The sequence below is a fragment of the Amycolatopsis stemonae genome, assembly GCF_054781455.1.
The window spans coordinates 111,810-166,431 of the sequence record NZ_BAAGUJ010000009.1; the positions used below are offsets into that span (position 1 = coordinate 111,810).

Annotated in this window: 55 protein-coding genes (2 of these 55 only partly in view); 24 read left to right on the forward strand and 31 right to left on the reverse strand. The window is 72.5% G+C overall.

Features of this window, described 5'->3' with window-relative positions; all coding sequences use genetic code 11:
- The 3 genes in view from ACYVLJ_RS30190 to ACYVLJ_RS30200 are tightly spaced (at most 4 nt apart) and all read right to left on the reverse strand, a layout consistent with a single transcriptional unit that may run on beyond the window.
- Window positions 1-1,740, reverse strand: partial view of a bifunctional YncE family protein/alkaline phosphatase family protein gene (locus ACYVLJ_RS30190; RefSeq protein ID WP_460441217.1) — the 5' portion only. 1,002 nt of this gene lie to the left of the window's left edge; the window shows 1,740 of its 2,742 coding nt (coding positions 1-1,740); its start codon is at window positions 1,738-1,740; its stop codon lies beyond the left edge, outside the window.
- Between the two features lie 4 nt (window positions 1,741-1,744).
- The gene (locus ACYVLJ_RS30195) at window positions 1,745-3,088 is read right to left on the reverse strand and encodes an ABC transporter permease (RefSeq protein ID WP_460441218.1); all 1,344 of its coding nucleotides are present in this window, start codon (window positions 3,086-3,088) and stop codon (window positions 1,745-1,747) included.
- Window positions 3,085-4,002, reverse strand: a complete 918-nt coding sequence (locus ACYVLJ_RS30200) for an ABC transporter ATP-binding protein (RefSeq protein ID WP_460441219.1) — start codon at window positions 4,000-4,002, stop codon at window positions 3,085-3,087. The genes ACYVLJ_RS30195 and ACYVLJ_RS30200 overlap by 4 nt, the downstream gene beginning before the upstream one ends.
- A gap of 294 nt (window positions 4,003-4,296) precedes the next feature.
- On the opposite strand from ACYVLJ_RS30200, the gene ACYVLJ_RS30205 reads away from it, so the two are divergent.
- Window positions 4,297-4,482 carry a hypothetical protein gene (locus tag ACYVLJ_RS30205; RefSeq protein WP_460441220.1) on the forward strand — a complete coding sequence of 62 codons (186 nt, stop codon included), beginning with the start codon at window positions 4,297-4,299 and terminating at the stop codon, window positions 4,480-4,482.
- 303 nt (window positions 4,483-4,785) lie between these two features.
- Here ACYVLJ_RS30205 and ACYVLJ_RS30210 read toward each other — a convergent pair whose 3' ends face one another.
- From ACYVLJ_RS30210 to ACYVLJ_RS30225, 4 genes are all read right to left on the reverse strand, one after another.
- The gene (locus ACYVLJ_RS30210; protein WP_460441221.1) at window positions 4,786-5,436 is read right to left on the reverse strand and encodes a response regulator; all 651 of its coding nucleotides are present in this window, start codon (window positions 5,434-5,436) and stop codon (window positions 4,786-4,788) included.
- A 102-nt stretch (window positions 5,437-5,538) separates the two neighbouring features.
- On the reverse strand, window positions 5,539-6,192 hold the full coding sequence (locus tag ACYVLJ_RS30215) for a polysaccharide deacetylase family protein (RefSeq protein WP_460441222.1): 654 nt from the start codon (window positions 6,190-6,192) through the stop codon (window positions 5,539-5,541).
- Window positions 6,193-6,194: 2 nt separating this feature from the next.
- A complete protein-coding gene (locus tag ACYVLJ_RS30220) occupies window positions 6,195-6,851 on the reverse strand; it encodes a glycoside hydrolase family 11 protein (RefSeq protein ID WP_460441223.1) in 657 nt (218 codons plus the stop codon).
- Window positions 6,852-6,955: 104 nt separating this feature from the next.
- Window positions 6,956-7,522 (reverse strand): hypothetical protein, encoded by a 567-nt coding sequence (locus ACYVLJ_RS30225; RefSeq protein ID WP_460441224.1) that lies wholly within the window; start codon window positions 7,520-7,522, stop codon window positions 6,956-6,958.
- 341 nt (window positions 7,523-7,863) lie between these two features.
- Between ACYVLJ_RS30225 and ACYVLJ_RS30230 the strand changes: the two genes are divergently transcribed.
- Genes ACYVLJ_RS30230 through ACYVLJ_RS30240 form a run of 3 tightly spaced genes read left to right on the forward strand, consistent with a single transcriptional unit; the run spans window position 7,864 to window position 9,173 of the window.
- Window positions 7,864-8,730, forward strand: coding sequence for a Scr1 family TA system antitoxin-like transcriptional regulator (locus ACYVLJ_RS30230; protein WP_460441225.1), 867 nt, complete (start codon window positions 7,864-7,866; stop codon window positions 8,728-8,730).
- A gap of 9 nt (window positions 8,731-8,739) precedes the next feature.
- Window positions 8,740-8,961: a DUF397 domain-containing protein gene (locus ACYVLJ_RS30235; RefSeq protein ID WP_460441226.1), complete on the forward strand. Its 222-nt coding sequence runs from the start codon at window positions 8,740-8,742 to the stop codon at window positions 8,959-8,961.
- Window positions 8,958-9,173 (forward strand): DUF397 domain-containing protein, encoded by a 216-nt coding sequence (locus tag ACYVLJ_RS30240; protein WP_460441227.1) that lies wholly within the window; start codon window positions 8,958-8,960, stop codon window positions 9,171-9,173. The genes ACYVLJ_RS30235 and ACYVLJ_RS30240 overlap by 4 nt, the downstream gene beginning before the upstream one ends.
- Window positions 9,174-9,215: 42 nt before the next feature.
- Here ACYVLJ_RS30240 and ACYVLJ_RS30245 read toward each other — a convergent pair whose 3' ends face one another.
- Window positions 9,216-9,893 (reverse strand): hypothetical protein, encoded by a 678-nt coding sequence (locus ACYVLJ_RS30245; RefSeq protein ID WP_460441228.1) that lies wholly within the window; start codon window positions 9,891-9,893, stop codon window positions 9,216-9,218.
- A gap of 145 nt (window positions 9,894-10,038) precedes the next feature.
- On the opposite strand from ACYVLJ_RS30245, the gene ACYVLJ_RS30250 reads away from it, so the two are divergent.
- The gene (locus ACYVLJ_RS30250; RefSeq protein WP_460441229.1) at window positions 10,039-13,059 is read left to right on the forward strand and encodes an AfsR/SARP family transcriptional regulator; all 3,021 of its coding nucleotides are present in this window, start codon (window positions 10,039-10,041) and stop codon (window positions 13,057-13,059) included.
- Window positions 13,060-13,107: 48 nt separating this feature from the next.
- Window positions 13,108-13,635 carry a hypothetical protein gene (locus tag ACYVLJ_RS30255; RefSeq protein WP_460441230.1) on the forward strand — a complete coding sequence of 176 codons (528 nt, stop codon included), beginning with the start codon at window positions 13,108-13,110 and terminating at the stop codon, window positions 13,633-13,635.
- Window positions 13,636-13,677: 42 nt separating this feature from the next.
- Here ACYVLJ_RS30255 and ACYVLJ_RS30260 read toward each other — a convergent pair whose 3' ends face one another.
- Together ACYVLJ_RS30260 and ACYVLJ_RS30265 are read right to left on the reverse strand one after the other, a co-directional pair.
- The gene (locus ACYVLJ_RS30260) at window positions 13,678-16,203 is read right to left on the reverse strand and encodes an ABC transporter permease (protein ID WP_460441231.1); all 2,526 of its coding nucleotides are present in this window, start codon (window positions 16,201-16,203) and stop codon (window positions 13,678-13,680) included.
- Window positions 16,197-16,931: an ABC transporter ATP-binding protein gene (locus tag ACYVLJ_RS30265; protein ID WP_451981757.1), complete on the reverse strand. Its 735-nt coding sequence runs from the start codon at window positions 16,929-16,931 to the stop codon at window positions 16,197-16,199. The genes ACYVLJ_RS30260 and ACYVLJ_RS30265 overlap by 7 nt, the downstream gene beginning before the upstream one ends.
- Window positions 16,932-17,056: 125 nt before the next feature.
- Here ACYVLJ_RS30265 and ACYVLJ_RS30270 point away from each other — a divergent pair, with 125 nt between their 5' ends.
- The 3 genes from ACYVLJ_RS30270 to ACYVLJ_RS30280 all read left to right on the forward strand — a co-directional run bounded on the left by ACYVLJ_RS30270 (window position 17,057) and on the right by ACYVLJ_RS30280 (window position 19,163).
- A complete protein-coding gene (locus tag ACYVLJ_RS30270) occupies window positions 17,057-18,256 on the forward strand; it encodes a sensor histidine kinase (RefSeq protein ID WP_460441232.1) in 1,200 nt (399 codons plus the stop codon).
- The gene (locus ACYVLJ_RS30275; protein WP_451981763.1) at window positions 18,244-18,900 is read left to right on the forward strand and encodes a response regulator; all 657 of its coding nucleotides are present in this window, start codon (window positions 18,244-18,246) and stop codon (window positions 18,898-18,900) included. Before ACYVLJ_RS30270 ends, ACYVLJ_RS30275 begins: the two co-directional genes overlap by 13 nt.
- Before the next feature lie 71 nt (window positions 18,901-18,971).
- A complete protein-coding gene (locus ACYVLJ_RS30280) occupies window positions 18,972-19,163 on the forward strand; it encodes a hypothetical protein (protein ID WP_460441233.1) in 192 nt (63 codons plus the stop codon).
- A gap of 34 nt (window positions 19,164-19,197) precedes the next feature.
- On the opposite strand, the gene ACYVLJ_RS30285 is transcribed toward ACYVLJ_RS30280, so the two are convergent.
- The 7 genes from ACYVLJ_RS30285 to ACYVLJ_RS30315 all read right to left on the reverse strand — a co-directional run bounded on the left by ACYVLJ_RS30285 (window position 19,198) and on the right by ACYVLJ_RS30315 (window position 25,749).
- On the reverse strand, window positions 19,198-19,764 hold the full coding sequence (locus tag ACYVLJ_RS30285; RefSeq protein WP_460441234.1) for a TetR/AcrR family transcriptional regulator: 567 nt from the start codon (window positions 19,762-19,764) through the stop codon (window positions 19,198-19,200).
- A gap of 49 nt (window positions 19,765-19,813) precedes the next feature.
- The gene (locus ACYVLJ_RS30290) at window positions 19,814-21,127 is read right to left on the reverse strand and encodes an ABC transporter substrate-binding protein (RefSeq protein WP_460441235.1); all 1,314 of its coding nucleotides are present in this window, start codon (window positions 21,125-21,127) and stop codon (window positions 19,814-19,816) included.
- Window positions 21,114-22,184, reverse strand: a complete 1,071-nt coding sequence (locus ACYVLJ_RS30295; protein WP_460441236.1) for a branched-chain amino acid ABC transporter permease — start codon at window positions 22,182-22,184, stop codon at window positions 21,114-21,116. The genes ACYVLJ_RS30290 and ACYVLJ_RS30295 overlap by 14 nt, the downstream gene beginning before the upstream one ends.
- The gene (locus ACYVLJ_RS30300; protein WP_451981778.1) at window positions 22,181-23,032 is read right to left on the reverse strand and encodes a branched-chain amino acid ABC transporter permease; all 852 of its coding nucleotides are present in this window, start codon (window positions 23,030-23,032) and stop codon (window positions 22,181-22,183) included. Before ACYVLJ_RS30300 ends, ACYVLJ_RS30295 begins: the two co-directional genes overlap by 4 nt.
- Before the next feature lie 29 nt (window positions 23,033-23,061).
- On the reverse strand, window positions 23,062-23,769 hold the full coding sequence (locus ACYVLJ_RS30305; RefSeq protein WP_451981782.1) for an ABC transporter ATP-binding protein: 708 nt from the start codon (window positions 23,767-23,769) through the stop codon (window positions 23,062-23,064).
- Window positions 23,762-24,553 carry an ABC transporter ATP-binding protein gene (locus ACYVLJ_RS30310; RefSeq protein WP_460441237.1) on the reverse strand — a complete coding sequence of 264 codons (792 nt, stop codon included), beginning with the start codon at window positions 24,551-24,553 and terminating at the stop codon, window positions 23,762-23,764. Before ACYVLJ_RS30310 ends, ACYVLJ_RS30305 begins: the two co-directional genes overlap by 8 nt.
- A gap of 221 nt (window positions 24,554-24,774) precedes the next feature.
- Window positions 24,775-25,749 (reverse strand): ABC transporter substrate-binding protein, encoded by a 975-nt coding sequence (locus tag ACYVLJ_RS30315; protein ID WP_460441238.1) that lies wholly within the window; start codon window positions 25,747-25,749, stop codon window positions 24,775-24,777.
- A 346-nt stretch (window positions 25,750-26,095) separates the two neighbouring features.
- Between ACYVLJ_RS30315 and ACYVLJ_RS30320 the strand changes: the two genes are divergently transcribed.
- On the forward strand, window positions 26,096-27,013 hold the full coding sequence (locus ACYVLJ_RS30320) for a Kelch repeat-containing protein (RefSeq protein WP_460441239.1): 918 nt from the start codon (window positions 26,096-26,098) through the stop codon (window positions 27,011-27,013).
- A 34-nt stretch (window positions 27,014-27,047) separates the two neighbouring features.
- Here ACYVLJ_RS30320 and ACYVLJ_RS30325 read toward each other — a convergent pair whose 3' ends face one another.
- Window positions 27,048-28,307 (reverse strand): MFS transporter, encoded by a 1,260-nt coding sequence (locus tag ACYVLJ_RS30325; RefSeq protein WP_460441240.1) that lies wholly within the window; start codon window positions 28,305-28,307, stop codon window positions 27,048-27,050.
- A gap of 20 nt (window positions 28,308-28,327) precedes the next feature.
- Window positions 28,328-29,314 carry a class I SAM-dependent methyltransferase gene (locus ACYVLJ_RS30330; protein WP_460441241.1) on the reverse strand — a complete coding sequence of 329 codons (987 nt, stop codon included), beginning with the start codon at window positions 29,312-29,314 and terminating at the stop codon, window positions 28,328-28,330.
- A 136-nt stretch (window positions 29,315-29,450) separates the two neighbouring features.
- Between ACYVLJ_RS30330 and ACYVLJ_RS30335 the strand changes: the two genes are divergently transcribed.
- A complete protein-coding gene (locus tag ACYVLJ_RS30335) occupies window positions 29,451-29,630 on the forward strand; it encodes a hypothetical protein (protein WP_451981800.1) in 180 nt (59 codons plus the stop codon).
- Here ACYVLJ_RS30335 and ACYVLJ_RS30340 read toward each other — a convergent pair.
- Complete coding sequence (locus tag ACYVLJ_RS30340) at window positions 29,573-30,190, reverse strand: thioesterase II family protein (RefSeq protein ID WP_460441242.1); 618 nt, start codon at window positions 30,188-30,190, stop codon at window positions 29,573-29,575. The two genes, ACYVLJ_RS30335 and ACYVLJ_RS30340, sit on opposite strands and share 58 nt — an antisense overlap.
- Before the next feature lie 85 nt (window positions 30,191-30,275).
- Between ACYVLJ_RS30340 and ACYVLJ_RS30345 the strand changes: the two genes are divergently transcribed.
- On the forward strand, window positions 30,276-33,359 hold the full coding sequence (locus ACYVLJ_RS30345) for an AfsR/SARP family transcriptional regulator (protein ID WP_460441243.1): 3,084 nt from the start codon (window positions 30,276-30,278) through the stop codon (window positions 33,357-33,359).
- 373 nt (window positions 33,360-33,732) lie between these two features.
- Complete coding sequence (locus ACYVLJ_RS30350; RefSeq protein ID WP_460441244.1) at window positions 33,733-34,500, forward strand: GntR family transcriptional regulator; 768 nt, start codon at window positions 33,733-33,735, stop codon at window positions 34,498-34,500.
- Here ACYVLJ_RS30350 and ACYVLJ_RS30355 read toward each other — a convergent pair.
- From ACYVLJ_RS30355 to ACYVLJ_RS30370, 4 genes are read right to left on the reverse strand one after another with little or no spacing between them, the layout of a single operon-like run.
- The gene (locus ACYVLJ_RS30355; protein ID WP_460441245.1) at window positions 34,472-35,794 is read right to left on the reverse strand and encodes a hypothetical protein; all 1,323 of its coding nucleotides are present in this window, start codon (window positions 35,792-35,794) and stop codon (window positions 34,472-34,474) included. The genes ACYVLJ_RS30350 and ACYVLJ_RS30355 overlap by 29 nt on opposite strands.
- A complete protein-coding gene (locus ACYVLJ_RS30360; RefSeq protein ID WP_451981815.1) occupies window positions 35,791-36,189 on the reverse strand; it encodes a PTS sugar transporter subunit IIA in 399 nt (132 codons plus the stop codon). Before ACYVLJ_RS30360 ends, ACYVLJ_RS30355 begins: the two co-directional genes overlap by 4 nt.
- A gap of 9 nt (window positions 36,190-36,198) precedes the next feature.
- Window positions 36,199-37,815, reverse strand: coding sequence for a PTS system mannose/fructose/sorbose family transporter subunit IID (locus ACYVLJ_RS30365; RefSeq protein WP_460441246.1), 1,617 nt, complete (start codon window positions 37,813-37,815; stop codon window positions 36,199-36,201).
- 6 nt (window positions 37,816-37,821) lie between these two features.
- Entirely contained in the window at window positions 37,822-38,301 is a 480-nt protein-coding gene (locus ACYVLJ_RS30370; RefSeq protein ID WP_451981821.1) for a PTS sugar transporter subunit IIB, read from the reverse strand.
- A gap of 226 nt (window positions 38,302-38,527) precedes the next feature.
- Here ACYVLJ_RS30370 and ACYVLJ_RS30375 point away from each other — a divergent pair, with 226 nt between their 5' ends.
- A complete protein-coding gene (locus ACYVLJ_RS30375; RefSeq protein WP_460441247.1) occupies window positions 38,528-39,016 on the forward strand; it encodes an RICIN domain-containing protein in 489 nt (162 codons plus the stop codon).
- 121 nt (window positions 39,017-39,137) lie between these two features.
- Window positions 39,138-40,082: an MBL fold metallo-hydrolase gene (locus tag ACYVLJ_RS30380; protein WP_460441248.1), complete on the forward strand. Its 945-nt coding sequence runs from the start codon at window positions 39,138-39,140 to the stop codon at window positions 40,080-40,082.
- Between the two features lie 65 nt (window positions 40,083-40,147).
- On the opposite strand, the gene ACYVLJ_RS30385 is transcribed toward ACYVLJ_RS30380, so the two are convergent.
- On the reverse strand, window positions 40,148-40,345 hold the full coding sequence (locus ACYVLJ_RS30385; protein WP_451981830.1) for a hypothetical protein: 198 nt from the start codon (window positions 40,343-40,345) through the stop codon (window positions 40,148-40,150).
- A gap of 129 nt (window positions 40,346-40,474) precedes the next feature.
- On the opposite strand from ACYVLJ_RS30385, the gene ACYVLJ_RS30390 reads away from it, so the two are divergent.
- Complete coding sequence (locus ACYVLJ_RS30390; protein WP_460441249.1) at window positions 40,475-41,281, forward strand: alpha/beta hydrolase; 807 nt, start codon at window positions 40,475-40,477, stop codon at window positions 41,279-41,281.
- Here the strand turns inward: ACYVLJ_RS30390 and ACYVLJ_RS30395 are convergent.
- From ACYVLJ_RS30395 to ACYVLJ_RS30405, 3 genes are read right to left on the reverse strand one after another with little or no spacing between them, the layout of a single operon-like run.
- Window positions 41,271-42,113, reverse strand: a complete 843-nt coding sequence (locus tag ACYVLJ_RS30395) for an ABC transporter permease (protein WP_451981836.1) — start codon at window positions 42,111-42,113, stop codon at window positions 41,271-41,273. The two genes, ACYVLJ_RS30390 and ACYVLJ_RS30395, sit on opposite strands and share 11 nt — an antisense overlap.
- Window positions 42,110-43,021 (reverse strand): ABC transporter ATP-binding protein, encoded by a 912-nt coding sequence (locus ACYVLJ_RS30400; RefSeq protein WP_451981839.1) that lies wholly within the window; start codon window positions 43,019-43,021, stop codon window positions 42,110-42,112. Before ACYVLJ_RS30400 ends, ACYVLJ_RS30395 begins: the two co-directional genes overlap by 4 nt.
- Window positions 43,018-44,145: a hypothetical protein gene (locus ACYVLJ_RS30405; RefSeq protein ID WP_460441250.1), complete on the reverse strand. Its 1,128-nt coding sequence runs from the start codon at window positions 44,143-44,145 to the stop codon at window positions 43,018-43,020. Before ACYVLJ_RS30405 ends, ACYVLJ_RS30400 begins: the two co-directional genes overlap by 4 nt.
- Before the next feature lie 161 nt (window positions 44,146-44,306).
- On the opposite strand from ACYVLJ_RS30405, the gene ACYVLJ_RS30410 reads away from it, so the two are divergent.
- Entirely contained in the window at window positions 44,307-44,960 is a 654-nt protein-coding gene (locus tag ACYVLJ_RS30410) for a rhomboid family intramembrane serine protease (RefSeq protein WP_460441251.1), read from the forward strand.
- Window positions 44,961-44,963: 3 nt separating this feature from the next.
- On the opposite strand, the gene ACYVLJ_RS30415 is transcribed toward ACYVLJ_RS30410, so the two are convergent.
- Window positions 44,964-45,737, reverse strand: a complete 774-nt coding sequence (locus tag ACYVLJ_RS30415; RefSeq protein ID WP_460441252.1) for an alpha/beta fold hydrolase — start codon at window positions 45,735-45,737, stop codon at window positions 44,964-44,966.
- 105 nt (window positions 45,738-45,842) lie between these two features.
- On the opposite strand from ACYVLJ_RS30415, the gene ACYVLJ_RS30420 reads away from it, so the two are divergent.
- A complete protein-coding gene (locus tag ACYVLJ_RS30420; protein WP_451981851.1) occupies window positions 45,843-46,601 on the forward strand; it encodes a trypsin-like serine peptidase in 759 nt (252 codons plus the stop codon).
- Between the two features lie 63 nt (window positions 46,602-46,664).
- Here the strand turns inward: ACYVLJ_RS30420 and ACYVLJ_RS30425 are convergent, their stop codons facing one another.
- Together ACYVLJ_RS30425 and ACYVLJ_RS30430 are read right to left on the reverse strand one after the other, a co-directional pair.
- The gene (locus tag ACYVLJ_RS30425; RefSeq protein WP_460441253.1) at window positions 46,665-47,489 is read right to left on the reverse strand and encodes a hypothetical protein; all 825 of its coding nucleotides are present in this window, start codon (window positions 47,487-47,489) and stop codon (window positions 46,665-46,667) included.
- A 176-nt stretch (window positions 47,490-47,665) separates the two neighbouring features.
- Window positions 47,666-48,295, reverse strand: coding sequence for a TetR/AcrR family transcriptional regulator (locus tag ACYVLJ_RS30430; RefSeq protein ID WP_451981857.1), 630 nt, complete (start codon window positions 48,293-48,295; stop codon window positions 47,666-47,668).
- Window positions 48,296-48,381: 86 nt separating this feature from the next.
- Between ACYVLJ_RS30430 and ACYVLJ_RS30435 the strand changes: the two genes are divergently transcribed.
- The 6 genes from ACYVLJ_RS30435 to ACYVLJ_RS30460 form a co-directional block, all read left to right on the forward strand.
- Window positions 48,382-50,076, forward strand: a complete 1,695-nt coding sequence (locus ACYVLJ_RS30435; protein ID WP_460441254.1) for a TIGR03086 family metal-binding protein — start codon at window positions 48,382-48,384, stop codon at window positions 50,074-50,076.
- A gap of 146 nt (window positions 50,077-50,222) precedes the next feature.
- Window positions 50,223-51,062 carry a hypothetical protein gene (locus ACYVLJ_RS30440; protein WP_451981863.1) on the forward strand — a complete coding sequence of 280 codons (840 nt, stop codon included), beginning with the start codon at window positions 50,223-50,225 and terminating at the stop codon, window positions 51,060-51,062.
- 50 nt (window positions 51,063-51,112) lie between these two features.
- Window positions 51,113-51,727 (forward strand): TetR/AcrR family transcriptional regulator, encoded by a 615-nt coding sequence (locus tag ACYVLJ_RS30445; protein WP_460441255.1) that lies wholly within the window; start codon window positions 51,113-51,115, stop codon window positions 51,725-51,727.
- On the forward strand, window positions 51,724-52,893 hold the full coding sequence (locus ACYVLJ_RS30450; RefSeq protein ID WP_460441256.1) for a Glu/Leu/Phe/Val dehydrogenase dimerization domain-containing protein: 1,170 nt from the start codon (window positions 51,724-51,726) through the stop codon (window positions 52,891-52,893). The genes ACYVLJ_RS30445 and ACYVLJ_RS30450 overlap by 4 nt, the downstream gene beginning before the upstream one ends.
- 40 nt (window positions 52,894-52,933) lie before the next feature.
- A complete protein-coding gene (locus tag ACYVLJ_RS30455) occupies window positions 52,934-53,716 on the forward strand; it encodes an alpha/beta fold hydrolase (RefSeq protein ID WP_460441257.1) in 783 nt (260 codons plus the stop codon).
- Between the two features lie 41 nt (window positions 53,717-53,757).
- A protein-coding gene (locus ACYVLJ_RS30460; RefSeq protein WP_451981875.1) for an LLM class flavin-dependent oxidoreductase crosses the window boundary here: on the forward strand, window positions 53,758-54,622 show its 5' portion. Its footprint extends 158 nt past the window's final position; only the first 865 of its 1,023 coding nucleotides appear in the window; its start codon is at window positions 53,758-53,760; its stop codon lies off the right edge, out of view.

Below are 54,622 nucleotides of genomic sequence, written 5' to 3' on the forward strand. Positions count from 1 at the left end.
CCCGCTGCTCTGGTGACCGAGGGCGTCGTCCTCGGTGTCGTAGCTGCGCAGGTACTCCCCCGCCGAAGATTCGGTGTACTCGGGGTTGTCGGCCTGCATCAGCCAGTTGTGGCCCTCGGCGGAGTTCGTGCCGATGTCGTAGGTATTGTCGTACAACCCGAACTGCTTCTCCAGCGCGTGCTGGTTCGGCGTCACGTTCTCGCCGAACTGCGTCACCGACGGGTCGCCGTTGCCGCGAGCGTCGTCGCCGAAGACCTGGTCGTAGGTCCGGTTCTCCTTGACCAGCAGGAAGACGTGCTTGATCGTCGACGGGTCGCCGAGGCGCGCCGGGACGGGCACCGGGGTGCGGTGGCCGTTCGACTCCGCCTGCCGCACCGCGTCGTCCGTCCAGCCGTTCTGCTTGAAGACCTGGCCGGTGTAGCCGCGGATGGCGCGGTCGTCCGGCAGCCGGAAGCGCTGGACGCTCGACGTCGTGTCGTGCGTGCCGTGCCCGGCGGCCGTGGTGGGACGGCGCGCGTCGATGCCGCGGGTGTTGGACACGACGACGTCCTTGCCGACGGTCGCGATCGCCGTCGGGAAGTAGTCCGTGGGCAGCAGGCCGACGTAGCTCACCGGCTCCTGCGCGCGGCCGTAGCGGTAGACGGCGACGGCGTTGGCGCGTCCCAGCGTCACCAGCAGGTGCCCGTCGTCGGTCAGCGTCACGCCGTCCGGCTCGTACCCGACCGAGGCCTGCGGCCACGGCTGGGTCGCGATCGTCTGGACGACCTTGTCGCGGCCGGTGTCGATGACCGAGACCGAGTTGCTCGCGGTGTTCGTCACGAACACCGTGCCGTTCTTCGTGTACACCGCGGTCGGGTGCAGGCCGACGTCGATGCTCTTCGGCGTGGCGGCCGCGTTCGCGAGGTCGATGACGCTGACCGTGCCGCTGGTGGTGGCGCCGGTGAACTGGCTGGCCGGCACCTGGGTGTTGTACGAGTTCAGCGTCGGCTCGCCGGGCCGCGCGGCGCGCCCGCCTTCGTTGCTGACGTACAGCTTGGTCCCGACGCGCACCAGGTCACGCGGCGCGTTGCCGGTGGCCCAGCTCTGCTTGATCGCGCCGGTCGCCGCGTCGAGGGCGACGACGCGGTTCTGGCCGTTGACCGCGGAGTACACGGTGGAGCCGTCGGGCGAGAACACGGCCTGGGCGACCAGGGCGTGCTTGGCACCGTCGGCCGGGATCTTGACCGGCGTCGGCGCCGCGACGGTGCCGTCGGGGTTCACCGTGAACTTCGTGTAGCCGTCGGTCTGCGCCAGCCACAGCGACTTGCCGTCCGGGGCGTACGACGGCCCTTCCTGGCCGACGTCGTTGCCCGGGATGCGCAGGTTCGCCGTCGCGGAATTGCCGACGAGCTGCTGCACCTTCCAGGTCTTGAGGTCGACGATCGTCAGCGCGATCCCGCCGTCGGTGGTCAGCGCGGCGAGGTGCCCGCCGTCGGGGCTGACCGAGGACGCCATGATCTTGCCGTTGTTCACGACCAGGCGGTCGCCGATCGGCTTGATGTACTGGTCGGCGGAGACGACCTGGCCGTTCGGGGTGACCTGGCCGACCTGGTCCTCGCCGAACTGCTGCGTCGACGCGATGCCGACACCGGTGCCGGTGGCGACCAGCGCGAGCGTGGCGGAGCCGGCCGTGACGTACCGCAGCCGATGGCGGCCGAGCCGGCTCTTCGCGGCACGCCGTCTGCGGCGTGTTACCTGCATCGGGCTATCCCTTCGTGGTGGTGAGCAGTTCGACGTTCCCGTCGAACTGCCAAAGCGGGTTCGGTTGGTCCCCTGCCAGGGTCCGCACCTGGAAGTAGCCGTTCACTTCCTTCGGTCCGTCGCCGTCGGCGACGTACCGCCCGTCCGAGGTGATGTCCAGCTGGTAGATCGCCTGGCCCGTCGCGTCCACGCCGGGCAGGTGCCAGGAGACGACACACCGCCAGTCGTTGCCGGGGCCGTCGGGCTCGACCAGGCCGTCGCCCTTGGTGCAGGCGGCCGTGGCGCCCAGCTGCGCTTCCGTGACGTCCGGCCGGTTCAGCTGCCCGGCCTGCAGCCGGTAGAGGTGGCCGAACGCGGTGGCGACCGACTGCTGCACCTTGCCGAGCTCGATGCCCGACCCGGTGGCCCGCGTGGCCACGGCGACGACCCCGGCCGTGACGGCCAGCAGCGCGACCAGCGGCAGGGCGCCGACGACGAGCGCGCGGCGGCCCGAGCCGTCGTGCGCGGAGTTGGTGAAGTCGCGGCGCACGAACAGCACGTACGCGAGCACGGTGGCGACCACCGCCCAGGCCAGGCTGACGCCGACCGCGATCAGCAGCGGCCCGAGCTGGACCGGGTCGGTGAAGAGGCCGTTCCACGCGATGAAGGCGTAGCTGGGCAGGGCGAGGCGCACGGCCACGGGCAGCGGCAGCAGCTGGGCGAGCGCCAGCACCAGCGCGACGACCGCGGGCAGCAGCAGGCCCATCGGCGAGCGGCCCCAGGCGACCGAGCCGAGCAGCCCGAGCGCGCCGAGCGCCAGCGTCGGGGCGAGCACGCAGACCCACGCGAGCAGCACCTGCGTGGCGGCGTCGCCCGGGGCGAGCAGGTGGCCGTCGAGCCCGGTCAGCGGCCGGCTGCCCGCCGCGAGGACCCCGCCGACCGCGCCGGACACGGCCATCCCGGCGACCAGCACGAGGATCACGGTCAGGCTGGCCAGCGCTTTCGCGGCGAAGATCCGCCGCGTCGACCGGACCGCGACCAGCAGGTGGCGCCAGGTGCCGAGCCGGTCCTCGGCCGCGAAGACGTCACCCGCGACCACCGACGTCAGCAGCGGAAGCGCGTAGGTGCCCGCGAAGCCGAGCATCACCAGCGGCCCGGCCCAGCCCGTGGCGTTCATCCAGCGGCCGAAGAGCGTGTCGACCGGCAGCGAGCTCTGCTCGCTGACCACGGCGACGAACAACGCGGGCGCGATCCAGCAGGCGAGCACCAGCAGGCGGATCCGCCAGGCGGCGAAGAGCTTGACGAGCTCGAAGCGGTAGCCGCGGGCCACCGGCACGGGCCGGGCGGCTTCGACGACGGCGGCGGTCATCGGCGGGCCTCCGGCTGCTCGGTGAGGGCGAGGAACGCGGCTTCGAGCGGCGACACGACTGGCGCGAGCTCGCGCACCGCGATGTCGTCCTTCGCCAGCCGCAGCACCAGCTCGTCGAGCGCGGGCACCAGCGCGCGCACCACGAGCACGTCGTCGTCGCGGTCGGCGACGCGGATCCCCGGCGCGTCACCGACCAGGCGGCGCGCGGCCGCCGGGTCGGAGGTGCGCAGCCGGTACTCGAGCTCGCCGTTCTCGGCGGACAGCTTCGCGAGCGGGCCGGTGAAGACGACGCGTCCGGTGGCGAGGATGGTGACCTCCGAGCACAGGGCCTCGAGGTCGTCCATCCGGTGGCTGGAGAGGACCACGGTGGTGCCCTCGGCCGCGAGCCGGCCGAGGACGCCGTGGACGTGCTTCTTGCCCGCCGGGTCGAGGCCGTTGGCGGGCTCGTCGAGCACCAGGAGCCGCGGTTCGGCGAGCAGGGCCGCGGCGAGGCCGAGCCGCTGGCGCATGCCGAGGGAGAAGCCGCGGACGCGGTCGTCGGCGACGTCGGTGAGCCCGACCTCGCCGAGCACGTCGTCGATCCGCTTCGCCTTCCGGTCGCGGCCCTGGAGCGCGAGCAGGGCGGCGAGGTTCTGGCGGGCGGTGAGCGCGGGGTAGAGGCCGGGGCCGTCGACGAAGCCCGCGACACCGCCGAGGGTCCGGCCGGCGGGCGTCCCGAGGACCTCGAGCCGGCCTTCGTCGGCGGCGGCCAGGCCGAGCAGCAGGCCGAGCAGGGTGGTCTTGCCGGCGCCGTTCGGGCCGACGAGGCCGTGGATCTGCCCCTGGGCCACGTCGAGGTCGATCGCGTCGAGGGCGACGACGTCGCCGAAGCACTTGGTGATCCCGCGCGCTCTGACTGCCAGGGGTGCGTCCATGGGTTCCTTGCTTTCGTTCCGCGGCTCGAGCCAGAAACTTAGGCACCACAAATGACGGCGGCGGGCGACCAGGGTGAACGACGGCCGAACGGCAACCGACCGGCACTCACCCGCGTGGTGAAATGTCCGAGTTAAGCCCCAGTCTTACGGCGAGTTAACCTCTCGCTTGCCTTCCGTGTTCGTCCACAGTGGACGTGTCTCCACCGCGATCTCCACCCCTCGGTGGTCCTCCTCCACCCGGGCGGCGCCGTAGCGTTTCCCGTGTCGAATTCCGCTTCCGGGGAGGAACCCGAAATGGGTGAAGTAGTCCAGTTCATGCTGCTCAGGTTCGCGCTGATCGGCGGCGGCATCCTGCTGCTGGTGCTGCTGGTCGGCGTCATCGCGATCGCGCTGAAGAAGGCGGGCCGCTACGACCAGGCGAAGCGGGTGGTGGAACCGATGGTGCGCGAGCAGCTGGAGAAGCGCCGAAAGCGCGGGTGACTGGGGTGTCCCGGCGCCGTCGAGGGGGCGGCGCCGGGACAGCCTCGCAGCCCATGGCCCACGGCGCGGCGATCCGCGAGCCGCCCGGTGCTGAGCCTCGCAGCCCGCGCCGCACGACATACCGAGCCGCCAGCCGCCCGCTGCTCACCCCTCCAGCCCGTGGAGCGCGGCATACCGAGCCGCGAGCCGCCCAGCGCTCAGCCTCGCAGCCCGCGCCGCACGACATACCGAGCCGCCAGCCGCCCAGCGCTCAGCCTCGCAGCCCGCGCCGCACGGCGTGGTGAGCTGCGATCCACCCGCTGCTCACCCCTCCAGCCCGTGGTGTGCGGCATACCGAGCCGCCTCGACGCGGTTGCGTACGCGGATCTTGGCGAACGCGTTGTTGATGTGCGTCTTCACCGTTGCCTCGCCGATGAACAGCCGGGCCGCGATCTGGCCGTTGCTCAGCCCCGCGCCGATCAGGCCGAGCACCTCGGCCTCGCGGGCCGTCAGGCCGTCCGGGGGCTTTGGCTTGCGCGGTGCCGGTTGGGCCAGCGCGCTCGCGACGCGGCCCGAGACATCCGCGCCGAACGTCAGCTGGCCGGTCACCACCGCGCGCAGTGCGGAGCCGATCTCGTGGCGGCCCGCGTCCTTCGTCAGGTAGCCGCGGGCGCCCGCGGCCAACGCCCCGGCGATCGACTCGTCGTCGGAGTAGGTCGTCAGCACCAGCACCGCCACGTCCGGGTGCTCCCGCGTGATGCGCCCGGTCGCCTCGGCGCCGCTCAGCACCGGCATGTTCAGGTCCATGAGCACCACGTCGGGCGGGTCGAGCCGGCCGAGCAGGTCGAGGGCCTGCGCACCGTCCGCCGCCGCGCCGACCACCTCGACGTCGTCGAGCAGGCCCAGCAGCGCCACCAGGCCCTCGCGCACCACCTGCTGGTCGTCGACCACGACCACCCTGATCGCCCTGTCCATGCCCAGAGTCTGCCGCATTGTCCGGTGCCGGTGAAGATCACCCACGGGCGGATCCGAGACGTCCACTGTGGACGCGTGCGCGAGGACGCCCCGCGGGTACGGCTAGCCCGGCGCCACCGCCCGGCCGGTCTGGGGCGAGATCATCCCCGCGCACAACCCGCGGCTCGCCAGCGTCTGCGCGATCCGCGGGATCGCCGCCAGGGTGTTGGCGGGCCATTCGTGCATGAGGATGATCTGACCGTTGGTCAGCCGGGCGTTGGCCTGGACGATCGCGTCGACGCTCGCGCCGTTCCAGTCCTGCGAATCGACGTCCCAGATGATCTGCCGCAGGCCGTATTTCGCCTCGACCGCCTGCAGCGTCCCGTTCGTCTCGCCGTACGGCGGCCGGAAGAGCCGGGGCGTGCCGCCGCCCGCGGCCGCGATCGCCTGCTGGGTCCGCGAAACCTCGGACTCCATCTGGGACTGGCTCAGCTGCGTCATGTGCGGGTGGGTGTAGCTGTGGTTGCCGACCCACATGCCCGCGCTCACCTGGGCCCGCACCTGCGCCGGGTACGCGGCGGCGTACTGGCCTTCGTTGAACATGGTGGCGCGCAACCCGTTCTGCCGCAGCGCGTTGAGCAGCGCCGGGGTGTGCGCGTTCGAGGGCCCGTCGTCGAAGGTGAGCCCGACGTACCCGGTGCAGGTGGCGGCCTGCGCGGGCGTCACGGAAACGGCGCCGGTCACGGCCATCGCGGCGGCGAGGATCCACGGTCGCATGGTCAGCCCACCGTCAGGTTCGAGCTGCCGCTGCTCTGGTAGCCCTCGGTCGCGAGGATCATGTAGTAGCTGAAATTGCCGAGCCGCATGCCGTAGCGGGCCCACGCGTCGAAGTGGTTGCCGGTGGTGATGGTGCCGCCGGTCCGCTTCTGCTGCCGCACGCTCCAGTACTGGTTGAAGGTCTTGGTCCCTTCGACGGACGGCGCGTTGTACCGCGTGGTCTGGTAGATGTCGTAGGTGCCGCCGTCGCTGGTGACGGTGCCCTTGTAGGTCCCGGTCGGCCGGTAGGTGCCCCAGTTGTCGACGATGTAGTACTCGACGAGCGGGTTGGACGTCCAGCCGTAGAGCGAGAGGTAGCCGTTGCCGGACGGGCTGAAGCTGCCGGAGTAGTTCACGGTCCGCCGGCTGCCGTTGCTCCACCCCTTGCCGCCGACGAAGTTCCCGACGTTCCGCCAGTTCACCCGGTAGTTGCCCCCGGACCCGAGCGTCATGGAGACCGACCCGCCGCCATCGGTCCAGAAGGAGTAGTAGTAGCCCCCGTTGTTCCCGGTCTGGCTGGTGGTGATGACGGTGTCGGCCCGCGCAACCCCGGGCACGAGCGCGGCGATCAGCGCGAGCGCGGTACCACCGGCGAACAGCCTGAAGCGGTTCCTGAGCATGCTTCCTCCTCGTCGAGGCTGAGATGGCGAAAGCATGCGATCGACGTCGCGGGCCGGGCAATCAGTTTCGGGAAGTTTCGGGAGTACGGCGGACTTTCCCGCGTTCAGCCGGCCCGGCGCCGGCGGGCCGGGACACGCCGCCCGGCGAGGAGCCGGACCCACCCCGTCCCCGCCGTTGTGGCGACGGGCCGGTAGGCGCCGGCGAAGCTCCGTTCACTGTGCCTGATCACTTCGTCGAAGACCCAGTCCGACGCGATCACGGCGAGCACTGCTTCACTCCCCGCCAAGGCACGCTTCAACTCGGGCATGTCCAGCAACTGCTGAGCGTGCAGGATCGAAGAGCCGGTGACGCCGTATTCGTCGAACGACACTTCCCCGGCGTGCAGGGCAAGCCTGAGCCGAATGCGTTCCTGCGGCGGATGCAGCGCGTTGTGCGCCACCAGCTCGTCGGCGAGCGCGCCCAGAAGCAAATCGGCGAAGACGGTTTTCGGAACCCGAGCCGGAGCGAGAACGAGAACGCCGTCACCCAGATCTTCACACCGGCAACCGGGCCATGGAATGTCGGCGGCGAAGAAAGCCCGCTCGACCGCGCGGTACATCCCGCGGCGAATCCGCACCTTGTTGGGATTGGTCCGGCTGCGCCGCGCGAACCCCTCGACATCGACGACCACGATCGTGCAGTGGGCAGTGTGGAGCCCCAGGCTCTCCCGCCAGTCCACGCCCCGGGCGGGCGCGATCCCGACCGCACCCGTGGGACGCCCGGATCGCGGCCCCTCCGAGCCACACGTCCGCCCACCGGGCCGCGACGCGGGCGGCCTGGTCGTTTCGGGGTCGGACATCCTGGTTCCCTTCGGCGGCGACTTCACTTCGCCCGATTGGGGTGCGCGTCGCCGGACGTGTCACCGGTAGGTGACGGCTATCTTCAGGTTGACAAACCGAGCGCTGAACCGCTACCTCTTCGGTAACACCGTTCGGTTACCGTAACCACGCCTGCACGTGCAAAGGAGCCTGCGTGTCAGCGCCCCCGTCCCCAGTCGTCGCGTCCTGGGAACTCGCGCTGCGGCTCAAGAGACGGCGCGAGCAGCTGGGGGTCGAGGTCCGGACCATCACCGAGACGCTCGGCTTCACTCGCAACTACTGGTCCGCGGTCGAGAACGAGCGCAAGATCCTCTCCACGGAGAGCCTCAGCCGGATCATGGGCCTTTTCGAGTTCGACGCCGAGGAACAAGAAGAGCTGCTCGCCCTCCGCGCCGCAGCCAAGGAACGCGGTTGGTGGTCACGTTACCCCGCGCTTTTCGACAACGAGATCCAGCGACTCTTCGGCCTCGAACAGGGCGCGCGCGGTATTCGTGATTACGAAAATCTGCTCATTCCGGGATTGCTGCAGACGGCGGACTACGCCAAAGGCATCATCATGCCCGACGTGACCATGCGCGCGGTCGAGGTCGACCAGCGAGTGGAGGCCCGGCTGCGCCGGCAGTTTCGGCTCACCGACGAGACCGACCCGTTCACCTTCACGGCCGTCATCAGCGAAGCCGCACTACGACAGCAGATCGGCGGCGCACGTGTGCTCCGAAACCAGCTCGGGCATCTCGCCACCCTGATCGAACAACTCCCGGACAAGCTCGACGTGCGGGTGATCCCGTTCACGGCGACGGCGTGCGGACTCTTCGGTGGGGCCACTGTGGTGCTCCTCGATTTCGACAGCCCCCAGCTGCCGACCCTGGCGTGGCAGGAGACCGTCACGACCTGGGGAATAATCGACGACGCCACCCAGGTCAGGAACCTCACCACAACGTTTCAGGACGCCTACCGGCACGCCCTGAACACGGAGGAAACCCTTCGAATGATTCACCACCACGCCGGGGAGATCGATTAAGGAATTCGATTGACGACAGAAACACCACCATCCAGTGTCCCTGACCGCAGTGGATGGTTCAAGAGCAGCTATTCCAATGCTGGGGGCAGCTGCGTCGAAACCCGGTTCGAAGGGCGGCTGACCCACGTGCGCGACAGCAAGGATCGTCGGCCTGACTCACCTTTCATCGAGCTTTCGCAGGACGCCTGGACCGGCTTCTTGCGGGCCTTGACTCCCAAGGGACCACAGTGACCGAACCAAAACGATGCACCCCCGTTTCCCGCACGGGGTGGTTCAAGAGCAGTTATTCGAATGCCAGCGGTAGCTGCGTCGAAGTCCGCTTCACGAGCGGCGCCGCCCTCGTGCGCGACAGCAAGGACAATCGCGACGACCAGCCGGTCGTCGCGTGCACATCGGAGGCGTGGGCGTCCCTCCTGAAGAACCTGGCGCTCCACCAGTCTTGACAGCAGAGTCGTTGATGAGGGCGCCGGGCGGCGCCCTCATCGTCACAGGGCCAAGCCGGCCACCGAGCCGCCGCTCTCCCCGTCCTCCGGCCCCAGCAAGCGAACCCACCCCAAGGCGGCGGTCTCCTTCTCCCGCACGAAAACCGGTTCGAACCGATCAGGTCGGCTGGCCGGGCTGTGCTGGATGATCTCGTCGTAGAACCAAGCCGAGGCGATCATCGCGAGGGCACCGCCTCCATACTCAACCGTCTCTCGCAGTACGCGGGAATGCAGCAGGCGGAAGGCGTGGACGATCGCCGAACCTGTTCTGCCGTGCGCGTCGTAGCTCACCTCTCCCGCGTGCAGCGCCGCCCGGAGGCGGATCCTCTCCGGCAGCCGGTGCGCTTGGTTGTGGTCCGCCAGGAAAGCCGCGAGCGCCCCGGGTACCAGCTCGCTGAACACGGCCTTCGGGTAGTCCGCGGGTACCAGCACGAGCACACCGTCACCGAGATCGGCGTGGTAGCAGTCATGCCACGACACTCCGCTGCACAGCAGTGCCTGCCGGACCACGTGGTAGAGGCCGGCACGCAGGGCCAGCCGGTGCGGTGTCGTCCGGCCGGTCGCGGCGAACCCGTCGATCTCGACCACCAGGATCGTGTGGTGCACCGGATCCGCGACCGGCTCGGCGGGTTCCGGCCGCGGATCTCCCCACAGCCGTCGCCAAGCATCCGTCCACGACATGAAGCGATCGTGGACGCGGGTGGTCGACACTTCGGTTGCCGGTTGCTGGACAAATCCTTGACAGCCCGCTGACCTGCGCTGAAACGGCCGAGCGCCCGGGTTACTGTGCTGGTGGGGAAGTCGCCGGGGTGGACGAGGAAACCCTATGGAGTTCCGGATCCTGGGGCCTGTGGAGCTCGTGCTCGGCGACCGGACGGCCGGGCTCGGGCGGGCGAAGGAGCGGTGCCTGCTGGGCGTGCTGATGCTCAACCACGGCAAGGTCGTCAGCGTCCGGACCGTGATCGAGGCGCTCTGGGACGACAGCCCGCCCGACCACGCCAGGAAGGACCTGCAGACCTACGTCAGCCGACTCCGGGCGTGCCTGCGCGGCTTCGGGGTCTCGGCGCGGATCGTCACCCAGCGGGGCGGCTACCAGTTCCTGCCCGAAGACGACCACCTCGACTACGCGCGCTTCAAGATCTTGGTCCGCGACGGCGGGAACGCGCGGCGGGCGGGACGGCTCGACGAAGCCGCGAACCTCCTCCGTGAGGCGACGGCGCTGTGGACCGCGTCCGTGGTCGAAGACCTCGGCACCTTGTGGATGGAGCGGAAACGGGAGGACCTCGACCTCTACGACCGCGTCCCCGCCTACCAGGCGTTGTGCGCTGTCGAACTCGACCGCCGCAACTACTGCGACGTGCTGCGGATTCTCGACGATGCCATGGTCGACCACGAGCTCGACACCCAGTTCATCGGCCAGCGGCTCACCGCGCTCGACGGTCTGGGGGACTACGAGAACTTCGACGTGTACTGGAAGCAGGTCTACGACCGCTCCGCCCGGTCGTTCGGGACCGGGCCCTCTCGGGACCTGCAGGAACTGCACCAACAGCTGCTTCGATCCCGCGATTCGCTCGCGCCGGCCGACCTGCACCGCACCCAGGCCGCGCTGCGCGCGTTGCCACCCGCTCAGCTTCCCGCCACCGTCAGCCAGTTCGTCGACCGGGACGAAGATCTCCGCCGGTTGAACGACTTGTTCCTGCGCTCCCGCGTGACCGGGCCGCCCGCACACTTCATCGTCGCGATCACCGGGCCGGCCGGCGTCGGCAAGACGGAGCTGGGTCTGCACTGGGCGCACACCGTCCGCGAGCAGTTCCCCCACGGGCAGGTACACGTGGACCTCTCCGGCTACGGTGCCGACCCACCGCGTGATCCTGCCGAGGTGCTGGCCGAGTTCCTCGACGCGCTGGGGGTCGCCGCGTCGGCGATCCCGGCGAGCCCGGGTGCCCGGACCCGGATGCTGCGGACCCTGCTCGACGACCGCCGCGTGCTGTTCTTCCTCGACAACGCCCGGAATTCCGCGCAGGTCGTGCCCCTGCTGCCGGGCAGCGCGCAGTCCGCGGTCATCGTGACCAGCCGGCACCGGCTGAGCGACCTCAGGACGGGTCACGGCGCCTATCGGCTTGAGGTGGCGCCCTTCACTGAAGTCGAAACCGCGCAGCTGCTCGACGACCTGCTCCGTGACTCGCCGGGCGAGCCACCCGATCCGCTCGCCGCCCAAGCGCTCACCGGAGGAATGCCGCAGGCCATCCGCACCCTCGCCGAGCTCCTGCCCGGCGCCGGCGATCTGCCGAGCCCCGCCGAACTGCTCCTCGCCGGTGAGCTCGTCTCGGGGACGATCCTGACGTCGATCCTGTGGTCCTGCCGGGCGCTCGAGCCCCCCGCCGCCCGGCTGTTCCGGGCGCTCGCCCTCCACATCGTTCCCAGCATCGCCCCGGAAGCGGTCCACGCCCTCGACGGAACCGACGACGAGACCACGCGCGGGGCACTCGCCGCCCTCGAGTCCCTCCACCTGGTCGGCCGGCTGAACGGGCGCTATCGGATGGATGCCGTCACCCGCGCGGCCGGGCAACGGCTCGCCCTCACCGAAGACTCCCCCGAGCAGCGACGGCTGGCCGAGGAGCGCCTCCTCGACTGGTACATCGCCCGGGTCACGGACGCTGCCGAAGCCCTGGCACCGGCGCTGCGCCGCACCGCCGAACTGCCGCACGCCGGCCGCCTTCCCGATTTCGCGGTCGCGGAAGCCTTCCTGGCCGACGAGGAAGCGGCCCTGCGCGCCGCGATCGGCCGCGCGGCGGGCAGCAGCCTGCCCCGTGCCGTGACCCTGCTGCGCTTGGTCCGTCCCCACCTGACCGGACCCGAATGGCGCGAAGCCGTCGAGGCGGTCCTGCTCGCTGCGCGACGCGAACACGACCTCGACGCCGAGGGGCAGGCCTGGACCGCGCTGGCGCGGATCCACGACGCCGTCGGCAACCGGGACAAGACGGAGGAGTCCCTCGAACTGGCGAGCGCGATCTTCGGCAACACCGGGAACAGCCGGGACCGGTCCGAGGTCCTGCTCCTGCTCGCCCGCCACGCGGACGAAACCGATGACCGGTACCGCGCCGAATCCTGCCTGCGTCAGGCACTGGACATCCAGCACAGCCTCAACGAGCCCGCCCGGTGCGCGGCGGCGCACGGTGCCCTCGGCGCGCACCTTCGCCGCTATGACGAGCTCGAGGAAGCCGAAACCCACCTTTCCCACGCGAAGATGCTCTACGCGGAACTGGGCGACCACCGGCGGCACGCCGCCATGGCCTTGGAGCTCGGCCTAGCGAACCGGCGGGCTGGCCGGACCACGGCGGCCCTCAGGCAGCTCACCGAGGCGGTCACCCTCCACGACCGGTACCCCGCCGACCACGAGCGGACGCTGACCGCACTGGTCGAGCTGAGCGAAATCAGCTGTGAAGCCGACGAACACGGCGAAGCCCTGCTCTGCGCCCGCAAAGCACTCGGCATCTCGCGGTCGGCGACCGACCACGTCCGGGTCGTGCGGGCACAGGTCGCCTTGGTCCGGGCCCTGGCCGCGACGGGCAAGCAGGCCGAAGCGTGGAACGAGTCCCGCCAGACCATCGCCCTCGTCGGCGAAGCCGGTGACCCGAGCCACGACCACGTGCGCGAGCAGTTCACCAAACTCGGGCTGTGGCCGCCGGTCGGCTCTTCAGGCGGAGAACCAGATTCTCCGCGGTTCCCCGGTCGATCGCCGCGCGGCGGGAGTCAGCCGGCGGAGGGCGCTCGTACGCCTGGTTCAGGAAACCGCCACCCCGCCGGTCGTGCAGGAACGCGGCACGATCCGACGCGGGACCCCTGACCTCGCGGTTCATCGAAATTTCAGCACGCCGGCCCACCATCGGGGGCCATGAACGCCGACGAGTCCTACGCGGCTGCCTACCATCTGGAGTTCTGGGGCACCGTCGAGGATCTGCCTGAGATCGAACGCCTCTACCGGGCGGCCGCGGCGGCCGGGTCGGTGGATGCCATGGCGCGGCTCGGGCTGGTCGTCGAAGGCGAGATGCGGGCCACCATGGACGCGAGCGGGCCCGGCAAGGGTGTCGGGAACCTCGGCGAAGCCGCCGGGTGGTACCGGAAGGCCGCCGAGGCCGGGCATGCGCAGGCCGCCTTCTTCCTCGGGCGGCTCTACGCCGACAAGCTCGGTGACTGGGCGCGGGCCGAGCCGTGGTTCCGGGCGGGCGCCGCGGGCGGGAACGACGCCGCGCGCGAGCGGCTCGCGGAAGGGCCGGAAGGTCTCGTGCGGCGGCGGGAGCTGGACCTCTGGCTGTCCGGCCACGCCAAAGAACCGCCCCGGCCGGCGAGCAGCGGCTGTGTGGTCCTGGCGCTGCTGCCGATCCTGTCGGCCGTCCTCGCCCTCGTGGCGAACACGGCCTGAGGTGGTCCGGGCGCCGGCCGAGGGGGACGGCGCCCGGGCCGCTCACTCCCGCAGGCCGATCGCGTCGATCGGGCGGGCGCGCAACGCCGCCCACGTCGACAGGCCCATGGCCGCCAGGCCCAGCAGGGCCGCGCCGCCGATGATTCCGAAGTAGACGGACAGCGGGCCCGACGGCAGCGGGGTGCCCCGCAGGCCGGCGTTCAGCAACCCCAGCGGGATCACGGCGACCAGCGTGCCGACGACCACCGCGATCCCGACCGTGGCCAGCGCTTCCAGGCGCATCATGCGGGTCACCTGGCGGCGGGTCGTGCCGACCAGCCGCAGCAGCGCGAATTCGCGGGAGCGCTGGGCCGTCGTCAGGACCAGCGTGTTGGCCACCGAAATCGCCAGGTACCCGACGATGACACCGACCGCGACCAGGTTCAGGTAGAACTGCGCCTGCCGCTCGCCGCCCTCGGGAGCAGGTGCCGAGGAGGCCACCGTCACGCCCGGGTAGGGCAACGCGCGCAACGCCGAAGCCACGGCGGACGCGTCCGCGGCCGGGGCACGCCGGACCAGCACCGAGTCGTCCAGGCGGCCGCCCGCGTGTTCGCGTGCCAGCGCGACCGGCAGCACGAAGTCGCCGAACGCCAGGTCGTGCGTGTACGTCGCCACCAGCCGGAGCTTCGCCGGGACGCCGTCGCCGAAGTAGAACGAGACCTCGTCGCCGATCTTCTTGTCCAGCCAGTCCGCTTCCGAGCGGCTCAAGGCCACGGTCGAGCCCGTGAGGTCGGCCAGCCGGCCCGCGTCGACGCCCAGGTCCAGCACGCCCTGGACGTGGTCGCCCAGGCCCTGCGCGGGCTTGCGCTGGACGTCCACGCTGTCGCCGACCGTGGACACCGTGAGCACCGAGGTCCGCACCACCGGCGTCACCGCCGCCACGCCCGGCACGCGGGCCGCGGCCGCGGCGGCTTCCGGCGAGACCGGGCCGGTGAGGACGTAGTCGGCCGTCGTCGAGCGGGCCGTCTCCTCCGCCGCGGCCGCCGTGCTCGACGTCTGGCTGTAGAACGTCGCCAGCGCGAACGCGACCGACAGCATCAGCGGAGTGACCGCCGCCGCCAGGCGACGCGTGTTGGCCTGCGCGTTCGCGCCCGCCAGGTAGCCGCTGATCCGCCAGACCCGCCCGAGCACCGGCGCCAGCACGCGCACCACCAGGCCGGTCACCTGCGGGCCGACCACGGCCAGCCCGATGACGACCACCAGCGTCGCCATGGTCGAGATCGCGGTCGCGACGTCGCCGCGCAGGAACAGCGGGACCAGCGCGCCGCCGAGGCCGGTCAGCACCAGGCCCCAGCCCGTGGCCAGGCGGACCCGGCCGAGCTCACGGCGTTCGACCGCGGCCTCGCCGAGCGCTTCGACCGGCCGGATCGACGACGGCCGCCGCGACGCCGCCCACGCCGCCAGCCGGGCCGCGCCGAGGCCGAGCAGCAGCGCGGCCAGCGACGGCAGCGGGCTGAACGCCAGCCGGAAGTCCTCCGGGATGACGCCGATCGCGGCGAACGCGTCCCGCAGCCCGGCCGCCACCCCGAGGCCCGCGCCGCCGCCGAGGACCCCGGCGACGAGCGCGACCAACGTCGTTTCGGTGCCGATGAGCTTGCGGATCTGCCGGGGTGTCGCGGCGACCGCGCGCAGCAGCGCGAACTCGCGGCGGCGCTGGTTGATCGTCAGCGCGAGCGTGCTCGCCACCACGAACACGGCCACGAGCAGGGCGAACCCCCCGAACGAGCCGGCCACCGCGAGCAGGAGCGTCCGCGTCTGGCTGACGTCGAGGAACTCGATCGTGCTGCGCTCGACGCCGGTGGTCACCTCGGTGCCGGCCGCGACCGCGCCGATCCGCTCGGCGAGCGTCTCCGGCGCCACTCCCGGGTCGGCGAGGACGCCGATCGCGTGGGCCCGGCCGGGCCGGCCGGCCAGCTCCACGGCCCGCTCCGGGGTGAAGAACAGCGCCGACTGCCGCGAGAGGGCGTCGACGATCCCGCTCACCTTGAACGTCACCGGCACCGAGCGGGTCGCGACCCGCACCTGCCCGCCGACCCCGAGTCCGGCCTGTTTCGCCAGGCCGGCGTCGAGGACGACCTCGTCGGCGGCTTCGGGCGCCCGGCCCGCGCGCAGGGTGAACGGCGCCAGCACGGCGGCGTCCCAGTTGTGGCCCAGCGACTGCGCGCCGCCGAGCACCTGCCCGTCCCCGGTGACCACGCGCGCCGGGAAGCTCTGCTCGGCCACGGCCGTGCGGACGCCGGGCACCGAAGCGATCTTCGCGGCCAGGCCGGCCGGGACCGGCGGCTGCTCGCCGACCTGCTCGAACGTCAGGGCGTCGGCCCCCGGCGGGTGCACGCTCTGGGCGCCGCCGACGACGACGGCCGCGGCGGCGTACCGCTCGGTGGGGACGCCGGCCCGCAGGCCGGACTCCATGAGGACACCGCAGCCCGCCACCAGGGCGGTGCCGCACAGGATCGCGACGAACGCGCCGGCGAAGCCGCCGAGCCGGCTGCGGATCGTCTGCCAGGCGAGGGTCAGCACGCTCACCACTCCCCGAGGTGCGTCATCCGCTCCGCCACCCGCTCGGGCGTCGGGTGCGGCAGGTGGCCGGCCAGCTTGCCGTCGGCCAGGAAGAGGACGCCGTGCGCGGCCGAGGCCGCGACCGGGTCGTGGGTCACCATCAGGACCGTCTGGCCCATCCCGTCGACGACCGCGCGGAGCAGGTCCAGCACCTGCCGCGCGGTGCGGGTGTCGAGCGCGCCGGTCGGCTCGTCGGCCAGCACGACGTCGGGCCGCGTGACGAGTGCCCGCGCGATCGCGACGCGCTGCTGCTGGCCGCCGGACAGCTCCGCCGGGCGGTGCTCCAGCCGCTTCGCCATCCCGACGCCTTCGACGATCTCCCGCAGCCACCGCGGGTCCGGCTTGGTGCCGGCCAGCCGCAGCGGCAGCGTGATGTTCTGGAGCACGTTCAGCGCCGGCAGCAGGTTGTAGGCCTGGAAGACGAACCCGACGCGGGTGCGCCGCAGCCGCGTCAGCTCGCCTTCCTTCAGCCGCCCGATCTCGGTGCCGCCGAGCAGCACCCGCCCCGACGTCGGCCGGTCCAGGCCGGCCGCGCAGTGCAGGAAGGTGCTCTTGCCCGAGCCCGACGGGCCCATCACGGCGGTGAACGTCCCCCGCGGCACGCCGGCCGTCACGCCGTCCAGCGCGGTGACGGCGCCGTCGCCGGAGCCGTACACCTTCCGCACGCCGGCCAGCTCCAGCGCATTCGGTGTCGTCATTTCGATCCCCTTACGTTCTGTCGTAAGGAAAACTAGGTCGACGGCGGCCGTCGATCGATCCCGTGGGGAGGTGGATCCGGGGTAGCGCCAGCACCACCACGGGGGTGGGGTGGGACACTGGCGGCGTGACGACCCGCCTGCGGAAGGTCTGGTCGGCGGTTCGTTACCTCGTGGTCGGCGCCGGCACTTCGATGCTGTCGCTCTTCGCTCTCGTCGGGCTCTTCGCCGTGCTCCTGCTGTGCCCGTTCGGCGTCGGGATCCCGTCCTTGGCCCCGGCGATCAGGCTGTCGCGGTGGCCGGTCGGGATCGACCGGCGGCGGGCTGCGCGCCGGCTCGGCGAAGCGATCCCCGAGCCCTACCGCGACGGTTCCCCGCTGAAGGACCCGGCCACCCGCCGCGACCTCGCGTGGCTCGCGATCCACGCGGTCACCGGGCTGGTCGTCGGCGCACTCGCGATCGGCCTGCCGCTGGGCGCCGTGCAGCAGGTCGTCACGGCCGTCGTCTGGCCCGCGGTGCCCGGCGGGATCGAGGGGTCGCTCGGGATCGTCGTGAACTCGTGGCCGACGGCCGCGTTGTGCGTCCTCTCCGGCGTCGCGATGGCCGCGGTGACGCTGGTCGCGCCGCGGGTGGCGCAGTGGCAGGCCCGCACCGCGCGGCGGCTGCTCGCCCCCGGCCCCGGCACCGTCCTGGCCGACCGCGTCGCCGAACTGACCGCGACCCGGGCCGCCGCGCTGGAGGCGCACGGCGCGGAGCTGCGCCGCATCGAGCGTGACCTGCACGACGGCACCCAGGCGCGGATCGCGGCGGTCGTCCTGCAGCTGGGCATCGCCGGGCAGCTGTACGAGCGCGACCCGGAAACGGTGCGCGAACTGCTGGTCAAGGCCCAGGACACGGCGACCGACGCGCTGGCCGAGCTGCGCACCGTCGTCCGCAGCATCTACCCGCCGCTGCTGAGCGAGCGCGGCCTGACCGGGGCGGCGCGCGCGCTCGCCGAGCACTGCCCGGTGCCGGCGACGGTCACCGTCGAGTACGAGACCGGCCGCCCGGCCGCGGTGGAGGCGGCCGCCTACTTCGTCGTCGCGGAGGTGCTGGCGAACGTCACCAAGCACGCCGGAGCGTCCGAAGTGGACATCACCATCGGCGGCACGGCTTCCGTGCTCTGCCTGCAGATCCGCGACGACGGCCACGGCGGCGCCGACGAGTCCCGCGGCAGCGGCCTGGCCGGGATCCGGCGCCGCGCCGAAGCCTTCGACGGAACCCTCACCCTGACCAGCCCACCCGGTGGGCCGACCGTGCTGCGAGTGGAGCTGCCATGCGGGTCGTGATCGCCGAAGACGACGCCTTGTTGCGCGAAGGCCTCGCGCTGCTGCTGAAGACGTCGGGCATCGAGGTGGCCGCCGCGGTCGACAACGCCGAGGACTTCCTGGCGGTCATCACCGCCGACCGGCCCGACGCCGTCGTGATGGACGTCCGGATGCCGCCGACCCACACCGACGAGGGCCTGCGCGCGGCCGTGCGGGCCCGCGAGATCCACCCGGCGCTACCGGTGCTGGTGCTGTCCGCCCACGTCGAGACCAGCTACGCGGTCGAACTGCTCGCCGACGGCGTCGGCGGGGTCGGCTACCTGCTCAAGGAGCGGGTCGGCAAGGTCGAGCGGTTCCTCGACGCGCTGCAGCGGGTCGCAAAGGGCGGCACGGCGATGGACCCCGAGGTGATCGGCCACCTGATGTCCCGCCGCCGCGCGAAGGACCCGCTGGAGGCGTTGACCGCGCGCGAGCGCGAAGTACTGGGCCTGATGGCCGAGGGCTACAACAACGGCACGATCGCCGAGCTGCTGGTGGTCAGCGACGGCGCGGTGCTCAAGCACATCCGCAACATCTTCGCGAAGCTCGGCCTCCCGTCGGACGAGGGCGGCGGCCACCGCCGGGTGCTGGCGGTCCTCGCCTACCTCGGCCGCGACGCGGGGTAGCGCAGGCACCACCCCGGTTCCGGGTGCCGACGGGATCGTCCGGGCGGCGGCCGGTTCGTAGTGTTTCCGGCATGGACAACACCACCGCCCCCACCCGCACCGCAGTCCCCGTCGTCCTCTGGCCGCTCCTGGCGATCGGCGCCGCGGTCAACGCGACCGGCTCCTTCACCGGCCTGCCCGAGCCGATCCGCCTCACGGCGGGCGGGATCGCGACCGTCGCCCTGGTCCTGCTGGTCGTCCACTACGTCCGCCGCCGGCGGTGACCCGGTCCCGCCCGGTGCGCGCCGCCGGTGTCCACTAAGGACGGAGGCTGCGCAGCATCAGGTTCGCGAAGTGCGCCCCCACCTGCTCTCCCGACAGCTCGCCGTCCGCGTGGTACCACATGCCGAGCCGGTGGATGGCGCCGAAGTGGTAGTTGATCACCAGGTCCGCCGGGACGTCGGTGCGGAAGACCCCCGACCGCTGACCTTCCGCCACCAGGTCCCGGACCCGCTCGTGGTACGTGCGGCGCTCGGCGCGGACCTGGACCTGCTTGGACTTCTCCAACAACGGGAACGACTGGAAGAACACCGTCGCCGCGTCGAGGTCGGCGATGCTCGTCACCACCACGTCGACGATGATCGCGTGCAGCCGCTCCGGCAGCGGCAGGTCCGACTCGGCGATCGTCACCATGCGGCGGGTCTGCATCCGCAGCATCGCCGTGTAGATCTCGAAGAGCAGGTCGTCCTTGGACTCGAAGTAGTGGTAGAGCCCGCCCTTCGTCACGCCGGCCTCTTCGACGATCTCCCGGACCGTCGTCGCCTCGAACCCCTTCTCGGCGAACAGGCGCACGGCCGCTCGCACGACCCTCTCCTTGACCGTCATGTCGTCACCCTAAGAAGGGGCCGGACCGCGGCGCGGCCCGGCCCCCGCCTCACTTGCCGAGCAGGTTGACCTGGTCGGGGGTGGCCCGCTCACCGGTGTACGGCGTGATGGCCCCGGTGCCCCGGTCGGTGACGGCCGGCGGCTGGATCATCGTGGTCGTCGTGTCCGGGTTGATCTTGAACACGTACGCGCCGGTGTAGCCCGAATGCGACTCCTTGGAGAACCCGAACGGCGTCAGGCCCGGGCCCTTCAACGCGCCGGAGCTCATCGCGTCGACGATCTTCTGCCGCGTCGGGTCCGGCCCGGCGACCTTCAGCGCCTGCGCGAACGTGTAGGCCTGCACCATCCCGTAGAACAGCGTGTTGGTCAGCGGCTCCTTCGGGATGTACTTGTCGTGGATGCCCTTGAAGTACGCGACCCACGGGTCGGACGTCTGCGCGACGTCGGGCAGGTAGCCGGTGCCGATCAGGCCGGCCAGCAGCTGCGCGCTCGACACGCTCGCGCCGCCGCGCTTGGCGAAGTCCTGCAGCAGCCCGGAAAGCGTCGCCGGGTCGGCGCCGATGCTGCTGACCACGAACTGCGGGTGGTAGCCGATCTTCGCCGCGGCCAGGATGGCGAGCGCGGTGAACGCCGGGATGCACTCGCACACGACGACCTCGGCACCCGCCGTCTTGAGCGCCGACAGCTGCGGCGTGACGTCGGTGTTGGCGCTGTCGTAGCCCTGCCGGACCACGGTCTGGTCCTTGACGAACTGGTCCAGCCCGGCCTGCGTGTCGCGGCCGACGTCGTCGTTCTGCGTGAAGTAGCCGACCTTCTTGCCGGCGAAGGTGTCCTTGACGTACTTGCCCTGGATCTTGCCTTCGCGCGTGTAGTCCACTTGGTACCCGAAGGTCATCGGGTCCTTCTGCGGGTTGTCCCAGGCGAGCGCGCCCGAGGACACCAGCAGGTCCGGGACGCCTTCGGAGTTGAGGTAGTCGACGACCTTCGAGTGCGTCGGCGTGCCCAGGCCGCCGACGATCGCGAAGACCTTGTCCTGCAACACGAGCTTCTTGACGACCTCGACGGTCTTGGTCGGGTTGTAGCCGTCGTCCTCCACCTTGTAGTCGATCTTGCGGCCGTTGATCCCGCCGCCGTCGTTGATCGCCTGGTACACCGCGCGGGCGCCGACGGAGATCTTGGAGTAGCCGGGCGCGGCGGGCCCGGTGAGCGGCTGGTGGGTCCCGATGGTGACGGTGTCCTTGGTGACGCCGACGGCCGAGTCGGCGGCCTGCTGCCCGCCGCCGTCGCTCTCCCCCGCGCCGCCGCACGCGGTCAGCGCCAGGGCGAGGGCGAGGAACCCCGCGCTGTACCTAGTGGTCTTCATGGTTCTCCTTCTTTTCGGCGGGTCGACGGAGAAGTGCGCGAAGCTTGTGCAAACCGCCCTGGATGCCGCGTGGGAAGGCGAGCACGACGACGATGAGGATCACGCCGTACACCGCCAGCGGGAGGTTGTTGGCCACGTCGGTGTTCAGGTGCAGCGCGTCGGCGAGGTCTTCGGACCACGCCTGGAAGTAGACGAGCGCGACCGCGCCCCACAGCGCGCCCCACAGGGAGCCGAGCCCGCCCAGCACGACGGCGGCCAGCAGGCTCAGCGACAGCGCGGGCGTGAACGAGCCGGGTGCGGCGGTACCGAGCAGGAAGGCCTGCAGGCCCCCGGCGAGCCCGCCGCACACCGCGCTGACCAGGAACGCGAGGATCTTCGTGCGGCCGACGGCGATCCCGCTCAGCGACGCCGCGACCTCGTCGTCGCGGACCGCGCGGAAGTCACGCCCGAGCCGGCCGCGCACGATGTTCACCACGAACACCAGCGCGATGAGCACGCTGAGCCAGACGATCCAGGTCTGCCAGCGCAGCTCCGGGACACCGATGCCGGCCGGTCTGCTGTGGACGGTGAAGCTCAGCCCGTTGCTGCCGCCCAGGAAGTCCTGGAACCGGCGGGTGAGCGCGGGCAGGCCGACGGCCAGCGCCAGCGTCGCCCCGGCGAGGTACGGGCCGCGCAGCCGGGCCGCGGCGGCCCCGGCCACCAGCCCGGCGAGCCCGCCCGCGGCCGAGGCGAGCAGCAGGTCGGCCCACAGCGGGAACGACGGCACGTGCTTCACCAGCAACGCCACCGTGTACGCGCCGATGAACATGAACGCGCCGTGGCCCAGCGAAACCTGCCCGGTGAGGCCGGTCAGCAGGGTCAGCCCGGCCACCGCGACCAGGTAGTAGCCGATGGTCGCGATCCGGAGGTTGGTGAACTCGTCGGTGACCAGCGTCGCCACCACGACCACGGCGAACGCGGCCAGCGCGAACAGGACGTGCCGCAGCAGCGGCGGCAGCACCCGCTTCTTCGCCGAGGTTTCCACGCGGGTCTCCGGAAGGCTCGTGCGCACCGTCATACCCGCCTCACCTTCGCGCGGCCGAACAGCCCGCTGGGCCGCACGATCAGGACGACGACGAGGATCGCGAGCGCGGCGATCGTCACCATCTCCGGTCCGAAGTAGCCGGACACATAGGACAGTCCGACGCCGAGGACGAACCCGCCGGCGATGGTGCCCAAGGGGTTGTCGAGACCGCCGAGCACCGCGGCGGTGAGCGCGTAGACGAAGACGCCGTCCAGCACGTTCGGGAAGAGGAACGGCGGGGTGGCCAGCAGCCCGGCGAGCGAGCCGACGGCCGCGGCGAGCCCCCAGCCGACGGTGAGCATCAGCCCGACCCGGACGCCGAGCGTGCGCGCGACGTCCGGCGCGAACGCGGCCGCGCGCATCCGCAGGCCGAGCGGCGTGTACTTGAACACGACCAGCACGAGCGTGGCGATCACCAGCACGACCAGCACCACGAACAGGTCGTTGGCGGAGAACCGGCCGACGAAGTCGAAGGCGTACGGGAAGGCGAGCGGCTCGTTCGACCAGATCATGCCCGCGATCGCCTGCAGCACCAGCAAAAGCCCCAGGGTGACGATGATCGAGCTCAGCTCGGAGCGGTGCCGCAGCGGCCGGATCAGCAGCCGTTCGGTCGCGACGCCCAGCACGGTCCCGGCCACGATCGCGACGGCGAAGCCGAGCCAGTAGCTGCCCGTCGCCTTCGTCACCGAGTACGCGAGGTACGTCGAGATCAGGGCGAGGGCGGGCTGGGCGAAGTTCACCACCCGGGTGGCCCGGTAGATGATGACCAGCGCGAGCCCGAGCGCCGCGTAGACCGCGCCGGCGGAGATCCCGCCGAGGGTCAGGTCGAGGAATTCCTGCATACCGGACCGGTCTCCTCCAGGTTGACGCGTCAGAATCCGAGGTAGGCGTGGCGGAGGCCGTCGTCGGCCAGCAGTTCCGCCGCGGTGTCGACGGCGACGACCCGGCCCAGCGCGAGGACGTACCCGCGGTCGGCGATGGACAGCGCGCTGTGCGCGTTCTGCTCGACGAGCACCACGGTGAGCCCGGTCGAGGCCCGCAGGTCCCGCAGGATGCCCATGATCCGGGCGGTGATCAGCGGCGCGAGACCGAGCGACGGCTCGTCGAGCAGCAGCAGCTCGGGCCGGCTCATCAGCGCGCGGCCGATGGCCAGCATCTGCCGTTCGCCGCCGGACAGCGTCGCGGCGGGTTTCGCCGAACGTTCTTCCAGGGGCGGGAAAAGCTCGTAGACCTCCTTGCGGGCGGCCGCGCGGTCGGCGCGGTCGCGGCGCCACAGCGCGCCCAGCCGGAGGTTTTCGTCGACGGTCAGCTCGGTGATGACGCCGCCGCCCTCGGGCACGTGCGCGACCCCGCCGCGGGCGATGCGGTCCGGGGCCCGGCCGGTGAGGTCCGTGCCGTCCCAGGTGATCCGCCCGCCGCGCGCCGGCTGCAGGCCGCTGATCGCGCGCAGCAGCGTCGTCTTGCCGGCGCCGTTCGCGCCGAGCACGGCGGTGATCCCGCCGCGCTCGACCTCGAGGCCGACGCCGTCGAGCGCGCGGACCGCGCCGTAGGCCACGGAAAGCCCGTCGATCTCAAGCACCGGGCACCTCCTCGGCGGGGTCGCCGAGGTAGGCCTCGGCCACGCGCGGGTCGGCCTGGATCTCCGCCGGGCTGCCGGCCGCGATCACCTCGCCGAAGTTGAGCACCACGACCCGGTCGCACACCTGCATGACCAGGTCCATGTGGTGCTCGACGAGCACGATCGCCATGTGCCGCCGCAGCGAAAGGATCAACGTCGCCAGCTCGACGAGCTCGGCGGCCGAGAGCCCGCTCGCCGGTTCGTCGAGCAGCAGCAGGTCCGGATCGGCCACCAGCGCCCGGGCCAGCGCGACGCGTTTCCGGACGCCGTAAGGCAGCACGCCCGGCAGCCGGTCCGCGAGGTCGGCGATCCCGAGCTCGCCGAGCGTCTCCCGGGCGCGAGCGGTCAGGTCGGCTTCGTCGCGCGCCGACCGGCCGGCGCCGACGAGCGTCGGGAGCACCCCGGTACGAGCGTGCCGGCCCGCGCCGGCCAGCACGTTCTCGAGCACGGTCAGCCCGGCGAACAGGCCGAGGCCCTGCAGCGTCCGGACGATCCCGAGCCCGGCGAGGTGCTCCGGGCGCTGCCGCACGAGCGGCTCGCCCCGCCACAGCACGCGGCCGGACTGCGGCCGCACGAACCCGCAGATGACGTTGAACAGCGTGGTCTTCCCGGCGCCGTTGGGCCCGATGACCCCGACGACCGTGCCGGCGCCGACGCCGAGCCGGACGTCGTGCAGCGCGGTGAGCCCGCCGAAGCGCACGGTGAGGCCGTCGACCACCAGCAGGTCCTCGCCGGGAAGGGTCATCGATGACTCTCCTGTCTCACCATGCGGACAACGCCGTACCGCGCGGTCGGTATGAAGAGGGTGGGGTGCGAGGCCGGTCATGTCAAGGCGCGAAGCACCGGAACCGGGATCTTCGTACCCGGTCCGAAAATAACGCGAAGGCCGTGCGACGCGGAAAAGTCCTTACGCGACAAAGAAGGGCGGGTGCATCGCGCACCCGCCCTTCTTTCGCGTCCCGCCGCTCAGCCGGTACTGGCCTGCGGGGTGATCATCGACGAGGCGTCGATCTTCGTCTGGACGACGCCCAGCTGCTGCAGCAGGTCCGGCACCCGCTGGATGCGGCGGGCGTCCAGGGTGGACCCGAACTCGGGCATCACCATCAGGCTCGCGGTGTCCTGGTCCACCTTGGCGTTCCGGACGACGAGCGGCTCGATCCGCGCGCGGTCGACCGCCGCACGCGTGGCGTTGAGCATCGCGCGCTGGAACGCCGCCATCGTCTTCGGGTGGTCCTGGACCCACTTCGCCGTGGCGCCGAAGCCGGTGAGGGGGAAGCCCTGGGTGCTGCCGCTGGCGGCGTCGATGACCGGGTACGCACCGGCGGACCGGGCGGCCTGGGTGAGGAACGGTTCGGGCTGGTAGGCGGCGTCCACCCGGCCCTGGGCGAGCGCGGTTCCCATGTCCGGCAACGGCATCGGGACCCACTGGACCTTGTCGAACTCGACGCCGTGGTCACGCATCACCGAGCGGGTCAGCACGTCCGAAGCGGCGTTCTTCGAGCTGATGGCGATCCGCTTGCCGTCCAGGTCGTTCACCGTCTTCACCGGCGAGTTGGGCACGGTGACCAGCTCGTTGCTGCGCGGGCTGGCGGACGTGCCGTCGGCGACCAGCTTCAGGTCGGCGCCGTTGTTCTTGGCCAGGAAGAACAGCGTGTAGGTCGACATCGCGAGGTCGGCTTGACCGCTCGCCATGCGGGTAAGCGCTTCCTGCCCGCTCGCGGCCGTGTCGGCCTGGACGTCGAGGCCCTCGGCCTTGAAGTAGCCGCCGTCCTGGGCCAGCCAGAACGTGGCGAGGTCGACGGCGGAGAAGATCGCGACCCGGATGGCCGGCTTCTCGACGGCGCCGGCGCTGCCGGAGCCGCCCCGCTGGCTGCAGCCGCCCACCAGGGCCAGCACGAGAGCGAAGACGGCGAACCGGCGGATCGAGGCGCACCTGCGCATGCCACTCCTCGGGAAAGAATCATTTCGACCATGGAATCCGGCTTCTCGAGCCGTTAGTCGCCGGACTGTAGATGACGATTTCCCGGTCCGCAAACATCATGTCGAAAGCGCCACCCGCGCCGCGGAACGGGTAAACCACCCACCAGGACGCGCTCACCAAGGGAAACAAACCCACGAGAAACCGGCACACAGTGTGATCGTCAGCCGCCATCCGGCGGAGCGCACTGCGGCGGATGACCCATCCGGAATCCGATCACCGGAATGCGGCCGGCAGCGGAAAACGAATCCGTCGTAACAAAGCGGGACACCGCGGAGATTCTGGCGGCCGAGGAAAAGGGGCGGGACGATGAACGGATCTTGGAAATACCGGCCACCACTGCTGTCGCCGCGGTTCGCGCACGAAGCGGCGGTCGTCGGCGAGGACCTCTTCGTGCTCGGCGGCACCGACGGGAACGTCGGCTACAGCTCGGTCGAGACGCGCAAGGTGACCGGCAGCGGCACGTGGCGGTACGTCAGCCCGATGCCGTTCCCGCGCGCCAACCACGCGGCGGGCGTCGTCGGCGGGTTCGTCTACGTCGCCGGCGGTCTCGGCCCCGGGGACGCCGCTGTCGACGCGGTCGACCGGTACGACCCCGTGCCGGACGAATGGAGTTCCGCGCCGTCCCTGCCCGTCCCGCTGGCCGCGGCCTCCGCGGCCGGGCTCGGCGGCCGGCTCTACGTCGCGGGCGGTGTGGTCGGGAACGCCGACGCCGACGAGCACGCCACGGACGCCGTGCTCGTGCTCGACCCGGAAGAGCCGCGGCCGCACTGGGTTCCGGTGGCGCCGATGCTCACGCCGCGGGCGCGGTTCCGGCTGGTCGCGACGGAAACGCACCTGTACGCCATCGGCGGGGTGGCCAGCCGGCGGCAGGACGCGCTCGACTCGGTGGAGCGGTATTCGCCCGGGCTGGACAAGTGGGAAGCCGTGGCGCCGATGCACAAGCGGCGCGGCGCGCCCGGGGCCGTGTTCGCGGGCGACCGGATCGTGGTGGTCGGCGGCGGGCCCGCACCGGTCGAGGACCCGGCCGCGCGCGAACGCACGAGCGAGGTCCTCGACCTCGGCACGGAAACGTGGTGCCTGCTGAGCTCGCTGCTCCCCCACGGCCGGGCATCGCTGGCCTGCGCCGCCGGCGCACCGCACCGGGTGCTGGCGATCGGGGGCAGCGCCACCCTGTACGGCCAGCGCGTCACCGTGCCGGACGTGTTGTCGCTCAAGGTTTCCTGAGCGGTCCGGCAGAGCGGGCGCGACGGACGCGGCGCTAGTCGGCACCCACGGGTCGCCGAGCGACAGGAGCTGGTGTGGCGAAGCGGCGCAGGCCCGGCGTTGCCGCGCCGACGAGCAGTACCGCCACCACGCACAGCACCCCGCCGCCGACGAGGGCGGCCGTCCCCGACGTGACGCTCGCGGTCAGGCCCGCCCGCACGTTGCCGAGGTCGGGCCCGGCCTGGCCGACGATCTGCTCCGCCGCCGCGACCCGGCCGAGCAGCGCGTCCGGCGTGTTCAGCTGCACCAGGGCCCCGCGCGACACCACCGAAACCGTGTCCGCCGCCCCGGCCAGCACGAGGCAGCCGAGGCCGAGCCACGGATCCGGGGCCGGCCCGAACAACGCCAGCGCGCCACCCCAGGTCACCGATCCGGCGAGCATCACCAGGCCCGGCCGCGGCAGCCGGGTGAACGTCCCCGAGAACACCGAAGCCGCCACGCCGCCGACCGCGATCGCCGAGAGGAACAGGCCCAGCGTCCGTGGGTCGCCGGCGAATCGCTCGGCGTTGACCAGCGGGAACAGGCTGATCGGCATCGAGAGGACCGTCGCCGCGAGGTCGGTCAGCAGCGCGCCCCGGACGACCGGGGTCCGCGCCAGGAACGCCAGCCCGTCGAGGATCCCGCCCAGCCCCGGCCGCGACGGCTCGCCGTCCGGGCGCATCGGCGGGAGGCCGAAGACGCCGTAGAACGCCAGCACGAACGTCAGCGCGTCGACCAGGTAGCAGCCGCCCACGCCGACCCAGCCGAGCAGCAGCCCGCCGAGCGCCGGGCCGAGCAGCATCGAGCCCTGGAACGCGATCCGGTTCAGCGCCAGCCCCGCCGGGAGCCGCTCGGGCGCCAGCAGCCGCGGGATGAACGTCCGTGCCGCCGGGCCGCCGCCCGCGACGAAGCAGGACTGCGCGGCCACCAGCCCCAGCACGGCGAGCACCGGCACGCCACCGAGAAACCCCTGCACCGCCAGGAGAACCGAGCAAGCCGCCTGCCCGGTCGTGGCGACGAGCGCGAACTTCCGGCGGTCGACGCGGTCGACGAGGGAGCCGGCGAACAACCCGAACACGACCACCGGCAGTGCCTGCGCGAGCCCGACGGCGCCGGTCCAGACGGTGCTCCGGGTCTGCTCCCAGACCTGGAACATGACGGCGACGAGCGTCATCTGCGAGCCGAAGCCCGAGAACACGCGGCCGAGCCACAGCCGCCGGAAGGCCGGCGACACCCGAAGCGGGGTCAGCTCGACGAAGGCGCGGCTCAGGGACACGCGCCGAATTGTAACAGCGCTTATATAACTCGGAACTCCAGCAGGGAACGCCCTTCGCTCACGTCCGCGACGCCGTCGAGCACCAGCCCGTGCGCCGACCCGAGGGCCTCGAGCTCGCCGACCCGGCGCTCCCGGCCGCCGAAGATGACCAACATCGCGAGATCCATCTCGGTGCGCCCGTGCCGCCCGCCGACCGGCTCGACGACGAGGATCCGGCCGTCCGGGCGGGCCGCCTCGACGCAACGGGCCAGCACGCGGCCGGCGCCGGCGTCGTCCCAGTTGTGCAGGATGTCGACCAGCAGGTAGGCGTCCGCGCCCGCCGGGAGCGGGTCGAAGAAGCTGCCCGGGATCGCCTCGGCCCGGTCGCCGAGCCCGTGGGCGGCGAAGGTCCGGGCGGCCGCCGCCGCGGTGGCTTCGAGGTCGACCAGCCGGCCGCGCATCCCCGGGTGGGCGCCCAGGATCGCGGCGAGCAGCCCGCCGGTGCCGCCGCCGACGTCGACGAGCGTGGCGAACCGGCCCCAGCCGTAGCCGGCCGCGAGCTGCGGGATCTCGGCGCGGAGCCGGTGTTCCATCTGCCGGTCGAACGACGCCCGCAGCGTCGGGTGCGCGTCGAGGTCGGCCCAGAACTCCCGGCCGTGGCGGCGGGCGTACCCGGCCTCGCCGGTCGTCACGCTGTGCAGGAGCTCGACGAACGCCAGCTCGGCGCGCCCGCCCGCGGTGTCCAGGTCCAGCAGCACGGTGGTCAGGGTGTCGCCGCAGAGGTGTTCGCCGTATTCCGTGGTCCGGTACCCGGCGGCCGTCCGCTCGAAGAACCCCAGCGTCGCCAGGTGCGCCAGCAGCAGGTCCAGCGGCACCGGCGCGACGCCCAGCTCCCCGGCCAGGTCTTCGGTCCGGACACCCTCGCCGCGCAGCCGGTCCGCCACGCCCAGCGTCACCGCCACCCGCAGCGCCATCGGTGTCGCCAAGCTCGCCATCCGCCGGACCGTGTCCGCGCCATCACTCCCCATGACGACGATCCTGGCGTGGCCGGATTCCCTCCACAAGGGACGATCGGTGACCGGATGACCACTACCGGCAAGGGGAAGCGGATTGGAAGCCGGCTCGGGCACTATCTGCGGTATCCCGAACCTGAGGAGTCGAACCATGAACGCCCGTTTGGCCCAGGCCGTCATCGGCACGGCCTTCTTGGCCGTCCTCGTCTTCGCCCCCGCCGCCCAGGCGGCCGAGCCCCCGCCCCAGAACGGCCCGTCCATCGGCGTCGGTCCCTACATCGGCGACTCGAAGCCGTCGACCGCCGGCACCGCGAGCGCCGAGACGAGGTAGGCCGACCGCAGGACCGCGTCCCGCAGCAGCGCCGCGCTGTCGCGGGCCCGGGCCGGGGCGAGCACGAACCCCGCGTTCGTGTGCTCGCCCCAGCCCGTCATCGCGTGCGGCTCGCCGAAGCCGCGGATCGGGCACGGCAACGGCGGCGCGACCGGCACGTGCGCGTCGCTGGCCAGCAGGCTGACGTCGGCCCGCGGCGCCTGCTCCGGCACGGCCCGCGCGGCCCGGTCCGGCGGCGCCTGGTGGGCGACGACGAGTGCCCGCGGGACCCCCAGTCCCGCGGCCACCCGCCGCTGCGCCAGCCGGTAGGCGACCAGCGCGCCCAGGCCCGCCCCGAACAGCACGTGCGGGCGGGCGAGCACCTCGGCGAGTTCCGCGCACAGCGACTCGACGAGCAGCCACATGTCCCGGTACGGGCGCTCGTCGCGGCGTTCACCCCGGCCGGGCAGCTCGACGACGTGCACGGCGATCCGCGGATCGCGCCAGGTGCGGTAGCGGCCGGCGGTCTCCCCCGCGTCCGGGAAGCAGACGAAGAGCATGCGCTCGGTCTCGGCGTCCACCCGTTCCCTCCGTTCCCTCCGGTCCGGAGATAGGGTCGGGCACGGCACTTCCGTTCCGCTTCGGTCGGCCTTCTGGGGGCTCCTCGTGCGCTACCGCCTGCTCGGACCGGTCACGGTCCTCGGCGACGCGGGCGCCGTCCGGCCCGGTGGCCAGAAGCAGACGTCCGTGCTGGCCGCGCTGCTGCTCACGCCGAACCGCGTGGTGTCCGAGGACCGCCTGATCGACCTGACCTGGGGCGAGAACGCGCCGCCGAGCGTCCGCGGGCGGCTGCAGGTGCACATCTCGGAGCTGCGGAAGCTGCTCGGCCGCGACGTCATCGTCCGGCGCGCCCCCGGCTACGTGCTGGCGGCCGGGCCCGGTGAGCGGGACCTCGACGTGTTCGACGACGAAGTCGCGCGGGCGCGGGCGACGTCCGGGCCCGAAGCCGTCACGCACCTGCGGGCGGCCCTGGCGCTGTGGGACGGCGACCCGCTCGGAGGGGTGAGCGACGCGCTGGCGGAGCACGAAGGCCCGGCGCTGGCCGAACGCCGGCTCGTCGTGCTGGAAGAGCTGTACGAGCAGGAGCTGGCTTCGGGACGGCACGGCCAGGTGGCCGGGGAGCTGCGCCGGCTCGTCGACGAGCACCCGTTCCGGGAGCGGCTGCGGGCCGCGCTGATGCTCGCGCTGCACCGCTGCGGCCGCACCCCCGAAGCCCTGGAGACGTACACGCGGGCGCACGAGCTGCTGGTCGACGAGCTCGGCATCGAACCCGGCCAGGCCCTGCAGGACCTGCGGCTGCGGATCCTGCGCGGCGAGGACGAGCCGGCGCCGGCCGCGGCCCCGGTCGTGCCGCGGCCCGCCGAGCTGCCCCTGGACGTCCGCGGGTTCACCGGCCGGGCGCCGGAGCTGGCCGCGCTCGACGAACCCGGCGACGTCTGGGTGATCACGGGCACCGCCGGCGTCGGCAAGACCGCGCTGGCCGTGCACTGGGCCCACACCGCGCGGGCGCGCTTCCCCGACGGCGAGCTGTACGTCAACCTGCGCGGCTTCGACGCCGACGACGAGCCCTTGACGCCCGCCTCCGCGCTGGCCCAGCTGCTGCGCACCCTCGGCGTCGACCTCCGGGACGTGCCGCCGGGCCTCGACGACCAGGCCAAGCTCTACCGGTCGCTGCTGGCCGACCGGCAGGCCCTCGTCGTGCTGGACAACGCCCGCGACACCGCCCAAGTGCTGCCGCTGCTGCCGTCGTCGGGCCGGGTGCTGGTGACCAGCCGCCACCGGCTCGACGAGCTCGTCGCCCGGGTCGGCGCGCGGTCCCTCGGCCTGGCCCAGCTGCGGGAAGCCGACTCGCGGGCGCTGCTGACCACCCTGCTCGGCGAGCGCGCCACCGCCGAACCCGGCGCCGCGGACGAGCTGGCCCGGCTCTGCGGGCACCACCCGCTGGCCCTGCGGATCGCGGCGGCGAACACCGGGCTCGCGAGCCTCGGCGAGCTGGTCGAGGAGCTGCGCGGCGACCCGCTGGCGCAGCTCGGGTTCGACGGCGACGGGGAAAGTGCCGTCGCGAAGGCGTTTTCGGTGTCCTACCAGGCGTTGCCGCCCGGGCTGCGGCAGGCGTTCCGGCTGCTCGCGCTGGTGCCGGGCGCCGACTTCACGGCGGTCGCCGCGGCGGCGCTGCTGGACGTGCCGGTCGAGGAAGCCACGCGGCGGCTGCGCGGGCTGACCGCGGCCAACCTCCTGGAGGCGCACGCGCCCCGCCGCTACCGCTTCCACGACCTCGCCCGGCGCTACGCCGAACGGTGCGTCCGCGCCGAAGAAGACGAGGCCGCCCGGGACCGGGCGTGGGAGCGGCTGTTCCTCGGCTACTGCGCGGCGGCCGACGCGGCGGTCGCGCTGCTCGGCGCGCGGATCGTCACGCTCCCCCGCGAAGACGCGCCGGCGCTGCCGAGTCCCGTCGCCTTCGCCGGCGCCGCGGAAGCCGTGGCCTGGCTGGACGTCGAGGTCCCGAACCTGTCGGCGGCCCTGCGGCTGGCGGCGGCGCGCGGGCCGTACCCCGCCGCCTGGTACCTCGCCGACGCGCTGCGGCGGTTCTTCCACGACCACGGCCGCCGCGCGGAGTGGCTCGAGCTCGCGCCGATCGTCCTGCGGGCGGCGCGGGAGCACGGCGCCCGGCCGGCCGAAGCGCTCGTGCACCTGTCCATCGGCGGCGCGTACTTCCGCGAAGGCCAGCACGAGGCGGGCATCCGGCACTCGGAGAAGGCGGTACTGGCCAGCCGGGCGTGCGGCTGGCGCGAATGCGAGGCGACGGCCGTCGCGAACCTGGGGTCGATGCTGGAGTGGACCGGCCGGCTGTCGGAGGCCGTCGAACACAGCCGGCGCGCGATCCAGCTGTTCCGCGAGCTGGCCAACGCCTCGGGCGAGGCGCTCGCGCTGAACTCGCTGAGCTGCCACTACCGGCAGCTGGGCCGGCTGGAGCAGGCCGAAGACTGCCTGCACGAGGCGGTCGCGCTGTGCCGCAAGGAGGACCTGCGGTTCTGGGAGGCCGCGAACCTCGCCGACCTCGGCTGGGTGCTGCTGGAAACCGGCCGGTTCGTCGAGGCGGCCGCGGTGCTCGACCAGTCCTTGGGCGAGTTCCAGGACCTCGGCTCGAGCTTCGGCGAGGCGACGGCGCTGACGGCGTCGAGCGCACTGCAAACCGCCCGCGGCGACCACGGCCCGGCGGCGCGCACAGCGGAGACGGCCCTGGAGCGCGTCCGCCGCGACGGCGACCGCCAGGTGGAGGCGGCGGCGTTGATCGCACTGGGCCGCGCGTCGGAAGCGGGCGGCGACGTGGTGACGGCGGAGCGCGTGCTGAGCGAAGCACGGGACCTGGCGGCGGAGTCCGGGCTGCGGGGCCAGCTCGCGGAGGCATCGGCCACGCTGGCCTGGGTGCTCGCGGCGGTCGGCCGGGTCCCCGAAGCGGGAGACCACGCACGAGCGGCCCTCGACGCGGCCCGCGCGGGCGGTTACCGGCTGCTGGAGGCGCAGGCACTGTTGAGCTTGGCGGCGGTGGAAGACGCGGCGGGCCGCCCGATGCTGGCGGCCGGAACCGCCCGCGAGGCCCGTGGCCTCTACCGATCGGTCGGCCACGTCACGGGCGAAGCCGCGGCCGAGCGCTTCCTCGCCGACCTCGCCCGCCGCGCGACCGGCTGACCCGCGCCCGCCTCCGGCCGCCCCAGCCCGCCGCGCCACCAGCTGACCCGCGCCCGCCTCCGGCCGACCCCGCCCGCCGCACCACCAGCTGACCCGCGCCCGCCTCCGGCCGACCCCGCCCGCCGCACCACCGGCCGACCCGCGCCCGCCTCCGGCCGCCCCATCGGACAGGACACCAGCGAAACCGCGGCCTTCCCAGCCGACCTCACTCGCCGCGCCACCGGCCGACCCGCGCCCGCCTCCGACCCATCGGCCTCCCCGCCGCACCACGGACCGACCCACGCCCGCCGACGACCCGTCGGCCGAGCCTCGGCTCGGGTTGAACCGTGGCCTTCAGGGCACACGGCGGGCCCCGGCGCGACATACTTGTGCCATGCCCCGTCCGAAACACGTCCCCGCGAGCGATCTCCGGCTCCCGGACGCGCTGCAGCCGGGGCGGCCCAAGGGCGACCAGCTGCGCGAGATCCTCGAAAGCGTCGCGACCGAGGCCGGTCCCGGCCGGCTGATGCCGTCGGAGCGGTTCCTCGCGGAGCACTTCGGTGTCGCGCGCGGGACCGTGCGCCAGGAGATCAACCGCCTGGTCTCCGACGGTGTCCTCTACCGGCGGCACGGCACCGCGACGTTCACCTCGGAACGCTCGCCGGCGCACATCGACATGCTCACGTCGTTCACCGAGGACATGAAGGCCCGCGGCGTCGTCCCGAAGACTAAGGTGCTGCACGCCGAGGTCGAGTCGGCGCTGCCCCGCCTCGCCGGCCGCCTGAACGTCCCCCCGGGCGCGCGCGTGTTCCGGCTGGAGCGCCTGCGCTACGTCGACGACGAGCCGTTCGCGGTCGAGCGCACCAACCTGTCCGTCGACCGGTTCCCGGGCATCGAGCTGTTCGACTGGGAGACGCACTCGCTGCACCGCACGCTGGAGGAACGCTGGGGCGTCCACGCGGAGTGGAACGACACGGCGATCTCCGCGGTGCTCCCGAACAGCCACGACGCGGCGCTGCTCGGGATCCAGCCGAGCAAGCCGTGCCTGATCATCGAAGGCACGCTGCACGACCAGCGCGGCGGGGTCATCGAGGCGGGCCGCTCGCTGTACCGGGCGGACCGCTACACGGTCTTCACGCAGGCTCGGCGTAGTCCATCCTGAGCCGGTGCGCCCGGAGCAGCTTCAGGCAGTGCTCCACCAGGACGTCACCGGCGTCCGGCCCGAACAGCGTCACGTACGACTCGTAGACCCCGTCCCGGTGGCCCTCGGCGTCCGGCAGGTACCCGAGGTAACCGTCGGTGTAGCCGATCACCCGCGTGTGCCGGAACGGGCTCCCGCGCCGGATCCGCAGCCCCAGTGACGCGAACAGCTCGAACGGCGTGTGCAGCCACGCGATCCCGCCCAGCGACACCACGCTGACCGGGACCTCGGCGCAGCCCGTCGGCCGCTCCGCCGCCGCCATCGCGGCCAGCATCGCGCACCCCTCGTAGCGGGTCTGCGCGATCCGGACCGAAGGGTGGTCTTCGCCGTGCTGGGTCAGCTCGCGCCGCAGCGCCCGTTCCGCCGTTTCCCGCAGGTCCACGCTGTCCTCCAGCGAAGGCACGTCGCGGTAGGGCAGGTGCAGGGCCGATCTCGACAGGCGGACCGGGCCGGACGCGTCCGCCGCGGTGGCCACCGCCAGCGTCCGCGCGATCGACGTCGCCAGGTGGCCGCCGAGCGTGCGGACCTCGTCGTGGTCGCGGCCGCGCCGGACGAACCGGGAGCTCGCGTCGCCCGCCGCGCCCTGCAGGAACGCCGAGACCGGCTGGCCGATCAGGGCCGCCAGTTCGCGCCGCGTCGCGCCCGGCCAGTCCGCCGACCAGCGGAGGTTGTCCGGGCCGAGCACCGTCGGGTGGCTGGCGTAGTCGAACAGCAGCGCCGCCGGGGTGCCGTCGTCGCGGCGCAGCTCGAGCACGCCGAACGACGTGTCGTGCGGCCCGTCGGGCCGGTAGCGGTTGCCGCCGACCGCCTCCGTCGACCCCGCGTGCCAGCAGGCCCGGACCCGGCCGCGGCCGGCGCGCAGCCGCAGGGCCGCGCCGGCGACCGTCTCCGCCATCCGGCCGACCAGCCCGTCATCACGCCGCCCCGGCAGCCCGGGGTGCAGCGGGCCGGTCCAGCCCTCGGGCCCGGAATGCGTGTGCGACGCGCAGACCAGCACGCGCGCCGGGTCGATGCCGACCGCGGCGGCGACGGCGTCGGCCAGGATGTGGGTGAGCCCGGCGTCGACCGCGAGCGCGTCCAGCGCCACCCACAGCACGCCGGGGTCGTCTTCGGTGGACAGCCAGATCAGGGAAGCTTCGAGTTCGTCGTGCGTGCCGGTCGCGACGCCGTGCCGGGCCAGGTACCCGCCGAGCGGGTGCCCGGGTCCCGGGGTGATCCGGACGTCTTGCGCGGCGAGCAGGAGGTCGGCGGTCACCAGGTCGATTCCAGGACGTCGACGACGCCGTCGCGGCCGGCGGCACGCGCCACCCCCGCGAGCTCGGTGACGTCGTCGGTCGTGTGCAGCAGGACCTCCAGCAGCATCGGCAGGTTGAGCCCGGAAACGAGCTCGATGCGCGTGCGCCGGCCGGACGCGGCGGCGAGCGCGCGCACGGCGTTGAACGGCGAACCGCCGTGCAGGTCGGCGAGCACGAGCACTTCGGTGGCCTCGCCGAGCAGCGCGATCAGCCGGACGCCGAACTCCTCCGGGCTGTCGTGCGGGCTCAGCTCGCAGACCTTCAGCCTCGACTGCGGGCCGAGGATCATCTCGGCGGCTTCCCCCACGCCGGAAGGCAGGCGGCCGTGCCCGGCGAGAACGATCGGAACGGTCATGGCGGACTCCTAACCCTTCGCCGGGGCCGACGGCGCGAACCAGCCGAGCCACCCCAGGACGACCCCGGCGACGACGACGATGGCGATGACCCAGACCGGCCGCAGGCGGGCCTTCGCGGTCAGCAGGTACACCCCCGCGGTGACCAGCACCGGCAGCAGGAACGGGACGAGCTCGTCGAGCCGGTCCTGGATCGCCACGGCCTGGGTCACGGACTTGCCCTGGACCTCCGTGGTCTGCCGGTAGGTCAGCGTGGTGACGACCTTGACGATCGACGGGATGAACCCGCCGAGCACGACGAACCCGAGCACGGTCGCCCCCTGCGCGACGCGCGCGAGCGCCCCGGCGGCGAGGCGGCCGGCCAGCCGTTTCCCTTCGCGGTAGGCGAACCCGAACTGCCAGCGCCGCACCAGCGCGTACGGCACGAGCACCATCACGGCGGCGAACGCGGGGCCGAGCCAGCTGCCCTGCAGCGCCCACGACGCGCCCATGGTGAAGATGATGCTGTTGTACAGCGCGAAGACCACGGTGTCGCCGATGCCGGCCATCGGCCCCATCAGCGCGACCTTCGTGCCGGCGGCCGACTTCGGGGTGCCGGCTTCTTCCAGCGCGACGCTCGAGCCGAGGATCAGCGGGCCGCCGACCAGCACGGAGGTGTTGAAGAACTGCAGGTGCCGCTGCAGGCCGGCGACGTAGTCGGCCTTGTCCGGGTAGAGCCGGCGCAGCACGGGTTCCATCGAGTACGCGAACCCGAGCGCCTGCATCCGCTCGTAGTTCCAGGAGATCTGGCTGGACCAGAAGTACCGGCGGAACACCCGGCGCAGGTCCTGCCTGGTCAGCCGCACGTCCACAGTGGACTCTTCGGCCGTTTCCGGGATCTCGATCGCCGGCTCGTCGCCCTTGAGCGTCACGAACAGCATCGCGACCGCGACACCGATCAGGGCGATGCCCAGCAGCGGCACGTGGAGGTAGGCGAAGGCGACGAACCCGATCAGCAGCAGGTACCAGTACCGCGAAAGCTCCATCATGCCGAGCAGCAGCGCGAACCCGACGGCCGGCAGCAGCGCCCCGGCGAGCGTCATGCCCTGCACGAACCCCGCGGGGATGCTCGCGGTGATGTCCTTGACCAGGCCGCCGGACGCGGCGAGCGCGGCGAGGAACGTCGGGATCGCGCGCACCGCCACCCACGGCACCAGGCTGACCCAGTGGATCATCGCCAGGCCGCGCGCGTTGCCGTCCGCGGCGTAGCCGTCGGCCCGGTGGACCAGCGCGGTGGTGATGATCTTGCCGACCGGGTCGAGCGCGGAGAGCAGGATCGCGGCCGGCAGCCCGACGCCCAGCCCGATCGCGACCTGCGCGGACGTGTCGCCGGCGGCGCCCGCGGCCAGCGCGGTGCCGACGATCGCGCCGGTCTGGTAGTCCGGGATGGTCGCGCCGCCGTAGGTGTAGACGCCGAGGGCGGCCAGCTCCAGCGTCGCGCCGATCAGCAGGCCGAGCAGCGGGTGCCCGACGATCAGCCCGGCGACCGAGCCGGCGATGAGCGGGCGTTGCGCGTAGATGAGGAACGGCCCGAGGCCGTCGTAGGTGCAGTAGATCGCCCAGAGGGTCAGGGCCAACGCGACGAGCATGCGGGGCTACAGCCCTTTCCGGTCGAGCAACGGGACGAATTCGTGCGGCTTGTCGTGCGGCATCAGCTGCGTGACCAGCGGAACGCCGGTCGCGGCGAGCTTCCGGTAGGCGTCGGCCTCGTCCGCGGTGACCGCGATCGAGCGCGTCACCATGGTGTAGCCGGTCCCCGGCCGCGGCGCGACGTTCCCGACGTTGACCACCTGCGGCCGCGCCCCGCCTTCGACGAGCCGGAAGGCGTCGCCGGGGTGCTTCACGATGATCATGAGATCGGCCCCGGCGGGCACGTCGAGCGTCTCGGCGACGGTGAGCACCTCGGTCGGCAGCCCCCGGGCGGCCTGCGGCAGCAGCATCCGCTGCAGCTCGTCGGCGGCGACTTCGTCGTTGCAGACGACCAGCCGGCGCACCCCGAGCCGCCGGGTCCACGCAACGGTGACCTGCCCGTGAACGAGCCGGTTGTCGATCCGGACGTGTGCCCCCGCCACCATGGTTCTCCTCCCGGCCGGCAGGAGACAATCCTGGTTCGTACCAGTAGTTGTGTCAACACTGCCCGTGACCGGCTTTTTTTCGTGCGACGGCTTCGCGCGGCCGACGGAAGGACCCCTCAGACCTTCCGTCGGCCCGCGAACGCGAAGCCCCCTCGGTTACCCGGACCCTCCCATAAAGGTATATACCAGTATGGGCGTACGAGATCGACTGTCAAGACCTGCGCCGATGATCGGCACGGAAGATCATTTTCAATCGCTCGACCGAATTCACGACGACCGCCGCCGTGGGGGATTCCCTCCAAGCTGTCTGTTCTTGTCAGTGACAGCCCGCTCACCCGGCGCTTACCATCCCCCGTGGTCTAGACCGCACTTCTCGCCCACCGACGCACCGGGAAAGGCGGAACTTCCCCCATGGCCGCGAGATCCTGGCGCCTCGCCGCGCTCGGCACCGACCAGGCAGAGCGGGACCGTCCGGGCCCTCGGCAAGTGCCTCGACGTCGCGAACGGCGGCACCGCGGACGGCACCCTCGTGCGGCTCTGGGACTGCAACGCCACCGGCGCGCAGACGTGGCAGGCGCGCTCCGACGGCACGCTGCTGAACCCGCGGTCGGGCAAGTGCCTCGACACGCCGGGCGGGTCCACCGGCGACGGCACCCGCCTGCAGGTCCGGGCCTGCTCGGCGGCGGTCAACCAGCGCCGGCAACTCGCCGGATAAAAGGCGCAACCTGCCCGCGCCCCCGTCGTTAACCGCTTCGTCCGGCGCTGTCCGCCCTGCGTGCAGCGCCGGTACGCTGCGAAGCCGGGTCGTCACGGCTTCGCACCAGGGAGGGAAAGCAATGCCGGCCGTCACATCGAACATCGTCCCGCTCCGGCACGCGCGGCCGGGCGTCGTGGCGTACGTGAAGAGCCCGGCCGAGTGGTTCGTCTCGAACTCCGGCTGGATCCAGGGCAGCGAGGGTGTCGTGCTCATCGACACCTGCGGCACCGAACAGGCCACGCTGGAACTGGTGCGCGACGTCCGCAAGTACGCGGGCGAGCAGGAGCTCACCGTCGTCGTCACGCACGCGCACGGCGAGCACCACAACGGCGTCGGGGTCGCGCTGCGCGAAGGCGGCACGGCGCTGGCCGCGCCCGGCAGCGTCGACCTGGTCAAGGCCGGGCCGCAGACCTACGGCAACGTCTTCACCTACACGCAGTGGGGGGTGCTCGAGCCGCCGGAGCCCGAAGCGGTCCGCCCGGTCGTCGGCTGGCGGCGGCTCGACCTCGGCGACGCCGCGGCCGACGTCGTCGCGGTGCCCGGCGTCGCGCACACGGCCGGTGACCTCGTCGTGCACGAACCGCGTTCGGGCACGCTCTTCACCGGCGACCTGGTGTACATCGGCGACACACCGCTGGCGGTGCACGGCTCGGTGCCCGGCTGGCTCGAGGCGCTCGACTGGCTGCAGGACACGTTCCGCCCGCGCACGCTGGTGCCGGGGCACGGCCCGGTGGCGACGCCGGGACACACCGCGCTGCACGGGATGCGCGTCTACCTGGAGTGGCTGCTGGAGGTGACCGAGCGGCAGACGGACTTCACGAAGCTGGCGCAGCAGGCCTCGCTGCGGTGGCCGGCGTGGCGCAACCCGGAACGGCACATCGGGAACCTGATGCGCGCGTACGCCGACCAGCACGGCCGCAAGCTCGACGTCGACCTCGCGATCGACGCCGTCCTCGCGGCGGCGGGCGGCCGCATCGACCTCGACTGCCTGCTGGGCGGGGAGCCGGTGCGCCGCATCTCCTGAGCAATGGCCTGGATAATTTGCGATCACCGGCCTCGACGAGCGACAGCTGCGAAGCCAGGCCCACCTCAGGCTCGACCCGCCTGGAGCCGGACGATCTCCGGCGCCACCGGCGTGTCCCCGAGCCACGTGCACGCGGGCCCGCCGGTGCGCGCCGGGACCGGCTCGGCCTTCCCCACCACTTCGACGACCACCTCCGGCTGCCCGCAGGCGGCCAGTTCGAGCACGAGCAACGGCACGACGAACACACTGGCACGCATCCGCATGATCAGCTCACCCCGGTTGTCTCCACACTCCCACCGGGCACACGTGGCGGGCGGGCGACCGGTTCAGGGCGGTTCCCGCCGCCCTGAACACTCACGACCGCCACGCACGGGCCGGGTCATCATGGGGGTGTGCGGATCACGGCCTGGTGGCGCGGCATCAGCCCGCGACGGCGCCTGCTCATGGGCGGCGTCGCGGTGGTCGTCGTGGCCGTGCTCGTCGCGACCGCCGTCGCCACCACGCGGACCAGTGCCGCGCCGCAAGCCGGGACGCCCGACCAGGGCAAGCCCGGTCCCGTCCTGCTCGTCCCCGGCTACGGCGGCGGCCAAGGTGCGCTCAACGAGCTCGCCGCGCACATCCGCCAGTCCACCGGCCGCAGCACGCAAGTCCTCACCCTGGCCGGCGACGGTACCGGTGACCTGCTGGAACAGGTCGCCGTCCTGGCCGAAGCCGTCGAAGACGCGTACGCGAGCGGAGCGCCTTCGGTCGACGTCATCGGCTACTCCGCGGGTGGTGTCGTGGCCCGGCTGTGGGTGAACCGCGACGGTGGAGACCACCAGGCCCGCCGGATCGTCACGCTCGGCGCGCCGATGCACGGCACCGGGCTCGCCGCCGCCGGCACCGCGCTCGACCCGGGTGCCTGTCCCGTCGCGTGCCGCCAGCTGGCGCCGGGCAGTTCGCTGCTGAAGGAGCTCGACCGGGTGCCGGTCCCCAAGACGCTCCCGTGGCTTTCGCTGTGGACCGAACGGGACGAGACGGTCACCCCGCCCGACTCCGCCCGGCTGGACGGCGCCGTCAACGTCGCGCTCCAGCAGGTCTGCCCCGGCAACCGGGCCGGCCACGGCGACCTGCCGACCGACCCGGCCGTCACCGGGCTCGTCCTGCAGGCCCTCGGCACGGCCCCGCTCGAAGCCCCGGCCGAATGCCTCAGCTCGTGACGTCCTTCGTCGCGAAGTTCGCCCACGCCGCCCCGAAGAACACGACGATGTAGCCGGCCTGCAGCAGCAGCCCGTGGTCGATGTTGCGCCACAGCACGGGATCCCGGAAGAAGTCGATCCACGACAGCCAGTAGTGCGTCGGCAGGTACGGCTTCACGGACGCGGCCGCGTCCAGGGTCTCCAGCACCGAACTGGTGATGAGCACGGCCAGCCCGCCCAGCGCGGCACCCAGCGCCGAGTCGGTCACCGTCGAGAGGAACACCGTGATCGCCGCGAACCCGAGCATCGACGCGACGACGTAGGACACCGCGCCCAGCAGCCGGAACCCCAGCCCGGACGACGTGAGCGACTGCCCCGACAACGACGTCACGCCGCTCGGCTGCCCGCTCGGCCCGGCGACGCCCGGCGCGCCGCCGGTGCCGAACAGGATCACCCCGAGCACCAGCGACGTCAGCACGACGATCACGATCGCCGCGGTCACGTACACGGCCAAAGCCACCATCTTGGCGCCGAGCAGGCGAGTCCGGCCGACGGGCCGCACCAGCAGGTAGCGCAGCGTCCCGCCGGACGCCTCGCCGGCGATCGAGTCGCCCGCGACGACCGCGACCGCGATCGGCAGGAACAACGGCAGGACGAGCGCGAGCGCGGCCGCCGGGAACAGCGCGCCGTCGCTCACGACGGCCGAGAGGAACGCCCCGCCCTGGCCGGGCGGCGGCGCGAAGTCGGCCGTCGCCAGGAAGACGCCGACGATCGCGGGCAGCAGGCAGAGCAGCAGCACGCTGACCCACACCCGCGGCCGCAGCGCGAGCTTCCGCAGTTCGACGGCGATCATCCGGCGGCTCCGAACCGGTCCGAGCCCGGACCCGTGACGTCGAGGACGACCTGTTCGAGCGTCCGCTGTTCGGCGTGGAGGGAGGCGACGCGCACGCCGGCTTCGACGAGCAGTGCGTTCAGGGCAGCCGGGTCGTCGTGCCGGATGACCAGGCGGTCGCCGTCGCGGGACTCGAGCTGCCCGTCCAGGACCGCGGCCGCCGCCGCGGGATCGGGCGTGGCGACGAGCACGCGGCCGGTCGCCGCGCGCAGCGTCGCCAGGTCCTCCTGCAGCACCAGCCGCCCGCGGTCGACGACGCCGACGCGCGTGCAGAGCTGCTCCACCTCGGCCAGCAGGTGGCTGGACAGGAACACCGTCGTGCCGCCCTCGTTCAGCTCGACGAGCAGCTCGCGGATCTCCTTGATGCCCTGCGGGTCGAGGCCGTTGGTCGGCTCGTCGAGGATCAGCAGCCGCGGCTTCCGCAGCAGCGCGCCCGCGAGCCCGAGCCGTTGCCGCATGCCGAGCGAGTACGCCTTCACCGGCCGCTGGTCGACGCCGCCCAGCCCGACCTGCTCCAGGGCCTCTTCGACGCGACGCCGCCGGGTGCGCCGCGCGCCACCGCGCCCGGCCGCGTCGAGCAGCGCGAGGTTCCGGCGGCCGGACAGGTGCGGGTACGCGGCCGGGCCCTCGACGAGCGCACCGACGTCCGGCAGCACCTCGGCGACCCGTTTCGGCACGGGCTTGCCGAGCACCTCGATCTCCCCGCCGGTCGCGTAGACCAGGCCGAGGAGCATCCGAACCAGGGTGGTCTTGCCCGAGCCGTTCGGGCCGAGGAAGCCGTAGCGGTCGCCTTCGCGGACCACCAGGTCGACCGCGTCGACGGCCAGGGTGCGGCCGTAGCGCTTGGTCAGCGCGTGCGTGACGATCATCGGGCGCCCCGCCGCAGGCGCGACAGCTCGTCCGCGACGGACTTGAGCACGTCCGCCGTGACGGTCCCGGCCAGCAGGTACGAGCGGCGGGACACCGACGAGCGGACGATCGCGAGCGACAACGGCGTGATCGACAGCTGCACCACCGTCCCGGCGGCCAGCCTGACCTGCACCGCACCGGCCTTCCCGGCGGCGTCGGCGGCCGCGTTCCCGACCGCGCGCGGCACCGCGGCCACGACGAAGGACGCCAGCCCGGTGCCGTAGAGCGCGGCGCCCTCGACCCCGCCGAAGTTCGACGACGCCACCGGCCGCCCGGCGAGCGTCGCCGGCAACGGCACCTCGCCCAGCGCGCCGAGCACGTTCGAGACGTCCGGGGCGCTCGCCACGGTGAACCCGGCGCCGGGCACCGGCCGCGGTGCCTCGACGACCGGCGTCGTCTGGTCGAGCTGCTGGAACTCGCTGACGAGGATCGGCGCCTGCTGCCCGCGGGCGGTCACCTCGACGCGCACCGCGAGCCCGGTCGCCGGGTCCGCCCAGACGTCGACCTGCCCGATCGTCGTGTCGGGATCGGCGGGCACGAGCCGGAACCCGGACGCGGCGACCCCGGCGACGTTCCGGCCCGGCAGCGCGCTCACCGGGTCGTTCTTCGCGGCCTGGACGACCCGCCGGGCCAGCTCCGGCGGCAGCAGGTCCCCGGCCCGCGGGAGCCGGACGCCCGGGTCGCCGATCAGCTCGGTCAGCGTGTGGTCGCCGTAGTCCCACGTGTATTCGCCGTCGGGCAGGCGGTAGACGTCGTGCTCGCCGGCGGTGCCGAGGATGTCGACGCGGTAGCGGTCGGGCCCGGCGTACCACGCGCGCATCGGCGTCCGCATGGAGAAGAGCGCGGTGACCGGGGTGAGGTTCGGCAGCTCCGGCAGGGCGAGCGAACCGGCGCTTTCGGCGTACCCCTGGTACGGCCGTCCGGCCGACGCCAGGACGAGCGCACGCAGCCGGCCCGGATCGACCACCGCCCCGGCGGGCTCGAGCGCGGCGACGACCGAGGGAACGGACACGAGCACCGCGGCCACGGCGGCCACGACCGCCCACCGGCGCCGCTTCGCGTGCCGCACCACCGAGGGCGTCATCCGGCATCACCTCTCGCATCCTTTGTACGCCATGGCCGCGGGTCCGGGGCCAGGGTCGGCGGATGACGACGGCGGACCGAAGCCGTGCCGCGGGCCGCGGAAGTGACCTCGCCGTGACGGCTCGAGCGCTATTCTCGGGCCCAGAGCGAGCAGGGGGCAGGATGAGCACGATCGGTGAGGGCCCGGCCCGCAGCGAAGCCGAGATGATGATCGCCGAGGCCAAAAAGGCCTTCTGGGTGATGGTCGGCCTCTTGGCGCTGCTGTGGGCGATCCAGATCGTCAACGCGATCGGTGGCTACGACCTCAGCCGCGAGTTCGGCATCGAAACGCGCGACCCGGCGTCCCTGCCGGAGATCTTCACCGCGCCGCTGCTGCACTACGGCTGGGACCACATCGAAGCCAACTCGGGCCCCCTGTTCGTCTTCGGGTTCCTCGCCGCCTACCGCGGCGTGAAGAAGTGGCTCGGCGTCAGCCTGCTGATCGTCGTCGCGAGCGGGCTCGGCATCTGGTTCATCTCGCCCACCTCGGCCGTCACGGTCGGGGCCAGCGGCCTGGTCTTCGGCTACTTCGGCTACGTCATCGTGCGCGGGCTGTTCGACCGGCACCCGATCGACATCGTGATCGGGCTGGTGATGGCGTTGTGCTTCGCCTACACCTTCACGTCGCTGCTGCCGACCCAGGAGGGCGTCAGCTGGCAAGGTCACCTGTTCGGCTTCGCCGGCGGCATCATCGGCGGCTGGCTGTTCCGCGACCGCCGTCCGAAGGCGATCGCTTCGCCCGACGCGACGACCACGCTGCTGCCCAAGGACTCCTGAGCGTCACCCGAACGCGAAGACCGCCCGGACGAACTGGTCCGGGTCGAAGTCCATGGCCTGGTGCGCCTGGCCGTGCAGCGGGACGACGTCGGCGCCGGGGATGCGCTCCGCCACGGCTTCGGCGGCCAGCCGCAGGTAGGCGGGGCTTTCGGTGCCCGCGAACAGGCGGACCGGGATCTTGATCGCGCCCAGGTCGTCGCCGAATTCGACCGCCTCGACGACCTCGAGCTCCCGCGGGATCGTGTGCGCGGCGGCGACCCGGGCGAGCCAGACCGGCGTACCGCGCATCGCCTCGACGTCCGCCGCGGGGAGCCGGAGCGCCTCCCGGAGGAAGATCTCCAGGACCTCCTCCGGGTCGCCGGCCGCACGCATGCGCTCACGCGCGTCCGGCCCGACGACGTGCTCCCCCGGCTTCGGCCTCGGCGGCTCGTAGGCCACGAGCCGCGAAACCGCGCCGGTGATCCGGACGGCCTCCAGCGAGCACAGCGCGCCGTAGGAGTGCGCGAGCAGGTAGACGTCACCCCCGGCGGCCTCCGCCACCGCCGCGATGTCTTCGGCTTCGCGCCGGATGCCGTACTCCGCGGCCTCGTCGCGGCTGAGCCCCCGCCCGCGGCGGTCGACGAGGTGCAGGCGGTACCGCGCGGCGAGCCGCTCGCGAACCACCGACCAGCGCGTGTGGTCCGCGCCGGTGCCGTGGACCAGGACCATCGGCGGACCGGCACCCAGCGTCTCGAAGCCGACGACCGTGCCGTCGGGCGACCTGACGGAACTCGACATGCCCCGAGGCTAGCGACGTCCGCGCCGTCTGGCAGCCGCTGTGAAGTCGCTGTGGATCCGCCGCCACAGGCTGCCAACCCGGCCGCGCTGTGGTGATCTGGATCGGTGGCGATCAAGTTCCTGAGGTCCGCGCTCGCGGGCGTGGCGACCGTGCTGGTGCTCGGCGCCGGCCTGCTCGCCGGCACAGGCACGACCGCCGACGACGCCTACGCCGAGGGAACACCGGCCCCCACGACCACGCCTGCTCCCACCACGGCACCCGCGCCCGTGGTCGCGAAAACGGTGTCCCCGGTCGGTGCGCTGTTCGCCGACGGCAGCCATTTCTGCACGGCGAGCGTCGTCCATTCCGGCACCGGCGACCTGGTGCTGACCGCCGCGCACTGCGTCAAAGACGGAATGGTGTTCGCACCCGGGTACCACGACGGCGTCGCCCCGCTGGGAATGTGGACGGTCACCGGCGTCGCGGTCGCGGACGGCTGGACGTCCTCGGCCGATCCGGATCTGGATTTCGCGTTCCTGACCGTTCAGCAGGCCGGCAATCCGGCGTCGCTGGAAAGCCTCACCGGCGCGAATGTGCTGGGCGTCGACCGCGGTTTCGACCACACGATCACCCTGACGGGCTACCCCGACACGACCGATTCCCCCGTGGTCTGCACGGGGACCACCACCCGGTTCGACACCTACCAGCTCCGCGTCGCGTGCCCCGGTTTCCCGGACGGCACCAGCGGCGGCCCGTGGGTCGCGGACGGCGCGGTCGTCGGGGTCATCGGCGGCTACGAGCTCGGCGGCGACACCCCGGACGTCTCCTACAGTGCCTACTTCGACGACGACATCGCGAAGCTCTACGCGTCGGCCACGGGCTGAAAACGCGAACCGGGCCCGCGTCCCTGGCGGAGGACACGAGCCCGGTTCACCTCTCGCGAACCCTCAGCAGGTCACGATGAGCCCGGTGAACGCAGAGCACGTCTTGGACGCGCTGTCGTTGGCGCCGTTGGGATCCTGCGGCGAGCTGGCCGTGCGCTGCGCGGTCGCGGTGTACGAACCGATCGCGAGCAGGCCGCCGTTGACTGAGAACTTCGCCGTCGCCGAAGCCCCGCTGGCCAGCGAAGCGACGTCGCAGTTCAGCGTCCGGGTGGCGCCGACGCGGGTGCACCCGGTCCCGCTCGCGAACGACAGGCCGGACGGATACGTTGCCACGACCCGGATCCCGGTCGCCGTCGACGGCCCGGAGTTCGTCACGGTGACCGTGTAGTCGAAGCGCGCGTTCAGCCCGCCGCGGCCGGTCGCCGCCAGCGCGACCTTGACGTCGGCGAGCGTCGTCGGCTGGCCGATCGTGATCGTCGGGCCGTCGGTGCTCGTGAAGGCGTAGTTGTCGCCGACGAACTGGTGGCGCAGGATGAAGTCACCCGGGGTGGCGGTTTCCTTGGCACGCAAGGTGAACGTGACCGTCCGGGTGCCGCCCGGCTCGAGGTCGCCGACCGGCGCTCGGTAGCTGCCGTCGTAGACGTAGCAGTCGGCGGTCGTGTTGGCGCACGACACGAGGTCGGCGACGTCGGTGAGCGCGACCGGCCGCGCGGAGATCGCCGCCTTGGCGCCGGTCACCGCGAAATCGAGCCCGTTGTACAGGGTTTCCGTGACGGTGAACGTCTGTCCCGGAAGCACGGTGGTGGGACTGACTTCGACGGAACTGGGCGGCGTCTCGGCCTGCGCGGCGGGTGCCATCGCGAGGAACGCCGTGGCCATCGCGGCCACCGAGGTCAGAATCGTGGTGCGTCGCCATCTTCGTTGCATGGTCGTGATCTCGCCGTTTCGGTCCGGGGAATGCCGCTCTGACGGATACTGCGTGGTCTTCGTGGACAGCCGACGTTGATCAGTCGTCGCACTCCCGGAATTCGTTACCGCCAACCGGACGCGTCGCGAGACGACCGTCAGGAGGGACGCCAGCGTCCGTTCATCTCACCCGGACGCGGCGGCGGCCCCGGCAGTTCGGCCCCTTTTCCGGCCGCCAGACCCTCGACGAGCATGGCCAGGTAGCGCCGCCGCAACTCGGCCGTGCGGTCCGCGTCGCCGACGCGGATCGCCGCGCAGCACTCGAGGAGCATCCCGATGTCCTCGGTCACGACGTCCTCGCGCAGGCGCCCGGACTCGTGCGCCCGCTCGACCAGGCGCGCCGTCAGCTCACCCGCGCGCCGCGCGTCATCGCCCATCTCGGCCGTCGGCGTGAACGTGCCGGCGAGGTGCACGGTCAGCGAGTGCACGTCGGCGTCGACCACCCGGGCGAGGAAGCCGGTGAGCGCGGCCCAGCCGTCCGGTTCGCCGGCGGCGGCCTCGGCTTCGGCGATGTAGGTGCGCAGGCCGTCGTGGCAGAGCCGGCAGAGCAGGAACTCCTTGCTCGGGTACCGCCGGTAGAGCGCGCTGATGCCGACGCCCGCGCGTTCGGCGACGTGGGACACGGGCGCCTTCGGGTCCACCAGGAAGACCTGGCGGGCGGCATCGAGGATGACGACGTCGTTGCGGGCGGCCTGGCCGCGGCGGCCGGGCAGGGCGGTCTCGGGCATGCGCCGAGATTAGCACTGGAACGGATCGTTCCGCTCTGCTATTGTTCGGAACGAAGCATTCCGTTCCGGAGTTCGAGGAGCCCGCCATGACCGTCCCCGCCGTCCGCCCCTTTCGCGCCGAGATCCCCCAGTCCGCCCTGGACGACCTGCAGGCCCGGCTGCGCCGCGCGCTGTGGCCGGACGACCTGCCCGCCGAGTACGGCGTCACGAACGAGCGGGTCCGCGCGCTGGCGGAGTACTGGCTGGAGAAGTTCGACTGGCGGGCGGTCGAGGCGCGGCTCAACGCGCACCCGCAGTTCGTCACGGAGATCGACGGCGAGACGATCCACTTCCTGCACGTCCGGTCGTCCCGCGCGGACGCGACACCGCTGGTCCTGACGCACGGCTGGCCGGGCTCGGTCGTCGAATACCTGGACGTCATCGGCCCGCTGACCGAGCCGCAATCGGCCGACGCGCCGGCGTTCCACCTAGTGATCCCGTCGCTGCCGGGCTTCGGGTTCTCGGGCCCGGCGCGGGCGGCGGGCTGGGGCACGCACCGCACCGCGGCCGCGTGGGCGGAGCTGATGAGCCGGCTCGGCTACGAGTCGTACGGCGCGGTGGGCAACGACGCGGGCTCGATGATCTCGCCGGAGATCGGCAGGCTGGCGCCGGAGAAGGTGGTCGGCGTGCACGTCACGCAGCTGTTCTCGTTCCCGTCCGGCGACCCGGCGGAGATGGCGGACCTGAGCGAGGCCGACCAGGCCGCGCTCGCCCACCTGCAGTGGTTCTACGAGAACATGTTCTCCTTCAACCAGTTGCACAGCCAGCAGCCGCACACGCTGGCGTTCGCCCTCGCGGACTCGCCGCTGGGGCTGCTGGCGTGGAACGCCCAGCTGTTCGGCGAGCACCTCGACCCGGAGTTCGTCCTCGCGAACGTGGCGCTGTACTGGCTGACCGGCACGGGCGGCTCGTCGATCCGGTTCTACTACGAGGACGCGCACCGCGAGCCGCGCCGGGAGAGCCCGACAACGGTCCCGACAGCCCTGGCGATGTTCGCGGGCGACTTCCGGTCGATCCGCCGCTTCGCCGAGCGAGACCACGCGAACATCGTCAGCTGGAACGCGTACGACACCGGCGCGGAAGCCGGCGGTCCCCGGGACGCGGCAGGCCACTACGCGGCGCACGAAGCCCCGGAGGTCCTGGTCGCGGACATCCGCGGGTTCTTCGCGAGCCTGAACCGCTGGCCCCTGCTGTCGGCAGCGCACGACACCCTGCGCGCGGCGGCCGCGGGCGTCACGGACTGGTCCGCCCCGACCCCGTGCGCGCAGTGGAACGTGACGCAGGTCCTCCAGCACGCAGCCGGCGACCAGCAGGGCTACGCGGCGTTCATCACGGGCGGGCCGGGCCCGGACTTCGACCCGTTCTCCCCGTCGGGCTCGCTGAAGGACGCACCCTCGTTCCTGGAGCCGAAGCTGACGGCATCGGCGGCAGCGTTCGCCACGGTTCTCCCGGACGCGACGGCGGTCCCGACGCCCCTGCCCCAGGGAGCCCTCCCGGCAGCGGTGGCGGTAGGCGCGGCGGCGTTGGACGCGGCGGTCCACGCGTGGGACATCGCGGTGGCGACGGGCCAGGAGTCCCCGCTGACCCCGAGCATGGCGGCGGCGTTGCTGCCGGTGGCAAAGCAGCTGGCCGAGCCTCTCCGAGGCTTCGCGTACGCCCCGGCTTTGGAGCCCGCGTCGGACGACGGCGCGGCCGCGCAGCTCCTCCGGTACCTGGGCCGCGACCCGAAGTGGACGGCTTGAGTCTCGTTCCCTTGCCACGCCGGGGAACCCCGCGGTTCCCCGGCGTGGCCCTCGACTGTTCCTCCTCGGCGACCCGCCCCCGGCCACAAAGGACCCGGCCCGAAAACCCTTTGCCCCCAACAACTCCCGTCCTTACCCTGGCTCCCATGACGAACCGACCCTTCCGGTGGGACCTGGTGCGTCCCGACCAGGTCGGGACGCTCCTCGACGACACCGAAAAACCGCACCTCTGGTTCCTGGACGACCTGACCACCTGCACCGCCAAGGTGCTGGCCCGCTGCGGAGACGGCGAGCTCCACTTCGTCGGCCGGTCGCTCGACAGCATGCACGATCTCCTCGGCGGCGCCCTGGAACGCACGTCGTGGCGTGACCGGGTGCGTCAGCTGCCCGTTTCCCTCAAACCGCGGCACGCGTTCGGGCGGCGGGATGTCCTGCTGCTGCGGGAAAACCTGGCCGCCGCCGGGATCACGCCCTACTCGCTCGCGCGGGGTACGCGGCCGACCGTGTTCGTCGACCTCGTCTACGAAGGCGACACCTTCACCGAGCTGTACTACCGGCTTCGGGACTGGATCGACGAAGACCGCGAGCCCTGGCAGGTGATCCGGCGCAAGCTGCGGTTCCTCGGCGTCACCCTCCGGCAGCCGACCCGGCCGGACGCCTGGCGGTGGCAGGAGGACGTCGCCTGGACGCGGGAGCTGCCCGCGGCGGCCGTCCGCAACGTGTCGCTCGCGCGGGACGTCTGGTGCTACTTCGGCAACCACCAGCCGAAGCTGACGCCGTCGTTCCCGCGGCAGCGGTGGTCCGACGAAACCGTGCGGACGCCCGACCACGGCGAGGCGACGCGGCGGGCGTTGTCCGAGGCGTTCGCGCTCGTCGACGCCGGGCGGTCGGCCGGCGTGCGCGAGCGGCTCGTGCGGACGATCGGGGCCGAGCCCGCGATCGCCGGTCCGTGGCTGCGGGCGCTCGTCACCGAGCTCCGCTGCTGACCGACGTTCGTCTCCTCCCGTCCGGACCGCCCGCTCGGTACGGTGACCGCATGAGGCGCAAGGCGGTGGCGGTCCGGCGGGAGGAGATCGTGCTCGCCGCGCTGGAACAGGTGCGGCTCCGGGGCATCGCCGGCGTGCGGGCCGCGGACGTCGCCAAGGACCTCGGCGTCAGCACCGCCCTGGTCTTCTACCACTTCGGCACCCTCGAAACGCTCATCGTCGAGGCCTTCCGGCAGGCCGCCGAGCGCAACCTCGCCGTCCTGCGCGAGGAGCTGAACCGCGCCGGCCCGGCCGGTGAACGGCTGCGTGCCGTGCTGGCCCTCTACGGTCCGACCGAGCCCACCGCGGGCTGGCACCTGTGGATCGAGGCCGGGGCCGCCGCGATGCGGGACCCCGAGCTGCGGAACGTCGTTCAACGGCTGGACCTGCGGTGGCGTGACGCCGTCGTCTCGCTCATCACCGAAGGCGTCGCGGCCGGCGAGTTCCGGTGCCCGGACCCGCGGGGCGCGGCGTGGCGGCTGACCGCCCTGCTCGACGGGCTCGCCGTGCAGTTCGTCGCGCGGGAGGGCACCGTCACCGCCGGCGACTGCGCCCGGTGGGTCGACCAGGCGCTGGCGCACGAGCTCGGCGAGACCGAGCTGGCGCTGACCACGGAGGGGCGATGACGGACGCGGCCCTGCTCGAGGTGGCGTGGACCGACCCCGTCACCGGGTGCCGCGGCTACCTGGTGATCGACCGGCTGGTGCGCGGCGTGGCCAGCGGCGGCCTGCGGATGCGGCGCGGCTGCACGCTGTTCGAGGTCCGGGGCCTGGCCAGGGGCATGACGCTCAAGGAGGGCCTCAACTACGACCCCGACGGCCGGTACGTCCCGCTCGGCGGCGCCAAGGGCGGCATCGACTTCGACCCGTACGACGAGCGCGCCCGCGACGTCGTCGCCCGCTACCTGCACGCCATGCGGCCGCTGATCGAGCGTTACTGGACCATGGGCGAGGACCTGGGCCTGCGCCAGGACGTCATCGACGGCGTGATCGCGGAGATCGGCCTGCTCAGCTCGGTCCAGGCGGTCTACCCGCTGCTCGAAGACCGCGAGGCGGCGACCGACCGGCTGGCGGCGGCCTTCGGCATCGAGGTCGGCGGGCTGGGGCTCGACGAGCTGGTCGGCGGGCTCGGCGTCGCCCAGGCCACGCTGACCGGGCTCGAGATGCTGGGGTTGCGCGGCCCGAACCGCGTCGTCGTCCAGGGGTTCGGCTCGATGGGCGGCGCCACCGCGCGGTTCCTCGCCGAGGCCGGCCTCCGGGTCGTCGGGGTCTCGGACGTGCGCGGGGTCGTCGTCAACCCGGCCGGCCTCGACGTCGAGAACCTGCTGCGGTACCGCGACCGCTTCGGCGGCATCGACCGCGACCACCTCGGGCCCGGTGACGAGCTGCTGCCGCCCGAGGCCTGGCTCGAAGTCCCGGCCGAGGTCCTCGTGCCGGCGGCCATCTCGTACTGCGTCGACGGCGACAACCAGGCCAAGATCGGCGCGAAGCTCATCGTCGAGGCGGCGAACATGCCCGTCACCGCGGACGCCGAAGCGCTGCTCGACGCGCGCGGCATCCGCGTGGTGCCGGACTTCGTGGCCAATTCGGCGACCAACTCCTGGTGGTGGTGGACGCTTTTCGGCGACGTCGGAGCGGACGCCGACGAAGCCTTCGGCAAGGTGCGCACCCGGATGCGCGACCTCGTCACCGGGATGTTCGAGCGGGCCACCCTGGACGGCCTCAGCCTGCGCGACGCCGCCCTGCGGCTTTCCGAGAAGAACCTCGAGGCCGTCCAAGCGCGCTTCGGCTGACGCACGTGTCCCGCCGCGCCGTCTCGGGTAGTAGCGGATCATGACGGAATTCGCGCGCACCCCGGACCTGGACATCGGCTACGAGGTCGACGGGCCGCCGAACGGGCGGCCCCTGGTCGCGGTCCACGGCTGGCCGGACGACCCGCACTGCTGGGACGACGTCGTCCCCGCCCTGGCCGAGGCCGGTTTCCGGGTGTTCCGCCCGTACCTGCGCGGCTTCGGCCCGACGACGTTCCGCGACCCGGGCAAGCCGCGCGACGGCGGCTGGGACGCGCTCGGCGCGGACCTGCGGGACTTCCTCGACGCGCTCGACCTCGCCGACGTCGTCGTGGTGGGCCACGACTGGGGCGCGCGGGCCGGGTACGCCCTCGGCGCGCGGTTCCCCGAGCGCGTCTCGCGCCTGGTCGCGATGTCGGCGGGCCACGGCTCGGCCGGTCCCGTCACGCCGCTGGACCACGGCGCCCTGGACGGCGACCGGCGGGCGTACGCGCGGCACCTGTGGACGACCTGGTCCCCGGGCTGGGAGTTCGCCGGCGACGCGTTCGACCGGGCCGCGGCGGCGTGGGACAACGACGACTGGCCGGCGGTCTCCGCCGCGCTCCACGGCGCGGGCGGCGAAGGGGACGCACCCGAGGTCCGCGTCCCGACGCTGGTGCTGCACGGCGCGCGGGACGCCGGTCACCCGCCGTCGAGCAGCGAAGCGAAGAACCACCTCTTCACCGGGAAGTACGAGCGGGTGGTCTTCGAGGACGTCGGGCACTTCCCGCCGCGGGAGGCCCCGGTCCGGACGGCCCGGCGGATCACCTGGTGGGCGCGGCCCTGAGCGGCGGGAACGAAACGGCCCACCCGATAGTTGAACGCTCTATGAAACTCGGCATCTACAGCTTCGGCGACCGCACGCCGGACCCGCGCACCGGTGAGCAGCTGTCCGTGGCGCAGACGCTGGCCAACACCCTCGAGCGGATCAAGCTCGCCGACGAGCTGGGCCTGTCCTTCTACGGCCTCGGCGAGCACCACCTCGACCAGTACGCCATCTCCAACCCGGGCACCGTGCTCGCCGCCGCGGCGGCCGTCACGGACCAGATCACGCTCAGCTCCGCGGTCACCGTGCTGAGCACCGAGGACCCGGTCCGCCTCTACCAGCAGTTCACGACGCTCGACCAGCTCAGCCACGGCCGCGCCGAGCTGCTCGCCGGCCGCGGGTCGTTCACCGAGTCGTTCCCGCTGTTCGGCAACGACCTCGGCGACTACGACGAGCTGTTCGAAGAGAAGCTCGCCCTGCTCCTGCACATCGACCGCCAGGATCCGCTGACGTGGTCGGGCAGGTTCCGGCCGCCGCTGGAGAACGCGCGGATCCTGCCCCGGCCCTACGGCGAGCACCTGCGCATCTCGGTCGGCACCGGCGGCAACCCGGAGTCGTCGATCCGCGCCGGGCTGCTCGGCCTGCCGGTGGTGTACGCCGTGATCGGCGGCCGGCCGGAACGCTTCGCCCCGCTCGTCGACCTCTACCGCCAAGCCGGTGAAGCCGGCGACCAGCACGACCTGCACGTCACCATGGGCGCGATCGGCTTCGTCGCCGAAAAGTCCCAGGACGCCAAGGAGAAGTTCTACCCGTACTGGCTCGAAACGATGAAGTACGGCGCGAAAGCCCGCGGCTGGGCGGTCCCGACCCGGGCCGAGTACGACCAGTACACCCACGGCGCGCAGGCCCTGTTCGTCGGCAGCCCGC

Bases quoted from the DNA above. Each gene is read 5' to 3' on its own strand.
- ACYVLJ_RS30195 (WP_460441218.1), bottom strand. From the start codon at position 3,088: ATGACCGCCGCCGTCGTCGAAGCCGCCCGGCCCGTGCCGGTGGCCCGC.
- ACYVLJ_RS30200 (WP_460441219.1), bottom strand. From the start codon at position 4,002: ATGGACGCACCCCTGGCAGTCAGAGCGCGCGGGATCACCAAGTGCTTC.
- ACYVLJ_RS30205 (WP_460441220.1), top strand. From the start codon at position 4,297: ATGGGTGAAGTAGTCCAGTTCATGCTGCTCAGGTTCGCGCTGATCGGC.
- ACYVLJ_RS30210 (WP_460441221.1), bottom strand. From the start codon at position 5,436: ATGGACAGGGCGATCAGGGTGGTCGTGGTCGACGACCAGCAGGTGGTG.
- ACYVLJ_RS30215 (WP_460441222.1), bottom strand. From the start codon at position 6,192: ATGCGACCGTGGATCCTCGCCGCCGCGATGGCCGTGACCGGCGCCGTT.
- ACYVLJ_RS30220 (WP_460441223.1), bottom strand. From the start codon at position 6,851: ATGCTCAGGAACCGCTTCAGGCTGTTCGCCGGTGGTACCGCGCTCGCG.
- ACYVLJ_RS30245 (WP_460441228.1), bottom strand. From the start codon at position 9,893: ATGTCGTGGACGGATGCTTGGCGACGGCTGTGGGGAGATCCGCGGCCG.
- ACYVLJ_RS30250 (WP_460441229.1), top strand. From the start codon at position 10,039: ATGGAGTTCCGGATCCTGGGGCCTGTGGAGCTCGTGCTCGGCGACCGG.
- ACYVLJ_RS30255 (WP_460441230.1), top strand. From the start codon at position 13,108: ATGAACGCCGACGAGTCCTACGCGGCTGCCTACCATCTGGAGTTCTGG.
- ACYVLJ_RS30265 (WP_451981757.1), bottom strand. From the start codon at position 16,931: ATGACGACACCGAATGCGCTGGAGCTGGCCGGCGTGCGGAAGGTGTAC.
- ACYVLJ_RS30275 (WP_451981763.1), top strand. From the start codon at position 18,244: ATGCGGGTCGTGATCGCCGAAGACGACGCCTTGTTGCGCGAAGGCCTC.
- ACYVLJ_RS30280 (WP_460441233.1), top strand. From the start codon at position 18,972: ATGGACAACACCACCGCCCCCACCCGCACCGCAGTCCCCGTCGTCCTC.
- ACYVLJ_RS30285 (WP_460441234.1), bottom strand. From the start codon at position 19,764: ATGACGGTCAAGGAGAGGGTCGTGCGAGCGGCCGTGCGCCTGTTCGCC.
- ACYVLJ_RS30290 (WP_460441235.1), bottom strand. From the start codon at position 21,127: ATGAAGACCACTAGGTACAGCGCGGGGTTCCTCGCCCTCGCCCTGGCG.
- ACYVLJ_RS30295 (WP_460441236.1), bottom strand. From the start codon at position 22,184: ATGACGGTGCGCACGAGCCTTCCGGAGACCCGCGTGGAAACCTCGGCG.
- ACYVLJ_RS30300 (WP_451981778.1), bottom strand. From the start codon at position 23,032: ATGCAGGAATTCCTCGACCTGACCCTCGGCGGGATCTCCGCCGGCGCG.
- ACYVLJ_RS30310 (WP_460441237.1), bottom strand. From the start codon at position 24,553: ATGACCCTTCCCGGCGAGGACCTGCTGGTGGTCGACGGCCTCACCGTG.
- ACYVLJ_RS30315 (WP_460441238.1), bottom strand. From the start codon at position 25,749: ATGCGCAGGTGCGCCTCGATCCGCCGGTTCGCCGTCTTCGCTCTCGTG.
- ACYVLJ_RS30320 (WP_460441239.1), top strand. From the start codon at position 26,096: ATGAACGGATCTTGGAAATACCGGCCACCACTGCTGTCGCCGCGGTTC.
- ACYVLJ_RS30330 (WP_460441241.1), bottom strand. From the start codon at position 29,314: ATGGGGAGTGATGGCGCGGACACGGTCCGGCGGATGGCGAGCTTGGCG.
- ACYVLJ_RS30335 (WP_451981800.1), top strand. From the start codon at position 29,451: ATGAACGCCCGTTTGGCCCAGGCCGTCATCGGCACGGCCTTCTTGGCC.
- ACYVLJ_RS30350 (WP_460441244.1), top strand. From the start codon at position 33,733: ATGCCCCGTCCGAAACACGTCCCCGCGAGCGATCTCCGGCTCCCGGAC.
- ACYVLJ_RS30360 (WP_451981815.1), bottom strand. From the start codon at position 36,189: ATGACCGTTCCGATCGTTCTCGCCGGGCACGGCCGCCTGCCTTCCGGC.
- ACYVLJ_RS30365 (WP_460441246.1), bottom strand. From the start codon at position 37,815: ATGCTCGTCGCGTTGGCCCTGACCCTCTGGGCGATCTACTGCACCTAC.
- ACYVLJ_RS30370 (WP_451981821.1), bottom strand. From the start codon at position 38,301: ATGGTGGCGGGGGCACACGTCCGGATCGACAACCGGCTCGTTCACGGG.
- ACYVLJ_RS30375 (WP_460441247.1), top strand. From the start codon at position 38,528: ATGATCGGCACGGAAGATCATTTTCAATCGCTCGACCGAATTCACGAC.
- ACYVLJ_RS30380 (WP_460441248.1), top strand. From the start codon at position 39,138: ATGCCGGCCGTCACATCGAACATCGTCCCGCTCCGGCACGCGCGGCCG.
- ACYVLJ_RS30385 (WP_451981830.1), bottom strand. From the start codon at position 40,345: ATGCGGATGCGTGCCAGTGTGTTCGTCGTGCCGTTGCTCGTGCTCGAA.
- ACYVLJ_RS30395 (WP_451981836.1), bottom strand. From the start codon at position 42,113: ATGATCGCCGTCGAACTGCGGAAGCTCGCGCTGCGGCCGCGGGTGTGG.
- ACYVLJ_RS30400 (WP_451981839.1), bottom strand. From the start codon at position 43,021: ATGATCGTCACGCACGCGCTGACCAAGCGCTACGGCCGCACCCTGGCC.
- ACYVLJ_RS30405 (WP_460441250.1), bottom strand. From the start codon at position 44,145: ATGACGCCCTCGGTGGTGCGGCACGCGAAGCGGCGCCGGTGGGCGGTC.
- ACYVLJ_RS30410 (WP_460441251.1), top strand. From the start codon at position 44,307: ATGAGCACGATCGGTGAGGGCCCGGCCCGCAGCGAAGCCGAGATGATG.
- ACYVLJ_RS30415 (WP_460441252.1), bottom strand. From the start codon at position 45,737: ATGTCGAGTTCCGTCAGGTCGCCCGACGGCACGGTCGTCGGCTTCGAG.
- ACYVLJ_RS30430 (WP_451981857.1), bottom strand. From the start codon at position 48,295: ATGCCCGAGACCGCCCTGCCCGGCCGCCGCGGCCAGGCCGCCCGCAAC.
- ACYVLJ_RS30435 (WP_460441254.1), top strand. From the start codon at position 48,382: ATGACCGTCCCCGCCGTCCGCCCCTTTCGCGCCGAGATCCCCCAGTCC.
- ACYVLJ_RS30440 (WP_451981863.1), top strand. From the start codon at position 50,223: ATGACGAACCGACCCTTCCGGTGGGACCTGGTGCGTCCCGACCAGGTC.
- ACYVLJ_RS30445 (WP_460441255.1), top strand. From the start codon at position 51,113: ATGAGGCGCAAGGCGGTGGCGGTCCGGCGGGAGGAGATCGTGCTCGCC.
- ACYVLJ_RS30450 (WP_460441256.1), top strand. From the start codon at position 51,724: ATGACGGACGCGGCCCTGCTCGAGGTGGCGTGGACCGACCCCGTCACC.
- ACYVLJ_RS30455 (WP_460441257.1), top strand. From the start codon at position 52,934: ATGACGGAATTCGCGCGCACCCCGGACCTGGACATCGGCTACGAGGTC.